Source organism: Clostridium omnivorum (assembly GCF_026012015.1).
GTDB lineage: Bacteria > Bacillota > Clostridia > Clostridiales > Clostridiaceae > Clostridium_AX > Clostridium_AX omnivorum.
The window spans coordinates 2,948,506-3,006,176 of sequence record NZ_BRXR01000001.1; the positions used below are offsets into that span (position 1 = coordinate 2,948,506).

Consider the following 57,671-nt stretch of genomic DNA (forward strand, 5'->3'; position numbering starts at 1 on the left):
CAGGGATCTGTACCATATCAGCAGGCATTGGATAAAAAGCAGGGGTTTCCCTCAATAGTAAGTATATTGGAAGATCAAAATTACGATACCGTAGCCGTTCATCCATATAACAAAGTGTTTTATAAAAGGGATAAGGTTTATTCAAGCTTAGGTTTTAATACATTTATTAGTGAAAGTGAAATAAAATATAAAGATGTTTTCAGTAAAGACTCGTATATTACAGATCAATCAGTAGTAAATCAAATTGTAGACTTATTAAAAGAAAAAAATAAGCCAGTTTTTATACATGCAGTTACAATGCAAAATCATATGCCTTTATTTGAAGACAAGTATGGCGGCAATTCTATATCAATTTCCTCTAGTGCTGATATAGGGGAAAATAATGTTAAGGAATTAGAAATTTATTCAGAAGGAATTAAAAAATCAGATGAAGCAATTAAAAATTTAGTTGATCAAGTATCAAAAATTAATGAACCAACTATACTTGTTTTTTGGGGTGACCATTTACCAGCTCTTGATAGTGTTATATATGAGCAATGGAAGAATTCAAATAAACAGACTTTTGAGAATGATAGAGTCTTGGGAGAAACTCCCTTACTTATATATTCAAATTTTAATTTAAAGAAAGATGAATTAAACACAATAAGCCCAGCTTTTTTAGGTGTATCAATTTTTGATATTATGGGAAGCAAATTATCTCCATACTATGCAATGTTGGAATCAATTAAATCTGAGCTTCCAGGATTAAGATACAATGTTCTTGTGGATTCAAAGGGTGACCTAAAGAGTAAGCTAAGTGAATCAGAAAAAAATATGCTTAATGACTATAAAATGATTCAGTATGATTTATTGATGGGGAAGCAATATTCCATGCCAATACTCTTTAATTCTAATAAATGATTATGCTATAAAGAGTAAACTTAAGAATCTGGTGCTTTCTCGGTTAAGTGCTTCCAGTAGCGCTTAGGCATATGCATTTTCTGAAGTTTAGGATTAATCCTGTTTTCTACTGCTATATTATTAAAATAATCAATCCAAAGTTTTTGATAAAATTCATTTTCAATACTTAAACTAAGTGCTTTCCCTTGATCTTTACTTATGGATGATATAACCCATTGGCTGCCATTATACATGGCAGCCAATTCTCTTTTTAGATCATGTATAATCCATTTTTCATTACTTAATCTTTCTGCAAAGTGAGGGGCTATTAGAGTAAGAATATTATGATCGGGTTCTATTGCAGAATAATATAGATTATTTTTTATGCAATCAAATCTTACAAAGCCAACCATGCGATGAGCTTCATTGGTAACTTTTTTGCAGATATTATCAATTCTTAGAACTGTATCATTGTGCAAGTGCAAATCAACTTTAGAGCCTAGTTTAAAACCAAGTTTAATATATTCATAAATTAAGAAGCTAGAATGTTCAACTTCGGACAAATAGGCATAAAATATGTTTTGCAGTGCTTCCTCAGAAATTTTGTTTTTTATAGCAGTGTATACCTTTGAAGCTTTTAATTCGTCTGTAGTAATAAATATTGGCTCTGTAAGGAGAGTGAATATAAAGTCTTCCTTAGGTACAATATCTTCTGGTTTATTCTTAGTATAATAAGCTTCATATACAGAGGTTAAGAGCCCATGGAAGCTTCCATCATAAACATAACATATCATAAATTACCACCTTCCTTTTTATATTTCTCCAGTAATGCTAGTAAAAGAATCTTTAGGTATGTAGATAGCCGGAAGTTCAGTAAAAAATGTAAGCTGTTCAAATTTAGGTGATTCATACAGTAATTTTGATGGTTTATCAATAAGTCTACTTCGTATGTCAGTTTCTCTAAGTACTGTATCACCATAATACCTTCCTTTGCAGGTTATAAAGTACTGAGCTCTCTTAAGAACTACTCCAAGCTTTTTTAAATCATAAAAATCCAAGGAATGAACTCTTCTTGCAGCAGTTATTCGTTTTACAGATCTTACTCCAATGCCAGGTATTCTTAAAAGCAGCTTAGGTGCGGCTGTATTAATTTCTAGAGGGAACATATGTATATTTCTAAGTGCCCAATCTGTCTTAGGATCTAAGGAAGTATCAAAATTAGGGCTTTTTTCATTTAAAAGTTCATCAGCCTTAAAATCATAAAATCGCAGGAGCCAATCTGCTTGATATAATCTATGTTCTCTTAGCAGAGGAGGATTTTTTACCTGGGGAAGCTTTGGACCTTCATTTACAGGTACATAGGCAGAATAATATACTCTTTTCAAATTATATCTATTGTAAAGTCCTTCTGATAATTTCATTATTTTTAAATCTGTATCAGGAGTAGCCCCAATAATTAGCTGAGTGCTCTGTCCAGCGGGAACAAAAGCAGGTGCACTTTTAAAATATCTTTTTTCATCCTTATATATTGCAATTTGGTTATCAATAAAGGACATTGGTTTTATAATGCTTTCTGCTTTCTTTTGCGGGGCTAGGAGCTTTAAGCTCTCACTAGAAGGCAGTTCTATATTTACACTCATTCTATCCACAAGCTCACCAGCACGCCGAATTAAATTTTCGTCTGCTCCCGGAATTGCCTTTAGGTGAATATATCCATTAAAATTATATTCGTTCCGTAATTTGTCTACGGTAGATAGCAGCAGTTCCATGGTGTAATTAGCATTTCTAAAAATAGCTGAACTTAGAAATAACCCTTCAATATAGTTTCGTTTATAAAAGTTTATAGTAAGACTTGCTACTTCCTCGGGGGTAAAAGCTGCTCTAGGAACATCATTTGTTGCCCTATTAATGCAATAGGCACAATCATATATGCAGTAATTTGTAAGCAGTATCTTTAAAAGAGATATACACCTTCCATCTGCTGAAAAGCTATGACATATTCCACTTTCACTGGCATTTCCTAAGCCGGAAGGAGTGTTTTTTCTATTGCTGCCGCTAGAAGAACAGGATACATCGTATTTTGCAGCGCCTGATAATATTTTTAGCTTTTCCTGTATATCCATAATTTTTTCTCCTTTAAAAATTATTGAACTTTATTTAATAAAAATGAGTCTATTATATATAAATATCATTAGGATAATTATCTAAATAGTGATTATCTTTATTTTAACAAACATATGTTCGTGTGTAAACATAAATATATAATTTATTATTTATTACCTATTATCTCTTACTTTTTATGTATACGTGTATTTGAAAAATTATGGTAAGATATTATTGTATGATGAATGGGAGTGAATTTTGTGAAGTTTAATTCAAAATTTTATGGTACTGCGTCAATTATTTTAGGTGTAATATGTATTGTATACTCTATTTGCAGCTTTCTTTTTAGAGTAACTTTTGCTAAGTTTTATACGTTACTTGGACTTTTATTTATAATACTTGGAATGATGATTTTATCCGGAATATATAGAGAGTTTATGAAGAAACATAAGAAAGTTTATAAGGCTTTTAAAATTATAATGTTATTATTTATTGTTTCGCTAATTGCTATTGAAACCCCCATTATATATTATGGATTTAAAAAAGATAAGGATACTGCTAACTATATAGTTGTGTTGGGTGCGGGACTTTGGGGAGAAACACCATCCTTAGCCCTTATGGAAAGACTTGAGGAAAGTACAAAGGTTATAAAGGAAAACCCTAGTGCAAAAATTGTAGTATCAGGAGGTATGGGCCCTGGAGAAACTATAACCGAGGCAGAAGCCATGAAAAGATATTTAGTGAAAAATGGCGTTGAGGAAAGCAGAATAATTAAGGAAGATAAATCAGGATCAACTTCTGAAAACATGGAATTTACAAAAAAAGCAATTGAAGCTATCGATGATAACAAGAACATAAAGATTCTCATAATAACTAACAACTTTCATATGTTTAGATCTAGACTTTTAGCAAGTCATTATGGCTTTAATGCCTATGGAAGTCCAGCTGCCTTGCACCCATTACTTGTGCCTTCCTACTACGCAAGAGAATATATGGCTGTGATAAAAACTTTGATTTTTGATATTGCTTTAAAATAGAATTTTATTAGTTTCTCTGAGTAGATAATTTTAGATTATTATGAAACAAGGGGATTAAGATGCATAAGAAATTATTAAGCCAAAGACATCCAGTATTTTATTTTCTGGCAGTTTGGTATAGACGTATAATTAGATATAAGCAGTGGTACTTTAATTCTATTAAGTTTGCAAAGGTAAGGGATTTTAATAAACTACCATATAGAGTCATAAAGCATCAGTCAGTTTTAATCAGAAAATTAGGGGATAGTGATGTGCAGCTACAGCTTAATAAGGTTGAGAACTTAAAGATAGCTATAAAAAAGATAGATGGAATTATCATAAGACCAGGTGAAGTTTTTTCGTTTTGCAAAACTGTTGGGCTTCCAACAAAATATAAAGGATATCTTCCTGGAATGGAGCTTTGTTTTGGTGAAGCGAGACCGGGAATTGGAGGAGGATTGTGCCAAATTGCAAATCTTTTGAATTGGCTTGTAATACATAGTCCACTTACTGTAACAGAGAGACATCACCACAGCTTTGATCCATTTCCTGATAACGGAAGGGTGCTTCCCTTTGGTAGTGGCGCTACTATATTTTATAATTATGGTGATTTTCAGGTGAAAAATAATACAAGCTATACATTTCAAATAAATCTTTGGATGACTCAAAAGTGTTTAGAAGGTGAGCTTAGGATAAATGAAGAGCTTGACTTTGGATACCATGTATTTGAAAAGAATCACAGATTTTTAAAAATTGAAGATAATTATTATAGACAAAATGAAATCTGGCGAAATAAGATAGCCAAGTTTGAAGGTGGTAGAATTTTAGATACTGAGCTTGTTGCTAAAAATTTTGCTTTAGTAAAGTATGTCCCTAAAGAATTAAAATAGTAATAGTGTTATGGCTCTGCTTTTTAAAGCAGGGCTTTTATAGTATAATTAAATGGTCGAAAAAATCAGATTTTTTTTGAAAGAGGTTGTTATGGAAATTACAAAAGATTACTCAAGTTCGAAAATACGAAAAAAAATATTTTCTATGATTCTACCAATCACTATTGAGAGTGTGCTGCAGATGATTGTAGGCTTTGTATCCATGGCTATGATTGGAAGAATAAGTGCTATTGCGGTAGGTGCTTTAGGACTTAGCATGAGAATTACTCAAATAGTGTGGGCATTATTTAAGGGAGTAACTACAGGAGCATCTGTGTTTGTTGCCCAAGCTCATGGCGCACAGAATTATAAAAAACTTAGACAAGTAGTACAGCAAACACTGCTTTCCACTATAATATTAGTAATATTACTCCAGATAATAATTTTTTGGAAAGCGCCGGTCCTTATTCTTAACCTTTTTCATCCTAAAGAAGACTTACTTCAAAGTGCAGTTACATATTTAAGGGTAGTGTCATGGGGACTTCCATTTATGGCCATTATGCTGGTAGTGGCTGGAGTACTTCAAGGTACAGGAAATGCAATGACTCCAATGCTCATAACGTTATTTATGAATATAGTAAATGCTAGTCTAAGCTTTGTATTTATATTTGGAAAGCTAGGAATGCCAGCAATGGGTATTAGAGGAGCAGCATTAGCTACAATTATTGCTCAGTTTATGGGAGCAATGGTTGGACTTTATGTTTTATTCAGTAGAGGTGGAATTTTAAATTCTCTATTTAATAAAAAATTATTTAATTTAGATATAAGACAAATTGGGGATATATATAGGGTAGGAATGCCGACAGCTTTTGAATCAATTTTCTGGCAGATAGCTGCACTAATTATAACTAATGTAATCCTTTCCTTTGGGGAAATACCTTTAGCAGCTCACCAATTAGGACTTCAAGCAGAATCTATATCTTACATGCCTGCTGCGGGTTTTGGAATAGCAGCTACTACTTTTGTGGGGCAAGCACTTGGGGCAAAAGATAAAAAGCTTGGAAGAGCGTATTTAAAGGAAACTCTAAAAGGAGCTATAATAGTGACATTGGTCTGTGCTTCCTTGTTAATTTTCTTTCCTCAATTAGTAATGAAGATTCTAACAGATGATATGGAGGTTATAAAGCTTGGAGCAAAGTACCTCATAATTATGGGGATTGTACAATTGCCTCAAAATGTTTCTGGTGTACTCAATGGGGCACTTAGAGGAGCAGGCTATACTAGAGTGCCAATGATAGTAGCAGGTATAGGGCTTTGGGGAGTAAGAATACCACTTTCGCTGCTTTTTACTTATTACTTTCATATGAATATAATTGCGATTTGGCTAGTTATGGGCGCAGATCTTATAGTAAGATTTTTCCTAAGCTTTACATTATATAAGACTAGAGCAATATTTGAAAGAGATGTTTTATTAGAAGAATATAATTAATAAAAGGCAGTATGTGCCAACCGAAACGTCCCCGTGACACAGTTTTAAAGCAGAATTCATTTTGAATTCTGCTTTATTATTTCTATAGATTATTTATTGTTTTGCCATAGGCTATTAAAGTATTCGCTGCAGTATTATTCCAAGTAAGCTCGGAACTTCTTGCAAGGCCACTAAGAATTAATTGCTGCCTTAAGTCATAGTCAAGAAGGGCTCTATACATGGCTTCGCAAATGCTATCTACATTATGCGGATCAATAAATAATGCACAGTCTTTAATAATCTCTGGAACTGAGGTTGCATTAGATGCTATAACAGGTACCCCGCAGGCCATTGCTTCAATAGGAGGAAGCCCAAATCCCTCATAGAAGGAAGGGTATACAAAAAGCTTTGCAGCGTTATAGAGCTCTGGAAGATGCTCTAAAGGGATGAAGCCCGGAAAGATAACACTATCCGATATATTTAAATCCTCAGCTCTCTGTTTATAAATGCTATAGGATTTCCCCTTCTTTCCTGCTATTACAAGCTTTAAGTCTTTTTTATAAACTTCTTTAAGCTTACTAAAGGCTTCAATAAGCCCTACTATGTTTTTTCTAGGGCTAAAGCCACCAATATATAATATATAGTCTCCTTCAATGGAGTAATGAGTCTTTATATGCTGCGAGCATTCTGCTTTATCTAAAGGACGATAGATGTCCTCAGCAGCTAAGTAGGTTACGAATATTTTTTCTTTAGGAAAATTAAAAGCTTCAGCGATATCATCCTTTGAGAAATTTGATACTGTAATTATGCCATCACAGCGCGATACTATTTTAGGCATTTCTTCTGAAAATATCCTAAGATAATTTTCACCTACAGTCTCAGGCATTTTGTATGGGATAACATCGTGAAGGGTGATTATAAAAGGGCAGTCCTTGGCTTCTGGAAGCCCTACGCCATTTTGAGGAACGTGATAGAGTTCTATGTCCTTATCCTTTAGTATGTTTGGAATATTTACTTCGTCCCAAAAGCTGCTTTGATTATTTTCAGTTATACTTCTTACTTGAAAATTTTTATCCAGCCTAATATCGCTGTTGCAGCTTTCTGGCATGAAGAGCAAATAATCATTTTTCTTATCAACTTTGCTCAATGATGAAATAAGCTGATAGGTATAGGTACCAATTCCTGTTCCTCTGTACCACTTGGCAGCTCTTCCGTCGATTCCTATTTTCATATGCATTTCCTTTCAAAATAGCTATAGTTCATTATATTATGTCCCTATTAAAAGTGTTAAAAATAATTCTAACTTTAATGTTGCCTACATATAAATTATATAGGGGCTTTAAATAATAGCTGATTAATTTGATAAGGAGGGCGGTGATAAAAATGATGAGAGAATTTGAATTAGAAAGGCAATTTGATATTGAGATTGAGAGCATAAAGCCTAATAAGGGAGTCTATCTTCTGAAGACAAATAAGGGGCTAAAGTGTTTAAAGAAGATTAATTATGGAACTCAAAAGCTTTTATTTGTCTATGGAGCAAAGGAACATCTTATAAATAACGGTTTCCCAAATGTTGATAAGTATTGCCTAAATATAGATGGAAATCCTTATGCCTTGGTAAATGAGGACATTTATACCCTTTCTGAATGGATAGAAGGTAGAGAATGTGATTTTTATAATAAAGAGGAATTAAGCATGGCCGCTAAGAAGCTTGCATATCTGCATATTTCCTCTAATGGTTATGAACCACCAGAAAATAGCAAGCTAAAAAGTGATTTGGGAAGATGGCCACACCTTATGGATAAGAGAATAAAATCTTTTGATAAAATGAGGGACATGGCTAGGAAGAAAAATAACAAGGGTAGTTTTGATTTGAGCTATATAAAGGGTGTGGATTTCTACAAAGAGCTTGGAAAGAGAGCATTAAAAGTAATTGATAGCTCTAATTATATGGAACTTTGTAGTGTGGCAGATGAAGAAAAGGGTTTTTGCCATCATGACTATACTTACCATAACATAATCATTGATAATAATGGAGAATTTAATATTATTGATTTTGATTATTGTAAGAAAGAAGTAAGGGCTTATGATATATCAGCCTTTATGATTAAGGTTTTAAAGAGAGTGGATTGGGATATTGAATATGCCAAGCTTATTATCGACGCTTATAATGAGGTAAGTCCATTAAAAGCTGAGGAATATAGGGTTTTATTTGCCTTTTTGCTTTTTCCACAAAGATTTTGGAGACTTTCTAATAGATATTATTACAATGAAGTAAATTGGGCACAAAACACATTTAATAAGAAGATTGAAGACCTTATTACAGAACAAGATAATTATATCAAGTTTATAGAAGAGTTTAAAAAGGTTTATGAACAAAAGGAATGATTATGATTTGGCATAAAAGTCATGTAGATATAATATTTACATGACTTTTACTTTTTATAAATTAGTGTATAATATATATTAATTAGTCACTTTCGGAGAGTAAAGAGGTATTATGGTATATTATAATGTGAAAAAAGTATTGAACAATAATGTAGTGATAGCTGTAAAAGATAGTAAAGACTACGTACTTGTAGGCAAAGCCATTGGTTTTGATTTTTCTAAAAATATGGAGGTTCCCCAGGATAGAGTTGAAAACCTTTTTATTAAGCAGACTCTTACAGCAGAGGAAAACTATAATATAATACTTGAAACTATAGATAGTAAAATTGTTGGCCTTTCAGAGGAAATTATTAACTTGTGTGAAAAGGAATTGCAAACCAGGCTGAATGATGCAATACATATTTCTCTTCCAGATCATATAAACTTTGCAATTAGAAGAATAGAAAAGGGAGTTGCTATTGAAAATCCTTTTTTAAGCGAGCTTAGAGCTCTATATCCAAAAGAATATGCCCTAGCTGTAAAAGCTTTACATATGATAAATCATAGTGTTATTACTCAGCTCCCTGAAGATGAGGCAGGATTTATATGTCTTCACATACGTGCAGCCATATCCGAGCAAAGTGTAACAGAGCCCTTGGCATATACAAAGAAAATAGGAGAAGTTATGGAGCTTATATGTAAACTCCTGAAAAAAGAATTTAGTAAAAATTCCTTAGAATATGCTAGAACTGTAACTCATATTAATTTTATGCTTGAAAGGGTTTTAAGCGGAAAAACAATTAAAAATTATATTTTAGATACAATTAGAAGTGAGTTATATAATGAATTCGACTTAGCTATAAAGGTTGCAATAAAAATAGAAGCTCTTTTTTCGGTTAAGCTACCGGAAGATGAGGTGGGATATTTAGCACTTCATCTTAAAAGACTTTCAGAGTTATAATATAGTTAAAATATTAAAGAACTTTTGAGATGGTTTAATTAAAAATACCATCTCTTTTTTGCACCTAAAAATGTATGTCTTCATAGAATATATTATCAATCAATATGTGGAGATGAGAACATGCAGATAGGTGATATAGTTGTCAGAAAATCCTATGGTAAAGATATAACTTTTAAAATAATTGATGTAAAAGAAACCGAAAATGGAATCGTGTATACTCTTAAGGGTATAAATTTGCGAATAATCGCAGATTCTCCAATAGAAGACCTAGAACGAATAGAGGATGAAGGCAATGTTGAAAATGAAAAAATATTAAATAGAAAAGTAAATGCCTGCATAAAGAACATAATGATAGGTAGAATGAACATAAGCAAGGCATATAGAAGCCCAAAACCAGTAAATACAAAAGATTTGACCTTTGGTAGACCTGGTAAAATACTCCATATTGATGGAGATGCAGAATATTTAGAGGTATGCCTTAAGGTTTATAAGCAACTAGAGTTAGATGTTGTAGGAAAGGTAATTCCAGAAAAAGATCAACCTAAGCAGATACTAGAGCTTGTAAAGCAGGTAAAGCCAGACATAGTTGTAATAACAGGTCATGATGCTGTTACAAAGGGAACAAAGGATTTTATGGATATAAATAACTACAGAAACTCTAGATATTTTATTGAATCTGTAAATGAACTTAGAAATTATGAACCAAACTATGATGACTTAGTAATTTTTGCTGGAGCTTGCCAATCTCACTATGAAGCAATACTTGATGCTGGTGCAAACTTTGCAACCTCACCCAACAGAGTTTTAATCCACTGCCTTGACCCAGTATTTGTTTGTGAAAAAATTGCATATACAAATATTGAAAGGGTAGTTTCCATTCAAGAAGCCCTCGAAAATACTATTACAGGTACAAAAGGTATAGGTGGATTACAGACTCGGGGTAAATACAGAGAGGGATTTCCTAAGTCACCCTATGCATAAGTGAAAACAATTATTGTTAAGGCAACTTCGTAAGAGGTTGCCTATTTAATTTTGTAAGGAGCTTAATTGCATCTCAAAAATACTATACTCAGTCGTTTTTTATATATGCTTACATATACTAATAATATAATTTAGTGGGGGGGGTGAAAATTATTAAAAACATACTAAATAATATTGTAGCATTTTTTAGGAAGCTTTTTATTAGGCCTTACAAAGAATTTCCTCAAAAGTTTGACCTGAAATTTAATAGTAAGGGTGAGTTTAAAATAATGCAACTCACTGACATTCATCAGCATTCTGAAATAGACTTGCCAACAATTAACTTAATATCTAGAATAATTGATGATGAAAGTCCCGATTTAGTAGTGATTACAGGTGACAATATAGAAGGTACTGCGTGCATTACAGAAGAGGGAGTTAAGAAGGCTATAGACAGTATTGCAAGAGTTATGGAGGATAGGAAAATACCTTGGGCAGTCACCCTAGGGAACCATGATTGCGAATGCAAGGTAGGTAGGGAAAAGCAAATGGAAATATACAAGCAATACCAATACAACCTCAGCCAAAGTTATTCTATGGCTTTTGAAAAAGCTGGGGATTATAATATACTGATAAAGGATTCCAAAGGGATGAGCCCTGTTTTTAATATTTATTTACTTGATTCAGGGGACTCAACACAAGATTATATAAATAAACACCAGGTAAGTTGGTACAAAAATACAGCATTTAATTTAAGGCATAGATATAACAAGGTTATTCCAGCAATAATGTTTTTTCACATTCCTCTAAAACAGCAATTTAAAGCATGGCAAAATCGAATTGATGGAGAGCGTAACGAAGAAGAGTGTATACAATCAATAGATTGCAAATTTCTTGATGAACTAATAAAAGTGAAAGATGTTAAGGCAGTGTTTTGTGGGCATGATCATATCAATGATTATTATGGAAAGCTCAATAATATTATATTTGGTTATGGAAGAAAAACAGGATTTAATAATTACGGTAAAGAGGGATTTAAAAAGGGTGCTAGGATTTTCATTCTAAATGAAGGTAATCCAGGAGAATTTAAAACTTACGAAGTATTGGAATAAAATATATGTCTATAATAGGGTAGTCTCTTTTAGAAGGCTGCCCTAATAATTAACTTAGAATATACAATTATATAGTAAAATGTACACTGCTTTGAACAGATAAAGTAGCAGTAGTTGAGGATACTGATAATCTAGCTTTACCATCTGAATCTGAAAATGTAAAAATCTGACGAAAAAAGAACTAAACTAAATATTGCGAAAATTCAATGCTAGTCCACCTGATTAAGATACAATATAAAAGGCTGTTGAAATTTATTTTGAGGTGAGGAATTTTAATGGAGGAAAAAATTATATCCGTAAGAACATTATTGGACAACCTAGTATCAGAGGATAATACGGTTTTAAGCGCAGGTAAAATACTGGAAGTTAGCAAGCAACTTGACATATTAATAGCTGAATATTATAAAGAAAGTTCTATAGTAATTTAGAACTTTCTTTTTTTGTATACCAATGTTAAGCATCTCCTATCAAGGTTTATAGAGATTATAACATGCAGTTGTAAGTTTTTCCAACTGCTCTATAGCTTTCTTTCGGCCATACTCATAAGGCTTGAACTTATTTCTCTTAAGCTGTCAAGCATTTGTGCAATATTTTGATTAGAAAGGGATTGCTCTTTGGCAATTACATTACTCTGCTGAACATTTGTTAATACAGATTCAACAGAAGTACGGAATTTATTTAAAAGATTATCTATATTTTGAGCAGAGTTTTTACTTTCAGAAGCTAGCTTTCTTACTTCAGAAGCTACAACAGAAAAGCCGCGACCATATTCACCAGCCCTAGAAGCTTCAATTGCTGCATTTAAACCTAGAAGGTTAATCCTTTTCGCAACATCTGTAATAATTTCTAATATAGCAGAAGTGTTTTGAACTTCATCATAAGCTTTATTAGCTATATTAGCAGTTTTCTGGCTGGTTGCTGCTAATTCTTCAGAAGAAGCTGTTAATTCTTCCACAGCTGCAGCTGCTTCTTCAATAGCTTTATATAAATCAGTGGAATAATTATATATTTTTTCAGACTTTTCTTTTTCTCTAGAACGTTCAACTTCCTGAGCTTTCGCTATTTTTATTGCTTCATTTATTGCTCTTTTAATAGAAGCTTCTTCAGAATCAAGTGCTTCAACTTCCATGCCGTATTTTTTAGCTATTTCTAAATCGATTGTAGTAGCAACAAGTCCTTTTACTCCTGAGTTGAAAAATTCAAAAGCTAAATTTTCAAATTCTTTAGGTTCAAAAGGACGTAATAATATAAGAGTCTCACCAAGCTTATATTCCTCAATTCGGTCTCCAATAAGCTTTGAGGATGCTATTACTGCTATTTTATTTATACCTTTAGAAGTAAGCTTTTGAACTGGTTTTAAAATGTCGTGTATAGAAGAAGTTATTTCTACTACTGGTTTATTTGTAAGCTCCATCAAAACCTTTGAAGATCTGCCTCGACTTATAAAAACCTCAATATTAGGGTGCTTATTCACCACTGCTTGAATTTCTGAGGATATACTAACTACAATAGGAATTTCTAGACCCATTTCAGCTGTAACCTGTGATGCTAAGTCTGCCATTTTCTGTGATACAGCTACGAAAAGTATATTATCCATAAATATCTCCTTATGATTTATAAAATAAATGTATTTATTAAAATAATTATTCTACATTAATCTATAAGAACCTTTTCATAGTGTGTATTTTTCGTGTTCTTTATAGCGTAAGGTCCAGCCTCTATGGGCTTTATATTGCTTTATCATGCAAAGTAAATAGTACATTCTATCTATGAGTATATTTGTTTTGTAATATTATGAGCAGAAGCAGATGGTTTATGGTAAGTATTATATTTATTTACAAAATCAAGACGTTATTATAATAATATGTTATAATTACCTTGTATTCTAATTCGAACTTGTAAAAAGTATAAATGCAATTTGAAATTAGGGGTGGAATTTATGAAGGTTACTAGTGTTGATTCAAACTCAAATATGAATGAAACAACATTTAAAAGCGATAATATTATAAGTGAACTAGAAAAAGTAAAGGCTAAATTACAAGAACAAATACAAAAAACTTACGAAAGCAAGGTTGACGATAAAGTTAAAAAAGACAGAATTGATGAGCTAAAGGATGAAATTCAGCAAATTGATATGCAAATACAGCAAATCCAAGCAGATCGACTTAACAAAAATCAAAAAAAAGATGAAAAAGGCTCAAAGGATAATTTATCCATTGAAAAAAATAAGGATAGACTAGAATTGAGTACTGTAAATGATTTAGTTAAAGTTAATTCTACCTATTCCTTGGTAAAGGTAATTAATAAAACAAAAAGTAGTTTTGAAGGTAAAAGCAGAATATTAAAAATGGAAATCAAACTAGATGGGGCACGTGGACTAAGTGATGATGTAAAAAGAGACGAGCTCAGGCAAGTAGTATCAAAAAATCGTACTTTAGAAAAAAAGTTAGGAGAAAAGTTACATAAAACACAAAACGAAATTAATGAAGTATCTGAAAAAGCAGCTAAATATTCTTCTGAAGAATACTGGAAGAAAGAAAATGAGCGTATGGAAGATTATAAGAAAATTGATATAATTGTTTAATATATATAAAAATAAAATGAACCCTCGCGATTGGGTTCATTTTTTATATATTTAAAATAGGATACTCGGCAAAGTATCTCAACTGCATTATAGCATGATAAATGCTCCTATTCAATGACATTAATAAATATGATGAAATAAAAATAAATACAGCCACCTAGCATAAACTAAGTGGCTGTTTAAATTAATTAAGCTTGATTAACTGAACCGAAAAGTTCCATTTTTTCTTTAACTGTAGCTTTTATTGCTTCAAAGCCAGGAGCTAATAATTTACGTGGGTCAAAGCCCTTTCCTTGTAAATCCTTACCTGCTTCGATATATTTACGAGTAGCTTCTGCAAAAGCTAATTGACATTCAGTATTAACGTTGATTTTAGCAACTCCTAAAGAGATAGCCTTTTTTATCATGTCTGCTGGTATTCCAGTACCACCGTGTAAAACTAGTGGAACATCACCAGTAGCATCCTTAATTTTAGCTAGTGCATCAAAGTCTAGTCCCTTCCAGTTTGCAGGATATTTTCCGTGAATGTTTCCGATACCAGCTGCTAGCATAGTTACGCCTAATTCTGCTATTCTCTTGCATTCAGCAGCATCTGCAATTTCACCAGCACCAACAACTCCGTCTTCTTCTCCACCTATTGAACCAACTTCTGCTTCAACAGAAATGCCCTTTTCTCCAGCAATTCTTATTATTTCCTTTGTCTTTTCAATGTTTTCTTCTATTGGATAATGAGAACCATCAAACATTACAGAAGAAAAGCCAGCTTCAATTACTTTTAAAGCTCCTTCATAGCTGCCGTGATCTATATGTAAAGAAACCGGAATAGTGATGTTAAGGTCTTTAATTAAACCATTAACCATTCCTACAACTGCATTATATCCACCCATATACTTTCCAGCACCTTCGGAAACTCCTAGGATAACTGGGGAATTGTTTTCTTGTGCAGTTAATAAAATAGCTTTAGTCCATTCAAGATTATTAATATTGAATTGTCCAACTGCATATTTGCCTTCTTTAGCTTTAGTAAGCATTTCTTTAGCTGAAACTAACATTGTATCAACCTCCATAATTAAAAATTATATATATTTTTTTCACTAAATATTATTATAACTTAAAATTGTTAAAAGTAAAACAAAATTGAAAGAATGCCTGAAAATAAATTCATATGACGAGTATATTTATAACTTAGAATAGTTTTTGTAAAAAATAAGCCGATCTAATATTTATATTAAAGGCAGTATGCATAAAATATTCTGGAAGTTCTGCATATATAAAACAAAAGCGGAAACACTATAGTTGTACTTATATGGTTTGCAAAAAAACTTCAAGTAATAAGTATAACTTGAAGTTTAATTTTATGTTGTTTACAAAAAATTAATATTGACAAAACACTTTGTTAACTGATAAAATAATAGGTTTATTTGACATTTATATGATTTGGATTTATAATTAAAATGTGGAAAGAGGGTGTTATATGTGGAAAAAGGAAATGTACTATCTACAATTAAAAGAGACATCGAAAGCCATGTTGGTGAAAAGGTGACTCTAAAAGCCAATGGGGGTAGGAGAAAAGTACTAGTTAATAGAGGCATTATTGAAAAAACCTATCCAAGTATTTTCGTAGTAAGATTAGACACCGACGCCCACAGGACAGTGACATATAGTTATTCAGATGTGTTAACAAAGACGGTTCAACTCGTCTTCGCAGGATAAAGCGATACTATTAATTTAGTATCGTTTTTTTATGTTGTTAAATAAAAGATTCGATTAATAATAAAAAAATATACTAAAAATGGTAGGTAATTTATTAGAAATAAAAAAAGAAAGATGGTGGGTTCCATCTTTCAACTATGGTATAAAAGGGTATTGAGAATTTATGAGAGGTTATATGGTCAATAACCAATTCCTATGTTACATCAAATTTTATCAGATGTCAACATATTTCGTGAAAATTATGACGAAAGTTGTAAAATAATAGCATAATTAAGAAAAAACAAATGGATAAATCAAATCAATAATATAGTAGAAAAACATTAATTTTTTATCATATTTTCATAGTAATATCTATATAAATTAATAGTAGGTATTATTATGGGAGGGATACGTAATGGCTATAGATCTGGTTAAAGAGAATATAGAATGTGAACAGCTATTAGGGGAAAATTTTACAGACAGCGTTATAAAAGCTGAATATGTGATTCCAGATACTCATCCTGATGTTTATCAGGTTTTAATGTTGGAAGCAAAGCCTTTTATAACAAACAAAGAAGTTATGCAAGACAAGGTCTTCTTGGAAGGGCAAATCGAGTATAATGTGCTTTACCTAGCAAGAGAAGAAGAAAACAGTGGTATTTATAATGTTACCTATACTGGAAAGTTTTCAAACAACGTGGACTTATTAGGGGCAGGTCATAAAATGCCTTGTGAAGCTGAGTGCTTTGTTGAACACATTGAACCTGTAGTAGTAAATGAAAGAAAGATTGCTATTGAAGGCGTTGTAAAATTAAAGGCTGGAGTTTATAGAAACTATGACTTTGAAATGATTAAAGACATATCAGGGGTAAGAGATATCCAGCTGCTTAAAGATGGTGCATCAGTAGACAAGGTTGTAGGAAATGTAGATGGCGATTTAATAGTTAAGTCTCACATTCAAATTCCTATGGATAAGCCTCAAGTAGGGACTGTTCTAAAATGCGATATTAACTTGCATAAAAAGGATGTAAAATTATTAGAAGGCAAAATTCAAGTAGGTGCTTTTGCACATGTTGAGCTGCTATATAGGGGAAAAGATACTAGAGAAGTATGTTATGTAGAGGATGATGTTTTCGTTAATAAGGAGCTTGATGCTGAGAATATAGATTCAACCATGGATAACTATACTGATTTTAGAGTTGAGGCTATGGAATTTGATGTTAAGGAAGACGACTTAGGAGAAAAGAGAATAGTTGATGTAGAGGCTTTAGTAAAATCAAACACTAGAGTAATGTATAAGGCCCACATGGATACTATTGAAGATGCCTATTCACCTTCTATGACAATGAACATGACCAAAAAGGACTATGAGCTCAATGTAATGCATGGACAGTCTACAGAGGAAGCTATAGTAAAAGGAAACATAGAGCTTTCACAGGATATGCCAAGACCAGTAGCAATAATAATGACAAATGGAAGAGTATGTGTTACTGATAAGAAAATAGTTGAAGATAAGGTAGTTGTAGAAGGTCTTTTAAATGTTGACGTTCTATATAGAACTGCAGATGAGGATAAATATGTATATACTGTTTATGAAGAAATTCCATTTAGCTGCGGTGTAGATATGGCAGGGGCTAAAATAGATATGCAGAGCACAATTAGAGCAGCACTTGAGAGTATAGATGCTACTATTGAAGCTAATACAATTGGTATAAAGGCTATAATTGAAGTTTATGCTAGAGTTAACTACACAACTCACAAGGACTTTTTAGTAGACGTAGTTCCAATGGAAGGAGATGTTCCAAAGAAGAAGGCCAGTATTACAATATATGTGGTACAAAATGGAGATAATCTTTGGAAAATCGCAAAGAGATATAATACAACAATAGATAATTTAATGAAAGTAAATGAATTGGATAACCCAGAGGCTGTTAGTGACGGACAGACTCTTATTATTCCAGGAAGAGCAGTAATATAAAATGGGTTAAAAAGATAGATAGCTTATTCAGCTGTCTATTTTTTTGTGCCCTCATATAGGTAGAGTTTAATGAATTATGAATTTGATTAGTTTTAATTAAATGGATTATAAGTAAAAATTTTCATCTTGATAAGGAATATGTTAAACTATTTATATCATGCACATATGCAGTTTGCTAATTAAGGAGGGGGTAAAATGTTTAAAAAAACATTGATTGGGTTAAGTGTAATAATGTTTATAGCTATATTTAGCTTTCATTTTTACTTAAATTTTAAGACTAGAACAGCTCCGCCATCTCAGGAATGGTCTAAAGAGGTGCTGCTTGCAGAGGGGAGTATACAGTGTAATCCTAGGTTAATAAAGTATAAAGACTTTTATGTTGTTGCTTATAGTGACGGTAAAGATATAAAAATTTTGAAAATTGATTCAATTGGAAGAAAAATTGAAGAAAAGGCTTTACCATTAAAAGAAGGAACAGTAAAGGATATTCATTTACTTACTGATAATAAGAATTTATTTATGGAAGTAGAGGCTTATACAGGTAGTGATTCATGCTTGCTTAGTTTTAAGGGCGACGAAAAACTTGAATTTACTGAGGAGAGCAAAGCTATAAATATACTAGATTTTGTACAAATAGACAACAGTACAATGGCTGTTGCATTACAGGATAAAGTTCAATTTATAGATTTTAAAAACAATACAATAACACCAATAAATGTATCAAAACAAAGATTTTTAATGGGTACAAAGCTCAAAGATGAATACATTATATGCTACATGAAAGGGCTCAACAATTTTGAATACATCAGGATTAAAAATGGCATAGTAAGCCAGCCTAAAATTGCGGGACATTTGACAGAAATCACAAAAGTTAATTTTGTGAGAGGTACGATGATTGCAAATGATAACTTTGCCAATGCTTTTATTGAATGCAAAACTGAAGGTGACTATTCAGGATCGAAGCTGTTAACCTTTTCTCTTAACACAGATGAATATACGGTGGGGGATTTTAAAATAAATGGTGAAAACCAGGAGATTTATAATGTAGAGCCTTTTTACCATGGTGGAGAAACAAGTATTTTAGCTACTACTGAAAGAACTTTTGGTAAAAAGAAGCAGTTTTCAGATGTTGTAGAATATGATGCTAAGCAAGGTGCCTTTGTAAAAGCCACTCCATTGTCACGTTCAAGTGAAATATCATTATATGCCTCAGCTGCTGAAGATACAGTCACTTTTTGTGATATAGTTGATAAGGGTAAACTAAAGTTATATATGGTTTCTTCTAGAGAAGAGTTTAAAAAGGCCAATGATGAAGTACGCGGCAGTGAAATTAAGAGTGCATTTAGTGACACTATTAATAGCTGTTTTTCTAGCCTAGGTTATATAGTAATATACGGAGTATTTTGGATTATTCCCTCTATTGCCTTGGCTGGTATTGTATTTATGGTGGAATATAAGCTTAATTTAAGGTGGAAAAAGATACTATTTATTGTCATTAGTTCATTAGGAAGTATTTTTAAATGCAAATATATTTATAAAATCATATTTGTAGAAAACGCCTATAAGCTGCCTACGTTATTAAATCCTTATTTGGGGTTGGGAATATGCTTGCTGATAAGTTTATTATTTTATTATCCAGCATATAAAAAATACGTGAATGAAGAAGATAATATACTTATAGCACCATATAGTATTTCACTTTTATTAGAAAGTTTATTTACAGTATTGTTATTCCGTTCATTTCTTGTATAAATAATAAGCTTGGTTACTATTATTGTTTTAGGTAATATGTGTCATATATAAAAGGGTGGTTTTATGGAAATATACGCTGTGAAAATAATGGATATAAGTGAAGAATTTATTGAAAAGATTAGCTTTTTTATTTCTGAAGATAAAAGGTTTAAAATAAATAGATTTATAAATAGACAAGATAAAATCAGAACTTTAATTGGTGATGTGCTGGTTAGATTCACCGCTATGGAAAAACTTAAAATTAATAATGATAGTATTACATTCAATAAAAATGACTATGGTAAACCTTTTTTGAAAGACTATCCAAAGTTCAAATTTAATATTTCTCATTCTGGGGATTTTCTAGTATGTGCATTTGATGATACGGAGATTGGAATTGATATAGAACAAATAAACCAGATTGATTATAGAGAAATAGCTAATAGCTTTTTCTCGGAAAGTGAAGTTGATTATATTTTGGACAAAGACTCAAATGATGCTTTGAGTCGGTTTTATGATATATGGACCTTGAAAGAAAGTTATGTAAAATGTTGTGGTTTAGGGGTAACAATGCCCCTTGAATCATTCTCTATATGTATAAATGAGCATGATAATATAGGAGTTGTTGCCAATAATCATTGGAAGAGCTATTCTTTTAAAAGATTTGATATTAGTGAAGGTTACAAGATGTCTGTATGCTCAGTCAATAAGGAGATTTCAGAAGAAATAACCTTTATTGACCAAAATACTTTAATTGAAGATTTCATATTTCAAAATAGTATAACTTAGTTTTCATAGCTTAATGAAGCTAACCATTATTTAAACAATCTAACACTATTAAAAGGATACAACCTGATTACTGTATGTCCCTTAATATCGTTAACATTTATAGTTCCAAGAATTCTGCTGTCAACGCTATTTTCTCTATTATCTCCAAGAACGAATACATGATTCTTTTCTACTGTATAGGTTTTATTGTTCGCTAGAAATTGGCTAGGGGCAGTAAAGGTACCATCTGCTAAATAGTCTTCCTTAAGGGCCTCTCCATTTAAATATACCTTTCCTTCTTTTATCTGAATCTGGTCTCCTTCTATCCCTATTATTCTTTTAACAAGGATATCCTTTTCAGCATTTTTTCTGTCAAATATAATTATCTGACCTCTTTTAAAGTGCTTTGTTAGGTTGGTTATCTTCTCAACAAAAACTACATCTTTATCATGAAGAGTTGGCAGCATAGACTCTCCATCCACATCAGCTCTTGCAAAAACAAAGGCATTACATAGAAGCGCCACCGTAATAGCAATCAAGATGGATATACCATAGTCTCTTATTTGTTTAAGTAAGCTGGATTTATTCTCACTATCTTTATTCTGAGTTGCGTTATTTTCCATATGTCCCCCTATAATAATCTAGTGCTATAAGAAACATTAATTCTTGTTTGCTGCTAGAAAAGTTATTATAAATTTAGTTTATCAATTGTATTGACTAGTGTCAATTTGACAATATAGAAAGATACTTTAACTAGTGATATAATTTATTGAAGCAAAGTATTGTAAAAATATTAATAGAGAGAAGGAGAATTATGCTTTTTGAAATTATAAATTTAAAATACAAAGATATTTTGAATATAGAAAAACTAGAAATACCTGAAAATAAAATTACATGTATTGTGGGGGAGAGTGGAAGTGGGAAGACCACACTGCTTAGACATTTAAACGGACTTGTAAGTGCTGACAGCGGAAACATATATTTTAAGGGTAAAAATATTGATGAGCTTGATAATATTCAACTTAGAAGAAAAGTTGTAATGCTATCTCAGAATCCTGCAATTTTTCCAGGAAATATACGAGATAACTTAATTATTGGGCTTAAATTCTCTGATAAGTCAGAGGTAGCTGATGACAATTTAAATAGAACTCTAGAACTTGTACATTTAGACAAAAACTTAGAGGATGATGCAGAAAAGCTATCTGGAGGAGAAAAGCAAAGGGTAGCTCTTGGCAGAATACTGTTGATGGAGCCAGAGGTTTTATTATTAGATGAGCCTTCTTCAGCTTTAGATGAAGCTACTGAAAAATTAGTTATTGAAAGGGTAGTAGAGTACTCAAAAGTAAAGAAAAAGTCCTTAATTATGGTAACTCACTCTAAAAATATCGCTAAAACCTATGGAGAATATATAGTAGAAGTGAAAAAAGGTGGAAGCTTAAGTAATATGGGGGTGATGTACAATGAATAAGGTTATAGAGCTTGGTTTTATACAGATGCTTTCTGCTTACATATTTATATTGATATTATTGTTTATAGTCAGAAGAAGGGGTATAAAAAGGGAAAAGGAAATAATAATTTCTTGCATCAGAATGACTATACAATTAATTTTAGTAGGATACATATTGGGATATGTATTTGATAACAGCAATCCATTTGTTACAGTTATAATAATGTTAATCATGGAGATTTTTGCAATTTATAATATATTCAAGAGGGTAAAGGTGAAGCTTTCTAACAACTTAAAAAAAGTAGTGGCAATTTCTATGAGCATAGGAACTATAGTTAGTTTATGTTATTTCTTATTTGTAGTAGTAAGGCTCACACCTTGGTATGATCCCAGATATTTTATACCAATAGGTGGAATGATTATAGGAAATGCTATGACAGGAATCTCACTTGGAGTAGACAGATTAATCAATGGAATAAATACTCAAAAACACTTGGTAGAAGGTGCTCTTATGCTGGGCGCTGAGCCAAAGGAAGCTGTGAAGGATATAATTAATAATGCCTTTGATGCATCTATAATGCCTACAATAAACTCCATGGTGGGAATGGGGATAGTATTTCTACCTGGGATGATGACAGGACAGATTTTATCGGGAACGGCCCCAACCACTGCTATAGGCTATCAAATAGCTATAATGTTAGGTATACTTGGAAGTGTTTCCCTTACAGTTATAATATTTGTGCAGCTTGGATACAAGAGCTTTTTTAACGAAAAAAGTCAGCTAGTTATAAGTGATTAGGCTTTAAACTTTTCCCTACTACACAAGATATCCTTACCTCTAAGCACAGGTGGAGGGAGCATGTCACACATAGGATAAGGAGTGAAAATTATGAAGATAAATAAAGTACATCATGTAGCTATTATTTGTTCTAATTATGAAAAATCAAAGGAATTTTATGTGAATATATTAGGACTAAAAATTATTAAAGAAACCTATAGAGCTGAAAGGGATTCCTACAAGCTTGATTTATTAGTAGGAAAGGATACACAGGTAGAACTATTTTCATTTCCTAGTCCACCTAAAAGACCGAGTTACCCTGAGGCTTCAGGCTTAAGACATTTAGCCTTTGAGGTAGATGATGTTGAAAGTGCAATAAAACACTTAGCCTTAAAAGGCATAGAAGCAGAACCCGTAAGAATAGATGAAATAACAGGGAAGAAGTTCACTTTCTTTAAGGATCCTGATGAATTGCCTCTAGAATTGTATGAAGTATAAATATTAATAAACAAATATACCGTTGGTAAGACAAAGCTCTAGGTGAGGTCCTAGAGCTTTATTTATTAAAGAAAGTATTTTTTTACTTTAATTATATTGCTTTATCCTATGCAAACCAATGCAATATATATAAAAAAGCAAGCAATATACTGATAGAAGGCGTTTCCAAATTATTCTATACTTGAGGTGTGGTCAATATTTATAGAAGGGGGTTTTTTAATGAGAAGGACTGGGAAAAAAAGAAGTTATAACTTGAAGATTTTTTCACTTGCTTTAATTTTCTTGTTTACTCAGGTTATTGGGACATATGTACCTTTTATGGGCAAGCTGTTCCAAAATGTTAAGGCCTTGGAAAACGTATACATCAGAGACTTTAACGATGGTGTAGTGGGGCCTTGGACTAATTTTATAGGTTCAGGTAATTTATCAGTGGAGAATGGACAGCTTAAGATAATTAGGAACACAACAAATAATAAGCTTGTTATGGTTGATAGTAATTCTCCCGAATTACTGGATGCTGAAGCACAATGTGATTTTAAATTAGTGAATGGTACAAGTAGGTTTGGAATAATTCTAAGAGGTTCAAGTGCAAATTCGCACCTATTTATTGGTTACAATGATTTGGGCAAGTGGCTTATTGAAACTTCTTCTGCATGGAAGGATGATATTCCTGGTCCAGCATTAGTTGCAGATCAAAAGTATACTTTAAAAGTAAGGGCAGTAGGAAACAAAATAACCATTTGGGTGGATGGAGACAAAATTTTTGATGATGTGGTTAATTTGGCAGGTATGCCTACAACTGCTGGAAAGGTTGGCTTTAGAACATGGTATGACAGTAAGAGTATTTTTGTAGACAATTTAAAATATGGGGCACCAGGGTCTATTGTGGATACACCAGCAGCTAAAACTATTAAGAGCTTAAATCCAGTTAACATTTCAACCATAAAAGGTGTAAAGCCAAGTCTTCCTTCAGAAGTAACTGCAGTATACGATGATGGAACTAGTGGACAAGAAAAAGTAGCATGGGATGCTATAGATCCTTCAAAGTATAGCGATGTAGGGAGCTTTACAGTTCAAGGTACTGTGCAAGGTACTACTTTAAAGGCAATAGCTAATGTTACTGTTACTGCTGGGGAGGCAGTTTCTATAGAATCAGAAAAATTGAAAGTTACAATTGATAATACCTTTCCAAGAGTTAATAAGTATGAGTATAGAGCATCAGGGGCAGTGATGTATGGACAGGATGATGTTATAAAGAGCGTTAATATTAATGGCGTTTTATATGAGCCAACAATAACCTTTTCAAAGCCTGCTGCTAATAAAGCAGTTTATTCTATGAATTTTGCCTCGATAAATGTAACTATGGATGCAGAGGTTACTGTAAATAATAATGTACTTGCTCTTGAAATAAAAAATGTTAAGGAAAATGGTACTACAAAAGTAAATACAATAGAAATTCCTAATCAAAATCTTATTTCAGTAAGAAGCAATCAGCCCAAAGCTGCACTATCAGGTGCACGTATGTATACAGCAGTAAGTGGTACTGGTGATACATTTATAGATTTAACCACTAATACTACCGTTAATGCATCTCCTACAGGATATATGTATGCGTTTTTAAATACAAGTGAGTTAAGTGCAGGTATATGGACAAATGCCGTAGAGAATGCTCCTGCTAGTGCATCAGCTAATGAAAATTCAAGAATAATGAAGATGACTGTAAGCAAGGATGGATATTATAGGACAGGCCTTTGGAGCGGACAATGGACTTATCGTGCAACAGGCATGACAGCTCCAGAACCAGCAGCACCAATTGTTAAAATTGTAATTACTGATGATGAAAATAAGGATGGCGCAGTAGATTGGCAGGATGGAGCTATAGCCTATAGAACCATAATGAATAATCCATTAGGTTCTGAAAATATTCCAGACCGCGTAGTGCAAAGAATACCTTTTAACTTTGGCAGTCAAGCTACTAACCCATTTTTAAAGGTCTTAGACGAAACTAAGAGGGTTTATCTAGCTACTGATGGTTTAGGACAAAATGTTTTGCTTAAGGGGTATGGCTCTGAGGGACATGATTCAGCTCATCCGGATTATGGAGTAATAGGTAAGCGTCAGGGCGGTGCTGTAGATATGAAAACTCTTGTTGATGAAGGAGCAAAGTATAATGCCTTCTTTGGAGTTCATATAAATGCTACAGAATCTTACCCAGAAGCAAAGGCATTTAACGAGCAGCTTGTCAACAAAAATGCAAAAGGATGGGACTGGCTAGATCCTTCCTACTATATAAATACTCTATATGATGGTACCTCAGGAAATCGACTTGATAGAATTAAGCAATTAAAAGACCAAGTTCCTAATCTTGATTTTATTTATCTAGATGTATGGTATAACAATGGTTGGGATGGTCGTAAGGTTGCAAGAGACATAAATTCTATGGGATGGAGATTGGAAACTGAATTTCCAAATGTACTAGAAAATGATGTTACCTGGAGCCATTGGGCTGTAGATTATAATTATGGAGGACAAAGCACTAAAGGTTTTAATAGTAATATTGTTCAATTTATCAGAAATCATCAGAAGGATACTTGGATTGCAAGGGATCCGCTGTTAGGTGGAACAGAAATGTCAGACTATGAAGGCTGGCAGGGAAGAACTAGTTTTGATGATATGATAAAAATGACCTTTAATACTGATTTGCCTACTAAATATCTTCAACATTTCCCAATAACAAAGTGGACAAATGATACTATTAATTTTGAAAATAATGTATCTGTTTCAAATGCAACAGGAACAAGAATAATAACTAAGGATAACAGGGAAGTTTTAAGAGGAAACTCATATCTATTGCCATGGGAGCCTAAAGAAGAAACTAAGCTTTACCATTGGAATTCAAAGGGTGGAGAAACTACTTGGACATTGCCAGCTAGCTGGAATGGATTAAAAGATGTTAAACTGTATAAACTATCTGATCAAGGTAAGAGTTTAGTTGACACTTTAAAGGTTACAAATGATAAGGTAACTATAAATGCAGAAGCTAACGTGGCTTATGTAGTTTATAAGGGAGAAACAGCAACAGAAAAGGATATGAAATGGGGAGAAGGCACATTATTAAAGGACCCAGGCTTTAACAGTAACTCCTTAAGCAATTGGACTGTAAAAGGCGAAGGAGCTGCTGTAGCAAGAAATGATAGAGGACAGTATGAATTAAAGGTTAGCAAAGGAAGCGGTGCAACCTTAACTCAACAGCTTAATGGTCTTTCTGAGGGTACCTATTCAGCTTCAGTTTATGTAGAGGTAGATGGAAAGCGTAGAGCTTCAATATCTGTAAAAAATTCAGAGGGTGTAGAGAGTACTAACTACACTGACAGTTCTATAGCTGAGAACTATATTTCAGGTGATTCTAAGCATGGAACTAATATGCAAAGAATGAGAGTTTTATTTGATGTACTGCCAGGAAAGACTACTGCGACTCTTCAACTAAAGGTTGAAGGCGGATTAGATACAGTAACCTTTGATGATTTGCGCATAGTTAAAACTGAGAGGGCACCAAAACCAGAAGGTGCATATTTCTATGAGGATTTTGAAAATATAGACCAAGGTGTATACCCATTTGTTAAAGGTCCAGCTGGAGGCGCAAATGATCCAAGAACACATCTTGCAGAGCTTCATGCACCTTATACACAGAAGGGTTGGAATGGTAATGTAATTGATGATGTTATAGATGGAAATTGGTCACTTAAACTTCATAAAGAGAGCACAGGTATTCTTTTACAAACAATTCCTCAAACCTTAAGGTTTGAACCAGGAAAATCCTATAGAGTTACCTTTAAATATGAAGCTGCCAAGAGTGGTGATTATAGCTTTATATTAGGCAATGGACAAGAAGTTTTATCTGAGAAGCCTTTTACTTCAGCTACAGATCCGCAAGTATTTACTAAAGAGTTTAAGGCTGGCACAAACGGAGAGTCATGGATAGGTGTTAAGTGTGTAAATGGAAGTGCAGATATGGTAATTGATGACCTTAAGGTTGAAGAAATTCCTAATGCAGCTGCTGAGCCAACTGAAATTGTTCCAGTAGATTTATCTACAGTTCCAAATTCTATGATTAAAGCAACCGCAACAAGTGAAGAAACAGAAGGTGAAGATAATAGTGCTGCTATGGCCATAGATGGGGATGAAGGAACTATATGGCACACAAAGTGGGATAAATCAGATGCTCTTCCACAATCCATAACTTTAAACCTAGGAGCTGCTTATGAAATAAACAAAGTAACCGTGCTTCCTAGACAAAGTGGTGCAAATGGTCTTATTAAGCAATATTCACTTTCTATATCAACAAACGGAACAGACTTTACAGAAATAGCCAAAGGAACTTGGGATACAAATGATACTGCTTCAAGAGCTTTAATTAAAACAATTGCTTTTGATAAAGTAAAAGCAAGCTATGTAAGGCTTACAGCTCTTGATGGTGTAAATGGATGGGCTAGCGCAGCTGAAATAGCTGTATATAGAGATCCTGCTACAATAGTTTCTGCTGCTAAAGCAGATGGAATTAAGACTGCTCTTGGTGAATTACCTAAGCTTCCAGAGACTGTAAAGGCAACTCTTAGTGATGGTAATGCTATCTCTCTTCCAGTAAGATGGGATGCTGTTCCTGCTGAAAATTATTCAAAAACAGGAGTGTTTACAGTTGAAGGTTATGTTAATGGTTCTGACATTAAGACTGCTGTTGAAGTTACTGTTATAGAGCCAGTTTCAATAGATGAAACAAATGTTCAAACTTCTGAAGGTGTAGAACCAATAATGCCAGGTAAAGTAAACGTAGTTTATAATGATGGAAGTAAGGCAGAGGTTAATGTTACATGGGGAACTTGGGGATATATTAATCCAAGCAGTTATAATGAAGTTGGAAGCTTTGAAGTTACAGGAACTGTTGAAGGCATTAAGCTTCAAGCTAAGGCAGTAGTGAAGGTAACTGAAAATAATGCACCTATTATTACAATAAAAAATATCAAGGATAAGGATATAATTTCAGGTAAGATAAAGCCAGATATAGTTGTAACTGATGACCATAAAATAGTATCTACTGTAATAACTCTTAACGGACAACCTTATAACAATGAAGAAATTAACAAAGCTGGGCAATATGAATTAAAAGTTGTTGCTGAAGATCAATCAGGAAATAAGGCTGAAGTTACAATAACCTTTACTATAGTAGATAAGAGTGCATTGATAACAGCTATAAAGGATGCACAAGCTAAATTAGATTCAGCAGTGATAGGAACAGCAGAAGGTCAATATACAAAGGATGCTAAAGCTGAACTATCTAAGTCTATAACAGCAGCTGAAGAAATAGCTAATGATAAGAATGCTACTCAAGAGGTAATTGATTCAGGTACAGCAGCATTAAATAAAGCTATTAACTTATTTATTAGTAAGCAGCTTAAAGTAGAAGTTAGGAATGAAGTGAATGATGCTTCAACTTTAGTTAATTTAATAAATACAGTGGCTGATAAGTCTAAAATAGTGGTTGATATTACTAATAATCCATTAGCTAGTAAAGATGTATTAAACACATTAAAGGGACAAAATAAACTGATTACCTTCCAAAAAGACGGCATCAGTTGGACCATAAATGGTAAGGACTTAAAAGATAATATAGATAAAGATATAGACCTTACACTGAAAGCTGTTTCTAATGAACTTAAAGACAAAGAATCAAAGTTAATTAAAGATTTAATTGGTAAAGAAATATCAATAGTTTCTTTCTCCTTCAACTATGATGGTAAACTTCCGGGTATGTTTACTATAAAGGTATATGTTGGTAAAGATTTTGCTGGAAAAGAAGTTAATGTATGCAGATTTTATGAGGATAAAAATACCTATGAAGTTGTTAATACCTGTAAAGTTGACTCAGATGGGTATATATCCTACAATGCAGACCACTGCAGTGATTACTTTGTAGTTGAAAAGAGCTTATTGGATGGTAGTTCTAAAAATAATGACAATACAAACAATGAGCAAAAGGATAATACAACTGCGGACAAAAATACTGCCAACAATACAAATACTACTGCAAATACAGGTAAATTAGTTCAAACTGGTTCACCGTTAGATATGACTAGTTTAATAGTATTTGGCGTTGTAATAATGCTAAGTGGTGCTTGGGTTTGTATTAGGAAAAGAAGAACTAACTAATTTATGATTTAAGCTGAATTAATGAAAGAAGTACCATGCTAATATATCTAGCATGGTACTTTTTATAATTACATGTTTTATTTTAAATTAACGTCAATTAAATGATTTTGTCTATGCTTTCCTAAAAAGAACACTGCAAGAGCACCAGGACCGCCGTAGGTGCCAACAACTGGACCTATTGGATTTATAAGAACGTCCCTTACCTTTACTTCACTTAGAATTGCCTCTTTTAATTTCAAGGCATCTTTTTCAATATCTCCATGGCATATACAAACAATTTCTTCTTCTGGTTTTTCAATCTTCTTACATACAAATTCAGCTAATTTGCTTATTGCACTTTTTCTTCCTTTGGCTTTATGAATAGCAATTACTCTGCCTTCATCATTTAAAGTGAGTATAGGTTTAATATGAAGCACAGTACCTAGAATTGCAGCAGTGGTGGAGATTCTTCCACCCCTTTTAAGATGGTTCAAATCATCTACAGTAATGTATGTGTTTAAGCGTAATCTATTGTCTTCAATAAAGCTTTTTATTTCATAAAGATTGGCTCCGTTATTTTGCATTTCAATAGCCTTTATAAGCATAAGTCCTTGTCCTAGTGATGCTGTTAAAGTGTCTACAAGCTCAACATTAGCATTTGGATACGCATCTAATATCATATTTTTAGCTATATTGGCACTATTGTAGGTTCCACTAAGGCCGCTGGAAACACCTACATATAAAATTGATTTGCCTTCTTTAACAATTTTCTCAAATACTGCATAAAAGGCATCAGCATTAGGCTGAGAAGTTTTGGGGATTTCTCCACTTTTCATTCCTTCATAAAAGCTATTATAGCTTAGACTAACACCGAAGTCATCCTTGTATTCATTTCCTAGAAAATTGCAGGTTAAGCTTACAAAGGGAATTTGCTTTTCATCCATATAGCTTCTAGGCATATCACAGCAAGAGTCTGTGACAATAACAAAATCGTTCATTAAAATTACCTTCCTAATATTATTTTTAATTATACATAATCAAATATCTACTACAATATTTGTCTAATTTCGACAAATATTCTACCTATATTTTAAAGTATAAAATAGTTTTATACAATATTAATATTTGCTAATACATACTAAAACATACGTTCTTTGATATAATAAATATTATAAGGGAAAAATAAGAAGTAGTAGTTTACATAGAACTTAACTTGAGGGAGGTTAAAGGTTTTAATGAGCTTAAGATTTATATATGGCCGCGCAGGCAGTGGAAAGAGCAGAAGATGTCTTGAAGAGATAAAGGAAAGGGTGGATTCTGATTTTGGAAAAAAGCTTGTGTTATTAATTCCGGAGCAATTTTCATTTCAGGCAAGTAAAAATCTTATAAATACTGTGGGCGAAAGAGTAGCAACCAAGGCACAGGTATTAAGCTTTACTAGATTGGCTTATGTGGTTTTCAGTGAAGTAGGTGGAATAACTCGTCAGCTTATGAATCCTGCGGGAAAAAATATGCTTATTTATAGGATTATAGACGAAATTAAAGATGAGCTAAAAGTTTTTAAAAGAGCTGGAAGACAACAGGGCTTTGTAAATATAATCGGGGATATTATTACAGAGTTTAAGAGGTATGATGTAAATCCGGACCTACTTAGAATTGTAAGCGGCAATATTAAGGAAAATACTGCACTTTATGAAAAGATGCAGGATATTAATTTGATTTATGATATTTTTGAGAAAACATTACATAAAAATTATATAGATTCAGAAGATGAACTTTTATTGCTGGCAGAGAAACTAGAACACTGTACATTGTTTGATGGAGCGGAAATATGGATTGATGAATTTTCAAGTTTTACGCCTTTGCAGTACAAAATCATTGAAAAGCTATTAAAAAAGGCCAGTAGGGTAAATATAACTTTGAATACTGATTGCCTGATAGCTGGTGGCAGCACAGATAACACTGATGTATTTGCTCCTATTAAAAATACCGAAAGGAAGCTTTTAAAGTTCGCAGAGGACAATAATATCGCTTACGAAAAACCTCTTTGTTTAGAGGAAAATTTACTTCCTAGATTTAAAAGTAGTAAAGAGTTAGCTCATCTAGAAAAGTACTTTTTCTACTTTCCATATAATCAGTATAAGGAAGATACCTTAGATATATCTGTTTTTAAGGCTTTAAACATGTACACTGAGATCCAAAATGTAGCTAGGGAGATAATTGCACTCACAAGGGATAAAAGCTTTAGACTCAATGATATAGCTGTAATAACTAGGGACTTGGATTCATATGAAAAGCTTGTACAGGCTATTTTTAATGAATATGAAATCCCATATTTTATTGATAAAAAGAGGGATATTAACGGTAATCCATTAGTAATACTTTTAAACTCAGTAATAGATATTTTTAGTAAAGGATGGTCCTACGAGGCGGTCTTTAGATATTTAAAGACCGGACTTACAGGTATAGAGCAGGAGGATATAGATTTAATAGAAAATTATGTATTAGCAAATGGTATAAAGGGAAAGAAGTGGACAGAAGAAAAGTGGAATTATAGATTTAACTATGGCTTTCAAAGTGAAGAAATATCTGAAATTGAGCAGGAGACTATTGATAGAGTAAATGAAATAAAAAATAGAATAACTGAACCTCTTATGAGACTTAATAAAAAGATCAAGAATAGAAAAAACGTAAGAGATATGTGTACAGCTATTTATGAGCTTTTTGAAGAACTTAATTGCTATGAGAATATTGAAAAGTGGATAAGTGAGTTTAAGGAAGACAAAGATTTGGATATGGCTAATGAATACAGTCAGATTTGGAATATAGTTATAGAGCTTTTAGATCAGATAGTTGAGGTTATGGGTGAAGAAAAGCTCACCATGGATGAATTTGTAAAGGTGCTTACTACTGGTATAAATGAATGTGAAATCGGGGTTATCCCACCTTCACTTGATCAAGTGTTAGTAGGCAGCATAGATAGAATAAGAAGCCATGATGTTTCAGCATTGTTTATCATAGGAGTAAATGATGGAGTATTCCCTAAGGCTTCTAATGAAGAGGGAATACTATCTGATAAGGATAGAGAGGAATTAAAAGAGCTTGGCTTAGAACTAGCACTGGATACAAAAGCACAAGCCTTCGAAGAACAGTTTTTAATTTATAACAGTTTAACGCTATCCAGCAAATATCTAAAAATCAGCTATCCTATAGCTAATTTTGAAGGCAAGACTATGAGACCTTCAATAATAATATCAAGATTAAAGAAGGTATTTCCAAATATAAAAGAGGACAGTGATATTATAAAGCTTGAAGATGATGTAGAAAATTTAAAAGCTGTAACTGGTGCTTCCTCAACCTTTAATGAGCTTATAGCAGCTATAAGAGGAAAGGCAGAAGGAGAAGCTGCCAGTGCTGTTTGGTGGGATGTATACAGCTGGTACAAGGAAAAACCAGAGTGGAAGGAACGCTGCATTAGGACCTTTGAAGGGCTTTCCTACAGCAATCAGGTTAAGTTTGTAAATGAGAAAAAAATAAGAAAACTCTATGGCTCTCCGCTTCAATTCAGTGTTTCAAGGCTTGAGAGATTTTCGCAGTGTCCTTTTGCCTATTATGTAGAGTATGGTCTTAAGGCAAAACAAAGAAAAATATATGAATTCAGTCCTCCTGACCTGGGCAGCTTTATTCATGAAGTCCTAGATGAATTTTCAGAGATACTTGAAAAGGAAAGTATAACTTGGAGAGAAATAGAAGACCAGTGGTGTGATGAAGCTATTTCGCTTATTGTGGATAAAAAGGTTAATGAAAGAACGGGTTCGATACTAAGTAGTTCACCAAGATATAAATATATGTCTGAAAGACTAAAGAGAATTATGACAAAGTCTGTAAACTTAATAGCTCAGCATATAAAAAAGAGTGGCTTTGACCCTATAGGCTATGAAATGTCCTTTGGAAAGAACGGAGATTTTCCACCAATCACAGTAGATTTGCCATCTGGGGATAAGATTGAGCTAATAGGAAGAATTGATAGAGTTGATGAACTGCAAACAGAAGAAGGGCTTTATCTTAGAATTATAGACTATAAGTCTGGAAATAAATCCTTTAAACTTTCAGATGTATACTATGGACTGCAGCTTCAGCTTTTAGTGTATTTAGATGCAGTACTAAGCAATCAGGAAAAGTATATAGAAAAGGGCATTCTCCCTGGAGCAATGCTGTACTTTAGAATAGACGATCCAATAGTTAGTGTAAAGAAAGAAATGTCTGAGGAAGAGATACAAAAGGAAGTAATGAAGACCTTAAAGATGAAGGGACTATTACTTAAGGATGCTAAGGTAATAAAAGCAATGGATAAGGATATAGATGGTTACTCTCTCATAATACCTGCTCAAATTTTAAAAAGCGGAGAAGTAAGTTCTAAGTCATCTGCAGCTACCTTAGAACAGTTTGAGCTGTTAAGAAAGTATGTAAGACATATTCTTATTGACCTGTGTGAAGAGATGCTTAATGGCAATATAAGTATAAAGCCATATAAAAAGAAGGATAGTACACCTTGTGAATACTGCAGCTTTTCAGCTGTATGTCAATTTGATACCAGTATAAAGGATAACAAATATAAATATTTAAATGATAGATCTGATGAGGAAGTTTGGGAACTTATGAAAAAAGAAGTGGAGAAAGAGGTGAAATAGATGGGTGAAACTAAGTGGACTAAAGAACAGCAGATGGCTATAGATACAAGAAATTGTAATCTTCTAGTGGCTGCTGCAGCAGGTTCAGGAAAGACAGCAGTACTAGTTGAAAGAATTATAAAAATCATCACGAATGAAGATAATCCTGTAGACATAGATAGGCTTCTAATAGTGACCTTTACTAGTGCAGCAGCTGCTGAAATGAGGGAGAGAATTGGTGATGCTATTTCTAAGGCCTTGGACAAGAACCCAGAATCAAAACAGCTTCAAAGACAGCTTACTCTGCTCAATAAGGCAAGTATAACAACTATTCACTCCTTCTGCCTTCAAACTATTAAAAATAACTTTCATGTTATAGACTTAGACCCAAACTTTAGAATTTCTGATGCTACTGAAGCAGTGCTTTTAAAGCATGAAACACTGCAGGATCTTTTTGAGGAAAAGTATGCAGAGACTGATGAAATGGGAAATCAGGATAAGAGTTTTCTGAACTTAGTAGAAAGCTATGGTGGAAGCAGGGATGATAGAAACCTGCAGGAGATAGTATTAAGATTATATGAATTTGTTATGAGTGGACCTTGGCCTAAAAAGTGGTTAGATGAGGCGGCAGAAGCCTTCAACCTGCCAGAAACCTTTGACTTTGGAGCTTCAAAATGGGGAGAAGTGCTTAAGGAAAGTATAAAAATTGAAATGCTAGGATTAAGGGATATGGTAGTTAATACCTTAGCTATAGCAAGTACTGCTAGAGGTCTGGAGCCCTATGCAGAAAATTTTAAAAGTGATTTAGCTGTAGTGGATGATTTACTGCGAGCTTGTAGTGGTACTTGGCAAAATCTATACGAGGAATTTGTAAGTTTTAAGTTTGAAAAGTTAAATACCATAAGTAAAAAAGCTGAGCCTGATAAGACTGCACAGGATAAAGTTAAAAAAATAAGAGATGAAGTTAAAAAGAAGATAAATGGAATTGTAGAAGATGTTTTTAGCTTTAGTCCTGAGGAAAACAATAGGGCTCTTAGACAGCTATATCCAATGATGAAAAGTCTGTGTGACCTAGTTATAGCTTTTGATATGAAGTATAAAGAAAGAAAAAAAGAAAGAGGAATACTAGACTTTAATGATTTGGAGCATTTTACTCTAGAAATTTTGACAGTGGAAAATAATCACGGTGAAGTAGAGACCTCTGAGGTTGCTTATAGGTTTAGAGAACAATATGAAGAAGTGCTGGTGGATGAATATCAAGACAGCAACTTGGTACAAGAAGTGCTTATAAATATGGTGTCTAGAAAATATACAGATAAGCCAAATGTATTTATGGTTGGTGACGTAAAGCAGAGTATTTATAGGTTTAGGCAGGCAGAGCCAGGTTTATTCCTTGAAAAGTACAATAGCTATTCAAAGGAATCTGGAGAAAATAATAGAAAAATAATGCTCTACAAAAACTTTAGAAGCAGAGAAGGTGTAATTGAAGGGGTAAACTATATTTTTAAGCTTATAATGTCTAAAAATATAGGTGAGCTGGAGTATACAGAGGAAGAAGCGTTAAACTTAGGCGCAAGCTTTATGGAAAATGAAGACCCAAATACAACTGTTGGAGGACCTGTAGAGCTTCATTTAATGGAGAAGAAAAGCTCAAGAAAAGAAAGGACATTAGAGGACAGCGAAGAAGAGCAGGAAGAAGCAGCTGAAATCACTGAAGAGGAAGATATAGATAATGTTCAGCTTGAGGCAAGGCTGGTTGCAAAGAGAATAAAAGACCTAATGACTACTGATTCAGAAGGTAAGAGATTTAAAGTATATGACAAAATCACCAATGATTATAGGCCAGTACAATATAGAGATATAGTAATATTGCTTCGTGCTACTGCCAGTTATGCTCCAGTATTTATGGAGGAGCTAGAAGGCTATGGAATACCAGTGTATGCTGATGCTGACAGCGGTTATTTTGAAACTATAGAAATAAAAACAATGATGTCTCTGCTTCAGATTATAGATAATCCAAGGCAGGATATACCACTGCTTGCAGTACTACGTTCACCTATATTTTCTTTTACTCCAGAGGAGCTTATAGATATTAGAACAGCTAATAAAGAAGTATCTTTATATGAAGCACTTAAAGAACTGATAGTAAGGTTTGAAAATAATGATTTAGAAGAAAGAGATACTGAAGCAGCTGCTAAAAAGTCAATTGAATTTACTCACAAGCTGAAGATTTGGAGAAAAAAATCGCAGCATATGGCAATAGATGAATTGATATGGTATTTATATACGGATACAGGATACTATGGGTATGCAGGTGCTATGCCAGGGGGAGTACAAAGACAAGCAAATCTGAAGATATTATTTGAAAGAGCGAGGCAGTTTGAAAAAACTAGCTATAGGGGCTTATTTAACTTTGTCAACTTTATAAATAAGCTGAAAACAAGCAGCGGCGATATGGGAAGTGCAAAAGTTCTAGGTGAAAATGAAAATGTAGTAAGAATAATGAGTATACATAAAAGTAAAGGCTTGGAGTTTCCTATAGTGTTTGTATCAGCCTGTGGTAAGAATTTCAACATGATGGACATGAATAGACCTATACTATACCATCAAAAGCTAGGACTTGGTCCTAATTATGTTGATCCTGAGATAAGAATAACCTATCAAACCCTTTTAAAACAAGCTTTAAAGAAAAAAGTTAAGTTCGAGAGTCTTTCAGAGGAAATGAGGGTGCTGTATGTAGCATTTACAAGGGCAAAAGAAAAGCTGATAGTAACTGGAGCAGTAAATAATCTAGAAGCTGCAGCAGTTAAGTGGTGCTCATATATGGATACAGAGGACTTTAAGGTGCCAGAATACGGAATTTTAAAGGGAAAAAGTTATCTAGATTGGATAGGCCCAGCTCTTGCTAGGCACCAGGATGGAGGCATAATTAGAGAACTTGCAGGAATAAGCGACAAGGGTGTTAATATAATCCAGGATAAGTCACAATGGCAACTACATTTGTGGAAAAAAGAAGACATTCTTGTGGATGAAGAAATTGGGCTTGTGGATAAATTAGAGGAATTTAATGAAGTTATGGAAGAAAGGCTTGAAGAACCGGATATTTCAAATGAGGTTCTTGCTGATTTAGAAAGGGAAATGACAGAAAGTGATTATAAGGAAGAAGTATATAGAAGACTAAATTGGGAGTATCCTTATAAAAGGGCAGCAGGTATACCAGCAGTTGTTACAGTAAGTGAGCTTAAAAGACTTGAAAATGCAGTCTTCTCTGGAGAATATACTGCGAAAATTACAACTCCAGTGCTATCTAGAAAACCAAGATTCATGGAGGAGAAAAAGGGTTTAAGTGGAGCTGAAAAAGGTACTGCAGTGCATGCTGTAATGCAGCATTTAAATTTAAATAATATTTCCTTGGAAGCCATAAGAGATAAAATATGTGAGATGAGGGCTTTAGAACTTCTAACAGAAGAACAAGCAAGTTCTGTAAATGCTGAAAAAATATTTCGCTTTTTTGGTAGTGAAATTGGTGAGAGGATGCTAAAAGCAAAGGATACTGTAAAAAGAGAAGTTCCTTTTAGTATAAAGCTTAAGAGTACAGAAGTTGATAAAAGCCTTCCGGAAGAAATCTATGGGAACGAAATGCAGCTGCTTCAAGGAGTTATAGATTGCTATTTTGAAGAAGATGATGGAATAATACTCCTAGACTATAAAACGGATTATGCTACAGAAGATAATATGGAAGAAATAAAACAGAGATACAAAAAACAGATTTATTATTATGATTTAGCACTAAATAGAATCTTAGGTAATCCTTCTAAAGAAAAGTATATTTATTTATTTAGTAATGGTCAGATATTAAAATACTAATTGATAATTATTATTAATAGATATATAATATTAGTATAAGGGTGATTAGTTTTTAGGAGTGATGAAAATGAAGGTTAAAAATACTAAGATATCTATAATTGGAGCAGGTTTTGTTGGTTCTACTACAGCATATGCTATTATGAATGGTGGTTTGGCTTCCGAAATAGTAATTGTGGACTTGAATAAAGATAAGGCAGAAGGGGAAGCAATGGACCTTTCTCATGGCTCGTCCTTTGTAATGCCTGTAAAGATTACCGCAGGCGGTTATGAAGATACTAAAGATTCAGATATAGTCATAATTACCGCAGGAGCAGCTTCAAAGCCAGGAGAAACTAGGCTTGATTTGATAAATAGGAATTTTGCAATTTTTAAATCCATAATTCCAGAGATAGTAAGATACAGCCCAGAATCAATTTTACTGGTGGTATCAAACCCTGTAGATGTGTTGAGTTATATTACTTATAAGCTTTCTGGATTTCCAAAGGAAAGGGTTATTGGATCGGGTACAGTTCTTGATACTTCAAGACTAAAATATCTCCTAGGTGAGCACTTTAATGTGGATGATAGAAATATTCATACTTACATTATGGGAGAGCATGGAGACTCAGAAATTGTAACTTGGAATTTAACAAGCATAGCGGGCATGGGTGTAGAAGAGTACTGCAAGAACAATTGCAATAAATGTGATGGAAATCTCAAATATAAAATACAAGAGAATGTTAAAAATTCTGCCTACCATATAATTGAGAAAAAAGGAGCTACCTATTATGCTGTAGGACTTGCAATTCGAAGAATAGTAGAAGCTATTTTGAGAGATGAAAATTCCATCCTCACTGTATCAACTTTGATGGAAGGCAATTATGGCATTGATGACATATATATTGGAGCTCCAAGTATTGTTGGTGCCAGTGGTGTAAAAAAGGTGCTTGAAGTGCCGCTTTATGACAATGAAGCAAAGGCTCTTAAGGAATCAGCTGATAAGCTTAAAAAAGTGCTAAGTGAAGCACAAATTTAATGAATTTACCCCAATCTATTAAGATTGGGGTTTTGTTTTAAAAAATATATTTATAAAAGCATAAAATGGTATAATAGTGTTATAAAAGCTGATTTCTATGGATATTTTATTAAGAGAGTGAAACGAGAAGGGATGGTACAAGAAGATATGGATTTTAAAAATATAAATGAGTTTCAAGCAGGTGAAAGAATAGATGGGTTTTTTCTTGTAAAATCTGTGGAGTGTAAGACTTCCAGCAATGGCAAGAGATATCTTGACTTTAATTTAGGAGACAAGACAGGGGAAATAAATGCTAAGCTCTGGGAGCTTGCTGATGGAGATGATAAAAGATATTCTGAAAATACCCTTATAAAGGTTAGAGGAATGGTAAATCTTTGGCAGAATGTTCTTCAGTTAAAGATTGAAAAGGTTAGAGAAAGTATTCCTTCAGATGGAGTTAAGATTGATGATTTTGTTCCTGTAGCACCTCTTGAGCCTGAATTTATGTATAGTGAAATAATGAATTATGTAATGGCCATGAAGAATGAGGATATTAAAAATATCGTCAGCTACGTGTTAGAAGAAAACAAAGAAAAGCTTATGTATTATCCAGCAGCTAAAAAAAATCACCACTCTATAAAGTCAGGGCTTCTATATCATGAATTAACTATGCTAAGAATAGGTGAAAGTCTTGCGAAAATTTATACCTATGTGAATACGGACTTATTATACGCAGGAATTATACTTCATGATTTAGAAAAGCTTCATGAAATGGAATCAAGTGTACTAGGAATAGTTAGCGAATATACGGTACAGGGTCAACTTTTAGGGCATATAGTTCAAGGAATAAAGAATTTAGAAGTGATTGGTGAAAACCTTGGGGCAGATAAAGAAATTGTTATGCTGCTGCAGCATATGATACTTTCTCACCATTATGAACCTGAGTTTGGAAGCCCTGTGAAGCCTATGATTCCTGAAGCAGAATTATTGCATCATATTGATATAATCGATGCTAGAATGTTTGATATGAAAAAGGCTTTAGGTGATACTGAAGCTGGAAGTTTTTCAGAGAGAATTTGGTCTCTTGAGGGAAGAAAAGTTTATAAAACAGCTATGGAAAATGAATAAAATTTAAGGTGCATTTACAACTTTCAAATCAAAAGTATGAAAAATTGATTTGAAAGTTGCAAATTTCTCAATAAAGATTTGAGAAATTTTTTTAATAGTAGTATAATAGATGTGAAAACGTTACATCCACAACATAAAGAAGGAGTGAATTATATGTCAAAAGTAGTAGAAAGATTATTAAAGTACGTAAGTTTTGATACTAAGGCAGATGACGATTCTAATACTGTACCAACTACTCCAGGACAAATAGTTTTAGCTAAGGAGTTAGTAAAAGAACTTGAGGAAATTGGAATGCAAGATGTATCTGTAGATGAAAATGGATATGTTATGGCAACTCTTCCTTCAAATATGGATAAAAAGGTTCCAAGCATTGGTTTTATAGCTCATATGGATACAAGCCCTGATATGAGTGGTACAAATGTTAAGCCACAATTTGTTGAAAACTATGATGGTGGAGACATTGTATTAAACAAGGAATTAAACATAGTACTTTCACCAAAAGACTTCCCAGAATTAAAGGAATCCATAGGTGAAACACTTATAACTACTGATGGTACAACACTTCTTGGAGCAGATGATAAGGCTGGTATAGCTGAGATAATTACTGCAATAGAATATTTAATTCAGCATCCAGAAGTACCTCATGGAGAAATAAGAGTAGGATTTACTCCAGATGAAGAAGTTGGAAGAGGTCCACTTCATTTTGATGTAAAGAAATTCAATACAGAATTAGCATATACTATGGATGGAGGAGCTATTGGAGAGCTTGAATGTGAAAACTTCAACGCTGCAGCTGCAAAAATAACAGTTGAAGGAAGAAATGTTCACCCAGGCTATGCAAAAAATAAAATGGTTAACTCCATGCTTATAGCAAATGAAATTATAAGCTTATTCCCAGAACTAGAAACTCCACAAGCAACAGAAGGTTATGAAGGCTTCTATCACTTAAATTCCATAAATGGTGGTGTTGAATCTACAGTACTTAGCTACATAATAAGAGACTTTGATGAAGAGAACTTCGCAAAGAGAAAGCAATTCATTGTAGATATGGTAGAATACTTAAACAAGAAGTATAACAATAGAATTAAACTAGAATTAAGAGACCAATATAAGAACATGAAAGAAAAAATCGAGCCTGTTCAATATGTAGTAGACAATGTAATAAAGGCTATGGAAGAAACAGGTATAAAGCCATTAATTCGTCCAATAAGAGGAGGAACCGATGGAGCTACAATATCCTTCATGGGAATTCCTACTCCAAACATATTTGCTGGAGGATTAAACTTCCACGGTAAATACGAGTATGTTCCAGTATCTTCAATGGAAAAGGCAGTAGAACTTATATTAAAGATAGTTGAAATATACACTAGATAATAATGAATAACTAATTAATAACCTTAGGCGAAAGATTTTCGTCTAAGGTTATTTTTATATACTTTTAAAATAGCAATTGACATATTTTACAAAAAGTATTAAGATTTAGTAAAGATTACATATGTAATCGATATTCGAAAGGGATGATTAAATGAAGGAGATACCTGCTATATCTGATGCTGAATGGGAAGTTATGAAAGTAGTATGGGGGAAGTATCCAATTACTGCAGGTGAGATAATTTCAGTTATGGAAAATCAAAAGGATTGGAAGCCTAAAACAATTAAAACGCTGATAGGCAGACTGGTAAAAAAGGATGTGCTTGGGTACGAAGAGAAGCAACGAGTATATTGTTATTATCCATTGATTAGTCAAGAGGATTGCATACAAAAGGAAAATAAGTCTTTTATTAAAAGAGTTTATAATGGTGCTGTAAAATCTATGCTTGTTAATTTTATTAATGACAGTGAACTAACTGAGGAAGATGTAAGGGAGCTTCAAAAATTATTGCAAGAAAGGGAAGAAAATTAATGGGGAAATTCTTTACTGAATTTATTATTATATTTCTATGGATTTTAAGGGCATCCTGTATAGCATCTATACTAATTGTCTGTGTAGCAATACTTAGAAAAATGTTTAAGGATAAATTAGCAGTAGAGTTTAATTACTTGCTCTGGATTATTATTTTCCTAAGATTAGTTGTACCAATGTTTCCACAGAGTAAGTTTTCTGTTTTTAATTACATAGAGCGTGCTTCAGAGAAACCAGCAGTAATATATAGTGATACACAAAGTTATTATGAAACTAAAAACAATGAAAGAGATACTACTATTAATTCATTATTTATAGACAAGTCAAAGGAACCAGTGGTAATTGATAATTCGGAAGGAATAAATAAATACCTATTTCTTAAATATGGTTTTATACTATGGATTTTAGGAATAAGTATATTGGCAGCAGTATATTTAGCTATGAGAATAATATTTAGCATAAAACTTATGCTAGATAAAACTAATGTGAAGGATAGTAGAATTGAAATTCTAGAGAGAGGTAAAAAAAGAGTAGGATACTATAAAAATATTAAACTATTAGAAAGTAATATAGTTAAAAGTCCATGTATCTATGGTGTTTTTAAACCAAAGATATTAATACCTTATAATTTAGCTGCGAGTTTAAGTGATAAGGATTTAGAAAATATTTTTATTCATGAAATATCTCATATGAAAAGAAGAGATACACTAAGAATTTACTTAACTCAGATTATTTTGGTAGTGCATTGGTTTAATCCCCTTGTATGGTATGCTTACAAAATGTTTAGAGAAGATACGGAGTTATGCTGCGATAATAAAGCCCTTAATAAATTAGATAATGGTGAAGTTAAAAACTATGGCATAACAATAATAAAACTTATGAGTAAGTTTACTTCTAAGTCTAAAATAGCTGCAACAGTAGGGGCTTTGGGTACAAAACATGAGAGTAAGAGACGAATAAAAATGATAAGCAAATATAAAAGAATAACTGCTAAGAATGCAATTTATGGAACAATTTTAGTACTAGTTTTTGCTATGACTACACTTACAGATTCTAAGGCATTAGGGATTGAAAAATATAGAAATATTGATAATATAAATGTTCAATTTATAGAGGATAAAGAAGTGTTGGGGAATTGGGAGAGTATAGACTTTGTTCCAAGTATAGAAAGCTTTAATTTAGATAAAAACTATTGGAACAAAGAAATATTGAATTTTAATATTCAATTTAATAGAGATGGAAGTACGCAAAATAGTTGGTTGACTTGGACTAAAGGGCTTATAATGCATCATGGAGATAAGACTGCAAGTAAATACTATATAAAAGAAATTGAAGGAAATAAATATTTATTTATGGAATGGAAGAGCGGGGATTACATATATAGAGGAGAGATTACAGGATATTATGTTTTGAAAAAGGCAAATTAGACATAATATGAGGGGGTAAAAATGGAATTATTGAGAACGGTAAATTTAACAAAGACTTATGGCTTTAAAGAAACTGCAGTGAAGGCACTTAAGCCTACAGATCTTGAAATTAGAAAAGGTGAATTTACTGCAATAATTGGACCAAGTGGTTCAGGTAAGAGTACGCTACTTCACCTTTTAGCAGGACTTGATAAGCCTTCTGCTGGACAAGTGTATATTAATAGTACAAATATATATTCTATGAGCGAAAAAGAATTATCTAGATTTAGAAGGAGAAACATAGGGTTTATTTTTCAGTTTTTTAACCTTATACCTATATTGAATGTGGAAGAAAACATTAAATTACCGCTCTTAATGGATAGGAAAAAGGTAGATCAAGATTATATAGATGAGCTTATGGGGACTCTTGGACTAAAGGATAGGAGGAAACATCTGCCAGGAGAAATATCTGGAGGGCAACAGCAAAGGGCATCTATAGCAAGAGCACTAGCTAATAAACCTTCTATTATTTTTGCAGATGAGCCTACAGGGAATTTGGATAGCAAGAATAGTGCTGAGGTATTGGAACTTTTAACTCACTCAATTATTAAATTTAATCAAACACTTGTCATAATAACTCATGATCCTAATGTAGCTAGATGTGCTAATAGAATTATAACTTTAGCTGATGGCGATATCATAGAGGACAAGAGGGTGAACCTATGAAAAGTTTTTGGTCACTAATACCAAGGAGAATGCTTAAGAGCAAGAAAAATGCCTTTTATGTGGGTATAGGAATAATATTATCTATTTCTTTGATTATAGCTATGAATATTATGATTGATGGATTAATGAAAGATGCATATAAAAGAGGCATAGAAGAGGATGGGGGTACTTATGACGTCTTCTTATATTCCCCTGACAAAAAAAATGTAGAGAAGCTAAAGAAGGATGAAGTAGTGGAGAAACTTTCAAGTCTTGCTTATTTAGGAAAATATAAAGTTCCTAACACTAAATATGAATTAGAGATTGATGGATGCGAAAATAACCTTGGGGATTTTCTTAATCTAAAGCTATTACAAGGCAAATATCCAGAAAAAGATAATGAGATAATTATAGAGGATTGGATTTTGGATAGTATGCCCCAAAAGTATCATATTGGTGATAAAGTAAAACTTAATTTAGAAATAGGTAGTAATAAAAAGAAAAATGAAGATAAAGAATTTGTGCTAACAGGTATTTTTAATCATAAATTCACTACCAATCAAGAAAAAAATAAAGGAAGTGCATATGTTACTGAAAAATATGTTGAAGATACAATAGCAGCAAAGGATACTTTTTATAAAGGATACTTTGCTGTGAATAAGAAATATCCTATACAAATGGGTGTACAGTTCATAATGGGTTCTAATGAATACAATCAATTAGAACTACATACTAATTATGGCCGAGTAATATATTATGAAGGAATGAAAGCTTTTAATAAACTCAGTAATATATTAAGTGTGGTTTTATGTATAGTAGCAAGTATTATAATCTATAACATATTTAATATGTCTGTTACAGAGAGGATTATAGAGCTAGGTATGTTAAGAGCCATAGGTGCATCTCCCGTGGAAATAGAAGTACTGGTTTTAGGTGAAGGCCTGATACTAGGCCTTATATTTATTCCCATTTCAATTATAGTTGGAAATGTTGTTATGAGAAGTATTATAAATATTGCTGTAGGAAATAAGATTTTCACTGATATAACTTACATACCATATAAGGCTATTATTTCCTCTGTAGTGGTAGGCATTTCTACAATACTGCTAGGTACATATTTTCCTGCCAAAAAGGCATCTAAAATATCCGCTATGGAAGCAATTAATTCTAATAACAATTTACAATTAGAAGGTTCAAATGTAAATGAAAATTCAAAAATTAATAAGTTTATAAATAAAAAGGCTAGCTTTACCACTAGTATGGGATATCTAAATTTACATAGAAATAAAAAGAGAGGGCGTTCTACTATTGTTTCATTGACTATATGTATAATAATGTTTATATTTGTGGGTTATTTGATACGCTGCTCCACTAATTCATCAAAAAGCATTAGGGAATCTGTAGGAGGAGATTTTGCAATAGTTGCAGCTGCTAAAGATAACCCCAATGGTGCACTTTATGATGAGGATATCAAATTGATTAGTGAGATAAATGGTATAGATAAAATAAATAAAGTAAAGAGTTCTAGTACAATAATGCAAATACCCAAAGATGCAATCACTAGTGAAGGATATAATATTCTCTCTAAACAGATGCTTGGTGATGATAGGTATGACTTCCAAAAGGGGAGATATAGGTTTAAAGGTATAGAAGTATATGGATATACTAGTGATAAATTAAATGAACTAAATAAATACTTGGATAAAGGTGAAATCAATGAAAAGGAACTTCTAGAAAAGCCAATAGCTATAGTAGGTCAAAATCTAAACTATAGCAATAATACTAAGCTAAAAGTTGGGGACAAAATTGAACTACAGTATTGGGAGTATGCTCCTGATGGCAGAAATATTAAAACTGATACAACTACCTTTACTATTGGAGGATTATTAAAAGCAGATTTTAAAACCACTTCTCCTAATGAACAAAATGTTATATTTACAAGTGAAAAAGTTGCAGAGAAGTATCTTTATATTAAAGGATATGAAAAAGTTAGTTTTAATTTGAAAAAAAATGCAAATTACAATGAAGTTGAAAAAGAACTCAAGGATAAGCTCAGTAAATATCGTAATTTAGAACTAGTATCCTATAGAGAAGAACTAGAAAAAGCTAAGAAGAAAGATATTAAGGTGACTTTAATAACCTATGGATTTGTAGCAGTATTAGCTATTGTTAGTATTATTAATTTATTTAATATAATGAGTATGAATATAATGATAAGAAAAAGAGAAATTGGAATGCTAAGAGCTGTTGGACTGGGAAACGATGAAGTTGGAAAAATGATAGCTGCTGAAGGATTATTTTATGGAGTTTCATCTGCATTTTGGGGTACTGTATTGGGATATATAATTAATTATCTATTCTTTTTACTGGCTAGAAAATCTTTAACAAGTGGAATGACATGGAGTATATCTATAAGCAATATTTTGGCTATCTGGGCAGCAGTAGTATTAATATGTTATTTAGCTGCAAGACATGGTACGAAAAAATTATTTACGTCTAGTATTGTTGAAGATATTAAAGTAGTAGAGTAATAATAATTTCCACAAAGGTTTTTAGTTAACTGCATGGTTGTTTTTATTTTATTTAGGGGGGATTTAAAATGAAGAGAGGTTTTATAGGAGTAATTATTTTATCCTTGCTACTAACTTGCTCCTGTACGCAAAAGGCAAAAACGGCGGATGTAAAACAGAGTGATAGTAAAGTTGAACTTGGTATTGTAAGGCATCCGCCAGCAGCAAGCTACTCAAGGGGAAAAATGACAGGACTTCCAAGCTTTAATCCAAACTCTGAGGATAACTGGCAAGTGGATTTGAGAAGCTATGATATTAGTGATTTATCATTAGCTGATAGATTAAAAGATTTAAAATATGCTGACTTTGATAGTAAAACTGTTTGGCCAAAGAATTTACCTAAAGAATTTGATAAGGATAAGATTATGGAACTTGGAAAGAATCCTGGTCTTGGCATTAGAGAACTCCACAGCAAAGGTATTACTGGAAAAGGAGTCGGAGTAGCTATAATTGACCAGCAGCTTTTAGTAGATCATACAGAATATAAGGACAGATTAAGGTATTATGATGAAATACATATTGATAATGGTACTCCAGCACAAATGCATGGTCCAGCTGTAGCTTCAATAGCTGTAGGAAAAAATGTGGGCGTTGCACCAGAAGCAGACTTGTATTACATTGCTGAAACACATGGAGATTTTAAAGATGGTGGATTTGACTGGGATTTCACTTGGCTTGCTAAATCTATCGATAGAATTTTGGAGGTAAATAAAAGCCTTGAAAACGATAAAAAAATAAGGGTAATATCCATATCCGTGGGGTGGAGCAAAGAGCAAAAGGGATACAAAGAAGTAACTGAAGCAGTTAAAAGAGCAAAAAAAGAAGGAATTTTAGTAGTATCATCATCAATACATGAAACCTATAAATTTAATTTTCAAGGCTTAGGAAGAGATATACTCAATGACCCAGAAAGTCCTAGTTCTTATGAACCCGGAATCTTTTGGAAGAATGAGTATTTAAAGAAGCCTGATCTGTTAAAGACAAGTGATTATTTGCTTATACCTATGGATTCAAGAACTGTAGCAAGCCCAACAGGAGAGGAAGACTATGTTTTTTATAGAAATGGAGGCTGGAGTTGGTCAATACCATATATTTCAGGCTTATATGCTCTTGCTTGCCAAGTAAATCCAGATATCACTCCTGAAAAGTTTTGGGAAGCAGCTTTAAGTACTGGGGATATTATTGATTATAAAAATGATAATAAAACTTATAAGTTTGGAACCATAGTAAATCCAAAGAAGCTTATGGATAAGATAGAAAAGAAGTAGATATGTTAAGGGCTCGCTGTGCAGCTGATTATTTTGTTAGCTGTACAGCGGCCTTTTTTATGTAAGGGGTAAGTCCTTATGTATATAGCAAAATTAAAGCCTTATTCAATAAAGCATATAGGGAATAAAGTTTAAGAGCATCATTTTCAGATAATATAGACACTTTCAAAAATATTTTTATATTACTATTGCATAACGTTTACAAACGGTGTATTATATAGTTAACCGATTTAGTAAACCGTTTCACTAAAATAATTACTAAAGGAGAGGGTTTAGAATGAATAGAATTTGCGTGCTTGGAAGCATGAATATGGATATAGTATTAAAAGTAAAAAATATGCCTCAGGTTGGGGAAACTATAATGTCAAAGTCTATGGAAAAGATAGCTGGCGGAAAAGGTGCAAATCAAGCTGTAGCTGCTAAGAGAAGCGGTGCAGAGGTATATATGATAGCCAAGGTTGGCAGAGATGATAACGGTATGATTTTAACAGAAGAACTTGAGAAAGATAATATTGATGTGAGATATGTTTTTAAAGATGACAAAGAACCTACAGGAATGGCAATTATTAATGTAGACGATAATGGGGATAATTCAATTATAGTGGTTTCTGGTGCTAATATGGCAATAAACAGTAATGAGATAAACAGTACTGAAGGTGCAATAGAAGAGTCAAATATAGTTATTACTCAATTTGAAACTCCAATGGATATGTCAATAGAAGCTTTCAAATTAGCAAAAAAGCATGACAAGCTTACTATTTTAAATCCAGCACCAGCTAGAGAAATAGATGATGAACTTCTTAAATATACAGATATAATAATTCCAAATGAAACAGAGGCAGCACTTTTAACAAATATAGAAGTTAAAGATTTAGACAGTGGAAAGAGAGCAGCTGAAGAGTTTTTCAAAAAGGGTGTTAAATGTGTAATAATCACTCTTGGTGAAAAAGGAGCAGCTGTAATAACAAAGGAAAACAGTGAAATAGTGCGTGCATATAAGGTTGAAGCAATTGATACTACAGCAGCAGGTGATAGCTTTATAGGAGCACTTTCTTCCACTATAGATGCAGAAAATTTAAGTTTTGAAGATATAAAGGCTGCGGTTCGGTTCGGAAATAAGGTTTCATCAATTGCAGTACAAAGAAAAGGTGCACAGCCATCAATACCATACTTAAACGAAGTACTTGATATTTATAAGGAGGCCTAAAATGAAAAAGACAGCTTTGTTAAATAGCGATATATCAGAAGTAATATCAAAAATGGGGCATACAGATGAAATAGCTATAGGGGATTGTGGACTGCCAATACCTGATGAAACAAGAAGAATAGATGTAGCTCTTATTAAGGATATACCAAGTTTTATACAAACTCTTAAAGTTGTTCTATTGGAACTTCAAGTAGAAGAGGCAATAATTGCAGCAGAAACAAAGGACATAAATCCTAAGGTGTATAGCGAAATTCAGCAGTGCTTAGAAAATGTGAAAATAACATTTATATCCCATGAAGAGCTAAAACAAGAGCTTAAAAAATGTAAAGCAGTTATAAGAACAGGAGAGCAAACTCCATATGCAAATATTATTTTGAAGTCAGGAGTTGTCTTCTAAGGGAGGATAAAGATATGAAAGAGCAAAAGCCAATGCTTAAAATGACAAAAATAACAAAGTCTTTTCCAGGAGTTAAGGCCCTTGAGGATGTAAACCTTACTGCATTTGGCGGAGAGATTACAGCTCTTATGGGGGAAAATGGTGCTGGTAAATCAACTCTTATGAAGATATTAAGTGGTGTTTATAAGAAAGATTCTGGAACCATAGAAATAGATGGAGAAGAAGTACAAATTACTGGTATTAAGGAAGCAGAATCGCTTGGGGTTACAATAATCCACCAAGAGTTAAGTGTACTGCCAAACCTTACAGTAGCAGAAAATATATTTTTAGGTAATGAAAAAACAAATAAGTTTACTGGAAGAATAGAAAAAAGGCTTATAAACGAAAGAAGCAAGATGTTTTTAGACCAGATTGGCTGTAAGATAGACCCTTCTACTTTAGTAAAGAATATCAGCGTAGGAGAAAAGCAAATGATCGAAATTGCTAAGGCTCTTACTAAAAATTCTAAAATAATTATAATGGATGAGCCAACTACAGCCTTAACTGATGTAGAAACTAAAAAACTATTTGAGGTAATAAAAAGCTTAAAGGAAAAAGGAATTGCAGTCATCTATATATCCCATAGAATGGAAGAGATTTTTGCAATATGCGATAAGGTAGTTGTTTTAAGAGATGGAAAGTATGTTGGAGAAGAAAGAGTTAAGGATATAGATAATGATAAGTTAATCAATATGATGGTTGGAAGAAATATTGAGGAACAGTTCCCATATAAGGAATATAAAAAGGGCCAAGTGCTTTTAGAAGTTAAAAACTTAAATTATGGAAATATAGTAAAGGATGCATCACTTGCAGTAAAAGCCGGAGAAATACTTGGTGTTGCAGGGCTTATGGGGTCAGGAAGAACTGAACTTGCTAAAACTATATTTGGAGAGTATAAAGCTACTTCTGGAGAGATATATGTTGAAGGTAAGAAGGTAAAAATTAATTTTACTAGAGATGCAATTAACAATGGAGTTTGTTATCTATCAGAAGATAGAAAAAAAGAAGGCTTAGTTTTAGGAATGTCCGTTGGTAGAAACATGACTTTAAGCAATATAGAAAAGTATGAAAATAAATTTAAACGTATTGACCAAAATGCTGAGAGTAAAGACGTAGAGGAATACATTAAAAAACTTAAGGTTAAGACACCAAGCAGTGCACAACTTATTAAAAATTTAAGTGGTGGCAATCAGCAGAAGGTAATACTTGCTAAGTGGCTCCTGGTAGCACCAAAGGTTTTAATCATCGATGAGCCTACTAGAGGTATAGATGTAGGAGCAAAGAAGGAAATATACGAATTATTAAATGAATTAAAATCCATGGGAAAAGCAATAATTATGATTTCTTCAGACTTGCCGGAAGTATTAGGGATAAGCGATAGAATTATAGTTATGAGCGAAGGAAAAATATCCGGAGAGCTTGCTCGTGAGGATGCAAATCAAGAATCTGTAATGAAGCTAGCCGTAGGAATAAAATAGTTAACGAAAGAGAGGATTTTCTTATGAAGAATAGTATAAAAGGAAATTTAGTTAAATATAAATCACTTCTAGCATTCTTTGTGCTATGTATCATTATATCAGTAATTACACCTAGATTCTTGACAGTATCTAATATTACAAATGTACTAACTCAGGTTTCTGTAAACGCTGTAATAGCTATAGGTATGACCTTCGTAATTCTAACAGGAGGCATAGATCTTTCAGTTGGTTCAATTCTAGCAATAGCTGGAGCCTTAGCAGCATCAGTTGTAAAGACTAACGGAAATGTACTTTTAGCAGTAATCGTTGCAGTAATAGTTGGTGGAGCCATAGGGTTAATTAATGGTCTATTAGTATCAAAGGGAAAGGTTCAAGCCTTTATTGTAACACTTGCATCAATGACAATATTAAGAGGAGTAACCTATGTATTTACCAATGGAACTCCAATATCAGGATTAAATAATGCATTTAGTGCAATTGGAAATAAAAAAATGGGTGTACTCCCAGTACCAGTGTTGATTATGGCTGTGGCAGTATTAATTGCATACTATCTACTAAGTCAAACTAAGTTTGGAAGATATTTATATGCATTAGGTGGTAATGAAGATTCAGCAAGACTTTCTGGTATAAATACAGACAAAATAAAAACTTGGGTATATGTAGTATCAGGTATTGCAGCAGCAATAAGTGGTGTAATTATCACAAGCAGAATAGGTTCAGCTTCTCCTAATGCTGGTTCAGGCTTTGAGCTTGATGCCATTGCAGCAGTAGTAATAGGTGGAACAAGTCTTTCTGGTGGAGAAGGAAGTGTAGTTGGCACTATAATAGGTGCCCTAATAATAGGAGTTTTAAACAATGGATTAAACCTTATGAACGTTTCACCCTTCTATCAGTCAATAGTTAAGGGCTTGGTTATATTAATAGCCGTACTTTTAGATAAAAAGAGCAATAAATCAAGATAAATATTTAGATAAAAACACGGGTAATATAATGCTAGTATTTCATTAATATTGTAAGCAATAAAAAAATATATATTATAAACAATAGGGAGGAAGTAAAATGAAAAGAAGAAGTTTAAAGCTATTATCCTTATCAGTTGTATCTATGTTATTAGTAGGCAGCCTTGTAGGTTGTTCACAGCAGAAGGAAAGCACAACTACTGCTACTAAAAAGCTTGGTATGGTTATATCAACCTTAAACAATCCATTCTTCGTTTCCATGAAGGACGGTGCTGAGAAAAAGGCTAAAGAATTAGGCTACACTCTTGTAGTTTTAGATTCACAAAACGACTCAGCTAAAGAAAGATCAAACGTAGAAGACTTAATGCAGCAAGGTGTTACAGCAATTATTATAAACCCTACAGATAGTGATGCAGTAAAAAATTCTATTCAAGTTGCTAATGATAAGAAAGTTCCAGTTATTACTGTTGACAGACAAGCAAATGGTGGAGATGTAGTTTGCCACGTAGCATCAGATAACGTTAAGGGTGGAAGCATGGCAGCAGATTTCATATTAGATCAATTAAAGACTAAATCAGATATAAAGATAGTTGAACTTCAAGGAATACCAGGAGCTTCTGCTACAAGAGATAGAGGAGCTGGTTTCCACAAGGTTGTAGACGGAAAAGCTAATGTTAAAGTAGTTGCAAGCCAAGCAGCAGATTTTGATAGACAAAAGGGACTATCTGTAACTGAAAATATAATTCAAGCTACACCAGCTTTTGATGCAGTGTTCGCTCATAATGATGAAATGGCTTTAGGGGCAGTAAAAGCATTAAAAGCAGCTAACAAAAACGTTATAATAGTAGGCTTTGATGGAAATAAGGATGCTGTAGATGCTGTTAACAGTGGAGATATGGCAGCTACAATAGCACAACAACCAGACTTAATGGGTTCAATGGCAGTGGACAATGCAGTTAAGGTTACTAAAGGTGAAACAGTACCAAAACAAATACCAGTAGAACTTAAGATAGTTAAAAAGTAATTATAAGCAAATAATATTTCATCCCCCTTTAAATAAATAGTTAGGGCTCCACTTTTAAAGTGGGGCTTTAATTTTAAAAACTAGATGAATTGTATACAAAAAATAGAAAAAATATGTTTTAATAGTAAATAGAGAAAAATATGCAGGGACTTGAGGGGATAAAAATGAAGAAGGCAACATTAGCAGATATAGCACAAAAAGCAAACGTTTCCAAAGCTACGGTATCTATGGTACTTAATAATAAAGAGATAAATGTAAGTGAAGCTACAAGACAAAGAATATATGATGCTGTAAAGGAACTAAACTATATTCCCAATACTGTGGCTAGAAGCCTGAGTACAAGAAAAACTGAGACTATAGGCATAGTATTACCTGATATTGAGAATCCTTTTTTCTCCGAAATGGCAAGAGCTATAGAGGATACCGCAGGAAAATTGAACTACAATGTTATATTTTGTAACTCAGATAATAATCAGGAAAAGGAAGAAAAGTACGTTAAGCTATTAATTAGCAAGCTTGTGGATGGAGTAATATTTGTTTCTGGAGGAAAAAGTGTAGAAAACCTTCATATGCTAGAAAACAATAATGTACCACTTGTTATAGTGGACAGATATATAGAATCATCAAAGGAATACAGCGGAGTCTTTTGCGCAAATGAAGAGGGGATTAGACTTGGAGTGGAGTATCTTTATAAAAATGGCAAAAAAAATATTGTGTTTGTAACAGGTTCTCAAAAGCTAAAAGTAGCAAAACTAAGATTAAAAGCCTTTGAAGAAGTTACAAAGGAACTTAACATATATAATGAAGAATTAATTTTCACAGGAGATTTCACTATAGATGGAGGCATAAAGGCAACAGAGGAAATAGTAAACTCTTCAAAAAACATAGATGCCATTTTTTACAGCAGTGATGTTATGGCTTTAGGTGGAATGAAGCTTCTAACTAGAAAAGGCTATAAAATTCCTGAGGATATAGCAGTAATGGGATATGACAATATAAGTATATCTAAGTTAATTGAACCTGAACTTACAACTGTTGCTCAGCCTATATATGATATGGGCAAAGAGGCCTGCAAGCTTTTAGTTGGAATTATAAATGGAGAAAGAAATAAAGAACTTATCATACTTAAACCTGAATTAATAGTCAGGGGCACCGTGTAGGCTGCAGTCACTTGAGTTTTTAGTTAATGATAGAATACAATATATATAAGAAATTCTTTAAATTTAGGTATAAGGGTGATGGGGATGAATGAATTTATCAGATTTGAGATAATTACAAGGGATAGATTGGGTATTACTGTTGAAATACTAGAAAAAATATATGATAGAAAAATTAACTTAATCTCCATGGAAGTTTTTTTTGAAAAAGTATGTGTAAAAATTGAAGAAATAGACAATGAAGAAAAAGAATTATTAAAGAGTGAATTATACCAGATTAAAGATGTTCTATCAATAAGCGAAATAGAATTGCTCTATCATGAGCGAGACGAGAAAAGGCTGCTTGAAGTAATTGATTCATTAGTTTCCAATAATGAAGAAGAAGCTTTTAAAGACATAATAGGCAGCAGTATACAAATTGAAAATGTAAAAAAGATGACTACAATTGTGGCTAAGAATAATTCCACTGTGCTTTTAAGAGGTGATAGCGGTACAGGAAAGGAATTGTTTGCAAGGGCAATTCATAATTTGAGTGAGAGAAAAAATAAAAGGTTTGTCACAATTAATTGTGCAGCTATACCAGAAAATTTGCTGGAAAGTGAATTGTTTGGATATGAAAAGGGCAGTTTTACCGGGGCAATGCAGAGTGGAAGGGAAGGGCTTTTTAAAGAAGCTGACGCAGGTACATTGTTTTTAGATGAAATTGGAGAACTTCCAATGTATCTTCAAGCAAAGCTTTTAAGAGTAATACAAGAAGGCAGCATTAGGAAAATAGGAAGCAATAAAGAGGAATATATTGATGTTAGGATAATATCTGCTACAAATAAAAAACTTGAAGAGATGATTGAAAATAAGGCATTTAGAGAAGACTTATACTATAGATTAAATGTGATACCTATGTATATACCTAAATTAAGTGAGCGCCTAGAAGATATTCCGAGTTTAGTACAATTCTTTATAGCAAAGTTTAATAAAAAACTGAAGAAGAATGTTAAGGGAGTAGAGCTGGAGTTTATAAATGCACTTATGCAATATTATTGGCCGGGAAATGTTAGAGAGCTTCAAAATGTAATAGAAAGAGCAATGAATTTGTGCGAAGGTGACATTCTAACTAAAAGGGAACTAATAATTGAGTTTGGAAACAAAAATAATGTTAATATAGATGTACCTATAAGCAATAAGGTAAATGAACAATTACCCCTTAAGGAATTAATGGAGCAGTGCGAAAAAGAAATAATTCGCAGGACTCTTAGTTCAAATAAAAGCTGCAGGAAAACTGCAAAGCTATTAGGGGTTTCTCATACAACAATAATAAACAAAGTTAAAAAATATGATATAAAATTGTAAAAAAATTATTCCACATGGAAAGAAAATATTCCACTTAAATATTAGAGTGGAATATTTTCTTTCCATTATTTTAATTAAATTTATTATAGAAGGCTTCTATGGAAGTCTTCTTTTTTTGCAAGCTCGCAAAATGAAGCTATTGCTGACAATTAAATCATTTGTTTAAACGTTTACAAAATTGGCACAATTGTTGCTTGAGATTACAGTATATATATTTAAATTGGGGGTAATTAAAATGGAAAATAAAGATTTAAAGAAAATGGGATTTGCTACAAGAGCAATTCATGGCGGACATAAACACGATCAATATGGGGCTTTAGCTACACCTATTCATCAGACAGCAACCTTTGTTTTTGATTCTGCTGAGCAGGGAGGAAAAAGGTTTGCACTTGAAGAAGATGGCTATATTTACTCTAGACTTGGAAATCCAACAAATACTCAATTAGAAGAAAAGATAGCAATGCTTGAAGGCGGAGAAGCTGCTGTTTCTACTGCTTCTGGTATTGGTGCAGTATCTTCAGCATTTTGGACTGCTTTAAAGGCTGGAGATCACGTAGTTTCGGCAAAAACATTATATGGATGTACTTTTGCTTACTTAAATCATGGAATATCCAGGTATGGAGTAGAGGTTACTTTTGTAGATACTACTGACCCTGAAAATGTAAGAAAGGCAATGAGACCAAATACTAAAGTTGTATATCTAGAAACACCTGCTAATCCAACTCTTGAAGTGGCAGATATTAAGGCAATAAGTGATATAGCGCACGAAAAAGAAGACTGTATAGTAATGGTTGATAATACTTTTTGCTCACCATATATCCAAAGACCACTTGAACTAGGAGCTGATGTAGTTATCCATTCAGGAACTAAGTTTATAAATGGACATGGTGATGTTATTTCGGGCTTTGTAGTTGGAAATGCCGAATTTATAAAGAATGTTAGATTATTTGGAATAAAGGATATGACAGGAGCTTCATTAAGCCCATTTGACGCATTTTTAATTATAAGAGGAATGAAAACATTAGAAATAAGAATGGAAAGACACTGCTCTAATGCAATGAAGGTAGCTGAATTCTTAGAAGCACATCCAGCAGTAAAAAGAGTATACTTCCCTGGCCTTGAAAGCTTCCCTCAATATGAATTAGCTAAGAAGCAAATGAGTCTTCCGGGAGCTGTTATAGCCTTTGAAATAAAAGGTGAATATGAAGATGGAATAAAAGTAATGAATAGTGTTCAGCTATGTAAATTAGCTGTTAGCTTAGGAGATGCTGAGACCTTAATTGAACACCCAGCTTCTATGACACACTCACCATACACTAAGGAAGAGAGAGAAGCTGTAGGAATCAGTGATGGACTAATCCGTCTAGCAGTTGGACTTGAAAATGTAGAAGATATAATCTGGGATTTAAATCAAGCTTTAAATAATATTGTTTAGAGGTAAGTAAAGGGAATGCAGCTGCATTCCCTTTTAAATTATAGTCTTTTAGGATAAAATTGCCCTTCTTCTTTTTTTACTCTATCACCAATGCTCAAATCATAGTAAACGATTTCGTTAACGGTAAAAGTAAATCTCTCTCCATTATCCTTTAGAATGTACAGTTGATATATTGCGTTATGCATACCCCTATAGAAGTAATCCTTTACTTCTTTTTTTTCTACAACTCCAAACCAACTTGACTTATTTCTTTTAAAATCTAAGTAGATTGGCAGTAGAACAATAACTAGTGAGGCTCCAAGAATGATAAAAAATGCAAGAAGCTTCATTTAATCTACCCCCCAAAGTAGGTTTCTATATTATAGTATATTCCTTATAAAGGTAATAAGTTATAATAGACAACCATTAGTGTAAAACTTTATTTTTAAACATTTATAATCATTAAGGCTATTATTGTTATGATCATTGCAGTTATGTCTTTTTTTCGCAGCTTTTCTTTAAATATTACAAAACTTCCAAGGCTTATAAGAATTATACTTGCAGCGCTATATAGTGGAAAGGCTACGGAAGTTTTAACTGTATTTAGAGCAAGTATTAAGAAAAAGGACGAAAAGAGATTAGGTATACCTACTAAAAAGCCTATAAATAAATCCTTTGAAATTACCTTGTTTTTACTCCTTAAAGTAGAGTAAAGGCTAATTAAAAATGAAATAAAGAATACGA

At 32.9% G+C, this 57,671-nt stretch carries 45 protein-coding genes (2 of these 45 only partly in view); 36 read left to right on the forward strand and 9 right to left on the reverse strand.

Annotated elements, in window-relative coordinates:
- Nucleotides 1–900: the 3' portion of an LTA synthase family protein gene (locus tag bsdE14_RS13900; protein WP_264850564.1), read on the forward strand. The gene continues 861 nt to the left of window position 1, outside the view; only the last 900 of its 1,761 coding nucleotides appear in the window; the start codon falls outside the window, past its left edge; it ends in the stop codon at nt 898–900.
- A 20-nt stretch (nt 901–920) separates the two neighbouring features.
- Here bsdE14_RS13900 and bsdE14_RS13905 read toward each other — a convergent pair whose 3' ends face one another.
- Nucleotides 921–1,673: a TIGR03915 family putative DNA repair protein gene (locus tag bsdE14_RS13905; protein ID WP_264850565.1), complete on the reverse strand. Its 753-nt coding sequence runs from the start codon at nt 1,671–1,673 to the stop codon at nt 921–923.
- Between the two features lie 18 nt (nt 1,674–1,691).
- On the reverse strand, nt 1,692–3,002 hold the full coding sequence (locus tag bsdE14_RS13910; protein ID WP_264850566.1) for a putative DNA modification/repair radical SAM protein: 1,311 nt from the start codon (nt 3,000–3,002) through the stop codon (nt 1,692–1,694).
- Between the two features lie 240 nt (nt 3,003–3,242).
- Here bsdE14_RS13910 and bsdE14_RS13915 point away from each other — a divergent pair, with 240 nt between their 5' ends.
- The 3 genes from bsdE14_RS13915 (at nt 3,243) to bsdE14_RS13925 (ending at nt 6,356) form a co-directional block, all read left to right on the forward strand.
- Nucleotides 3,243–4,019, forward strand: a complete 777-nt coding sequence (locus bsdE14_RS13915; protein ID WP_264850567.1) for a YdcF family protein — start codon at nt 3,243–3,245, stop codon at nt 4,017–4,019.
- Nucleotides 4,020–4,078: 59 nt separating this feature from the next.
- A complete protein-coding gene (locus bsdE14_RS13920) occupies nt 4,079–4,888 on the forward strand; it encodes a VanW family protein (protein WP_264850568.1) in 810 nt (269 codons plus the stop codon).
- Nucleotides 4,889–4,979: 91 nt separating this feature from the next.
- A complete protein-coding gene (locus bsdE14_RS13925; protein WP_264850569.1) occupies nt 4,980–6,356 on the forward strand; it encodes an MATE family efflux transporter in 1,377 nt (458 codons plus the stop codon).
- Nucleotides 6,357–6,438: 82 nt separating this feature from the next.
- On the opposite strand, the gene bsdE14_RS13930 is transcribed toward bsdE14_RS13925, so the two are convergent.
- Nucleotides 6,439–7,566, reverse strand: a complete 1,128-nt coding sequence (locus bsdE14_RS13930; RefSeq protein ID WP_264850570.1) for a glycosyltransferase family 4 protein — start codon at nt 7,564–7,566, stop codon at nt 6,439–6,441.
- Between the two features lie 152 nt (nt 7,567–7,718).
- Here bsdE14_RS13930 and bsdE14_RS13935 point away from each other — a divergent pair, with 152 nt between their 5' ends.
- From bsdE14_RS13935 to bsdE14_RS13955, 5 genes are all read left to right on the forward strand, one after another.
- Nucleotides 7,719–8,723: a CotS family spore coat protein gene (locus bsdE14_RS13935; RefSeq protein WP_264850571.1), complete on the forward strand. Its 1,005-nt coding sequence runs from the start codon at nt 7,719–7,721 to the stop codon at nt 8,721–8,723.
- Nucleotides 8,724–8,835: 112 nt separating this feature from the next.
- Nucleotides 8,836–9,663 carry a PRD domain-containing protein gene (locus tag bsdE14_RS13940; protein ID WP_264850572.1) on the forward strand — a complete coding sequence of 276 codons (828 nt, stop codon included), beginning with the start codon at nt 8,836–8,838 and terminating at the stop codon, nt 9,661–9,663.
- 120 nt (nt 9,664–9,783) lie between these two features.
- The gene (gene yabG / locus bsdE14_RS13945) at nt 9,784–10,644 is read left to right on the forward strand and encodes a sporulation peptidase YabG (RefSeq protein ID WP_264850573.1); all 861 of its coding nucleotides are present in this window, start codon (nt 9,784–9,786) and stop codon (nt 10,642–10,644) included.
- Nucleotides 10,645–10,787: 143 nt separating this feature from the next.
- The gene (locus bsdE14_RS13950; RefSeq protein WP_264850574.1) at nt 10,788–11,735 is read left to right on the forward strand and encodes a metallophosphoesterase family protein; all 948 of its coding nucleotides are present in this window, start codon (nt 10,788–10,790) and stop codon (nt 11,733–11,735) included.
- A 275-nt stretch (nt 11,736–12,010) separates the two neighbouring features.
- Complete coding sequence (locus bsdE14_RS13955; RefSeq protein WP_264850575.1) at nt 12,011–12,163, forward strand: Spo0E family sporulation regulatory protein-aspartic acid phosphatase; 153 nt, start codon at nt 12,011–12,013, stop codon at nt 12,161–12,163.
- Between the two features lie 89 nt (nt 12,164–12,252).
- Here bsdE14_RS13955 and bsdE14_RS13960 read toward each other — a convergent pair whose 3' ends face one another.
- A complete protein-coding gene (locus bsdE14_RS13960) occupies nt 12,253–13,332 on the reverse strand; it encodes a methyl-accepting chemotaxis protein (RefSeq protein WP_264850576.1) in 1,080 nt (359 codons plus the stop codon).
- A gap of 342 nt (nt 13,333–13,674) precedes the next feature.
- Here bsdE14_RS13960 and bsdE14_RS13965 point away from each other — a divergent pair, with 342 nt between their 5' ends.
- Nucleotides 13,675–14,319 carry a FlxA-like family protein gene (locus bsdE14_RS13965; RefSeq protein ID WP_264850577.1) on the forward strand — a complete coding sequence of 215 codons (645 nt, stop codon included), beginning with the start codon at nt 13,675–13,677 and terminating at the stop codon, nt 14,317–14,319.
- Between the two features lie 188 nt (nt 14,320–14,507).
- On the opposite strand, the gene fba is transcribed toward bsdE14_RS13965, so the two are convergent.
- A complete protein-coding gene (gene fba / locus bsdE14_RS13970) occupies nt 14,508–15,371 on the reverse strand; it encodes a class II fructose-1,6-bisphosphate aldolase (protein WP_264850578.1) in 864 nt (287 codons plus the stop codon).
- A 424-nt stretch (nt 15,372–15,795) separates the two neighbouring features.
- Between fba and bsdE14_RS13975 the strand changes: the two genes are divergently transcribed.
- The 4 genes from bsdE14_RS13975 to bsdE14_RS13990 all read left to right on the forward strand — a co-directional run bounded on the left by bsdE14_RS13975 (nt 15,796) and on the right by bsdE14_RS13990 (nt 20,509).
- Complete coding sequence (locus bsdE14_RS13975) at nt 15,796–16,032, forward strand: Veg family protein (protein WP_264850579.1); 237 nt, start codon at nt 15,796–15,798, stop codon at nt 16,030–16,032.
- Nucleotides 16,033–16,426: 394 nt separating this feature from the next.
- A complete protein-coding gene (locus bsdE14_RS13980) occupies nt 16,427–17,989 on the forward strand; it encodes a DUF3794 and LysM peptidoglycan-binding domain-containing protein (RefSeq protein WP_264850580.1) in 1,563 nt (520 codons plus the stop codon).
- A 195-nt stretch (nt 17,990–18,184) separates the two neighbouring features.
- Complete coding sequence (locus bsdE14_RS13985; RefSeq protein WP_264850581.1) at nt 18,185–19,741, forward strand: hypothetical protein; 1,557 nt, start codon at nt 18,185–18,187, stop codon at nt 19,739–19,741.
- Nucleotides 19,742–19,804: 63 nt separating this feature from the next.
- A complete protein-coding gene (locus bsdE14_RS13990; protein ID WP_264850582.1) occupies nt 19,805–20,509 on the forward strand; it encodes a 4'-phosphopantetheinyl transferase family protein in 705 nt (234 codons plus the stop codon).
- Between the two features lie 26 nt (nt 20,510–20,535).
- Here bsdE14_RS13990 and lepB read toward each other — a convergent pair whose 3' ends face one another.
- Nucleotides 20,536–21,111 (reverse strand): signal peptidase I, encoded by a 576-nt coding sequence (gene lepB, locus bsdE14_RS13995; RefSeq protein ID WP_264850583.1) that lies wholly within the window; start codon nt 21,109–21,111, stop codon nt 20,536–20,538.
- Nucleotides 21,112–21,302: 191 nt separating this feature from the next.
- Between lepB and bsdE14_RS14000 the strand changes: the two genes are divergently transcribed.
- The 4 genes from bsdE14_RS14000 (at nt 21,303) to bsdE14_RS14015 (ending at nt 29,415) form a co-directional block, all read left to right on the forward strand.
- The gene (locus bsdE14_RS14000; RefSeq protein WP_264850584.1) at nt 21,303–21,956 is read left to right on the forward strand and encodes an ABC transporter ATP-binding protein; all 654 of its coding nucleotides are present in this window, start codon (nt 21,303–21,305) and stop codon (nt 21,954–21,956) included.
- A complete protein-coding gene (locus tag bsdE14_RS14005) occupies nt 21,949–22,734 on the forward strand; it encodes an ABC transporter permease (RefSeq protein ID WP_264850585.1) in 786 nt (261 codons plus the stop codon). Before bsdE14_RS14000 ends, bsdE14_RS14005 begins: the two co-directional genes overlap by 8 nt.
- Nucleotides 22,735–22,824: 90 nt before the next feature.
- Nucleotides 22,825–23,211: an SMU1112c/YaeR family gloxylase I-like metalloprotein gene (gene gloA2 / locus bsdE14_RS14010; RefSeq protein ID WP_264850586.1), complete on the forward strand. Its 387-nt coding sequence runs from the start codon at nt 22,825–22,827 to the stop codon at nt 23,209–23,211.
- Nucleotides 23,212–23,430: 219 nt separating this feature from the next.
- On the forward strand, nt 23,431–29,415 hold the full coding sequence (locus bsdE14_RS14015; RefSeq protein ID WP_264850587.1) for an endo-alpha-N-acetylgalactosaminidase family protein: 5,985 nt from the start codon (nt 23,431–23,433) through the stop codon (nt 29,413–29,415).
- Nucleotides 29,416–29,492: 77 nt separating this feature from the next.
- On the opposite strand, the gene bsdE14_RS14020 is transcribed toward bsdE14_RS14015, so the two are convergent.
- The gene (locus bsdE14_RS14020; RefSeq protein WP_264850588.1) at nt 29,493–30,392 is read right to left on the reverse strand and encodes a DegV family protein; all 900 of its coding nucleotides are present in this window, start codon (nt 30,390–30,392) and stop codon (nt 29,493–29,495) included.
- A gap of 237 nt (nt 30,393–30,629) precedes the next feature.
- On the opposite strand from bsdE14_RS14020, the gene addB reads away from it, so the two are divergent.
- The 18 genes from addB (at nt 30,630) to megL (ending at nt 56,948) form a co-directional block, all read left to right on the forward strand.
- Nucleotides 30,630–34,085 (forward strand): helicase-exonuclease AddAB subunit AddB, encoded by a 3,456-nt coding sequence (addB, locus tag bsdE14_RS14025; protein ID WP_264850589.1) that lies wholly within the window; start codon nt 30,630–30,632, stop codon nt 34,083–34,085.
- A complete protein-coding gene (gene addA, locus bsdE14_RS14030; protein WP_264850590.1) occupies nt 34,086–37,931 on the forward strand; it encodes a helicase-exonuclease AddAB subunit AddA in 3,846 nt (1,281 codons plus the stop codon).
- Between the two features lie 67 nt (nt 37,932–37,998).
- Nucleotides 37,999–38,946 (forward strand): L-lactate dehydrogenase, encoded by a 948-nt coding sequence (locus tag bsdE14_RS14035; protein ID WP_264850592.1) that lies wholly within the window; start codon nt 37,999–38,001, stop codon nt 38,944–38,946.
- Nucleotides 38,947–39,063: 117 nt separating this feature from the next.
- Entirely contained in the window at nt 39,064–40,053 is a 990-nt protein-coding gene (locus bsdE14_RS14040; protein ID WP_435382516.1) for a 3'-5' exoribonuclease YhaM family protein, read from the forward strand.
- Nucleotides 40,054–40,206: 153 nt separating this feature from the next.
- Nucleotides 40,207–41,427: a peptidase T gene (gene pepT, locus bsdE14_RS14045; protein ID WP_264850593.1), complete on the forward strand. Its 1,221-nt coding sequence runs from the start codon at nt 40,207–40,209 to the stop codon at nt 41,425–41,427.
- A 151-nt stretch (nt 41,428–41,578) separates the two neighbouring features.
- Nucleotides 41,579–41,956 carry a BlaI/MecI/CopY family transcriptional regulator gene (locus bsdE14_RS14050; RefSeq protein ID WP_264850594.1) on the forward strand — a complete coding sequence of 126 codons (378 nt, stop codon included), beginning with the start codon at nt 41,579–41,581 and terminating at the stop codon, nt 41,954–41,956.
- A complete protein-coding gene (locus tag bsdE14_RS14055) occupies nt 41,956–43,383 on the forward strand; it encodes a M56 family metallopeptidase (RefSeq protein WP_264850595.1) in 1,428 nt (475 codons plus the stop codon). The genes bsdE14_RS14050 and bsdE14_RS14055 overlap by 1 nt, the downstream gene beginning before the upstream one ends.
- Nucleotides 43,384–43,404: 21 nt before the next feature.
- Nucleotides 43,405–44,088, forward strand: coding sequence for an ABC transporter ATP-binding protein (locus bsdE14_RS14060; RefSeq protein WP_264850596.1), 684 nt, complete (start codon nt 43,405–43,407; stop codon nt 44,086–44,088).
- Nucleotides 44,085–46,598: an ABC transporter permease gene (locus bsdE14_RS14065; protein ID WP_264850597.1), complete on the forward strand. Its 2,514-nt coding sequence runs from the start codon at nt 44,085–44,087 to the stop codon at nt 46,596–46,598. The genes bsdE14_RS14060 and bsdE14_RS14065 overlap by 4 nt, the downstream gene beginning before the upstream one ends.
- Nucleotides 46,599–46,666: 68 nt before the next feature.
- Nucleotides 46,667–47,905 (forward strand): S8 family serine peptidase, encoded by a 1,239-nt coding sequence (locus bsdE14_RS14070; RefSeq protein ID WP_264850598.1) that lies wholly within the window; start codon nt 46,667–46,669, stop codon nt 47,903–47,905.
- Nucleotides 47,906–48,182: 277 nt separating this feature from the next.
- On the forward strand, nt 48,183–49,112 hold the full coding sequence (gene rbsK, locus bsdE14_RS14075; RefSeq protein ID WP_264850599.1) for a ribokinase: 930 nt from the start codon (nt 48,183–48,185) through the stop codon (nt 49,110–49,112).
- Between the two features lies 1 nt (nt 49,113).
- Nucleotides 49,114–49,509, forward strand: a complete 396-nt coding sequence (gene rbsD, locus bsdE14_RS14080) for a D-ribose pyranase (RefSeq protein ID WP_264850600.1) — start codon at nt 49,114–49,116, stop codon at nt 49,507–49,509.
- 14 nt (nt 49,510–49,523) lie between these two features.
- On the forward strand, nt 49,524–51,026 hold the full coding sequence (locus bsdE14_RS14085) for a sugar ABC transporter ATP-binding protein (RefSeq protein ID WP_264850601.1): 1,503 nt from the start codon (nt 49,524–49,526) through the stop codon (nt 51,024–51,026).
- A gap of 23 nt (nt 51,027–51,049) precedes the next feature.
- Complete coding sequence (locus bsdE14_RS14090; RefSeq protein ID WP_264850602.1) at nt 51,050–51,988, forward strand: ABC transporter permease; 939 nt, start codon at nt 51,050–51,052, stop codon at nt 51,986–51,988.
- 97 nt (nt 51,989–52,085) lie between these two features.
- Nucleotides 52,086–53,009 (forward strand): ribose ABC transporter substrate-binding protein RbsB, encoded by a 924-nt coding sequence (gene rbsB, locus bsdE14_RS14095; protein WP_264850603.1) that lies wholly within the window; start codon nt 52,086–52,088, stop codon nt 53,007–53,009.
- Between the two features lie 164 nt (nt 53,010–53,173).
- Nucleotides 53,174–54,169: a LacI family DNA-binding transcriptional regulator gene (locus bsdE14_RS14100; RefSeq protein WP_264850604.1), complete on the forward strand. Its 996-nt coding sequence runs from the start codon at nt 53,174–53,176 to the stop codon at nt 54,167–54,169.
- Between the two features lie 84 nt (nt 54,170–54,253).
- Nucleotides 54,254–55,513 (forward strand): sigma 54-interacting transcriptional regulator, encoded by a 1,260-nt coding sequence (locus bsdE14_RS14105; RefSeq protein ID WP_264850605.1) that lies wholly within the window; start codon nt 54,254–54,256, stop codon nt 55,511–55,513.
- A 235-nt stretch (nt 55,514–55,748) separates the two neighbouring features.
- Complete coding sequence (gene megL / locus bsdE14_RS14110; RefSeq protein WP_264850606.1) at nt 55,749–56,948, forward strand: methionine gamma-lyase; 1,200 nt, start codon at nt 55,749–55,751, stop codon at nt 56,946–56,948.
- A gap of 38 nt (nt 56,949–56,986) precedes the next feature.
- Here megL and bsdE14_RS14115 read toward each other — a convergent pair whose 3' ends face one another.
- On the reverse strand, nt 56,987–57,277 hold the full coding sequence (locus bsdE14_RS14115) for a DUF7489 domain-containing protein (RefSeq protein ID WP_264850607.1): 291 nt from the start codon (nt 57,275–57,277) through the stop codon (nt 56,987–56,989).
- Between the two features lie 95 nt (nt 57,278–57,372).
- On the reverse strand, nt 57,373–57,671 hold the final stretch of the coding sequence (locus bsdE14_RS14120; RefSeq protein WP_264850609.1) for an SMR family transporter. Its footprint extends 610 nt past the window's final position; 299 of the gene's 909 nt are visible here — the last part of the coding sequence; its start codon lies off the right edge, out of view — the gene reads right to left on this strand; it ends in the stop codon at nt 57,373–57,375.

Bases quoted from the DNA above. Each gene is read 5' to 3' on its own strand.
- bsdE14_RS13905 (WP_264850565.1), bottom strand. From the start codon at position 1,673: ATGATATGTTATGTTTATGATGGAAGCTTCCATGGGCTCTTAACCTCT.
- bsdE14_RS13910 (WP_264850566.1), bottom strand. From the start codon at position 3,002: ATGGATATACAGGAAAAGCTAAAAATATTATCAGGCGCTGCAAAATAC.
- bsdE14_RS13920 (WP_264850568.1), top strand. From the start codon at position 4,079: ATGCATAAGAAATTATTAAGCCAAAGACATCCAGTATTTTATTTTCTG.
- bsdE14_RS13925 (WP_264850569.1), top strand. From the start codon at position 4,980: ATGGAAATTACAAAAGATTACTCAAGTTCGAAAATACGAAAAAAAATA.
- bsdE14_RS13930 (WP_264850570.1), bottom strand. From the start codon at position 7,566: ATGAAAATAGGAATCGACGGAAGAGCTGCCAAGTGGTACAGAGGAACA.
- bsdE14_RS13935 (WP_264850571.1), top strand. From the start codon at position 7,719: ATGATGAGAGAATTTGAATTAGAAAGGCAATTTGATATTGAGATTGAG.
- bsdE14_RS13940 (WP_264850572.1), top strand. From the start codon at position 8,836: ATGGTATATTATAATGTGAAAAAAGTATTGAACAATAATGTAGTGATA.
- yabG (WP_264850573.1), top strand. From the start codon at position 9,784: ATGCAGATAGGTGATATAGTTGTCAGAAAATCCTATGGTAAAGATATA.
- bsdE14_RS13955 (WP_264850575.1), top strand. From the start codon at position 12,011: ATGGAGGAAAAAATTATATCCGTAAGAACATTATTGGACAACCTAGTA.
- bsdE14_RS13960 (WP_264850576.1), bottom strand. From the start codon at position 13,332: ATGGATAATATACTTTTCGTAGCTGTATCACAGAAAATGGCAGACTTA.
- bsdE14_RS13965 (WP_264850577.1), top strand. From the start codon at position 13,675: ATGAAGGTTACTAGTGTTGATTCAAACTCAAATATGAATGAAACAACA.
- fba (WP_264850578.1), bottom strand. From the start codon at position 15,371: ATGTTAGTTTCAGCTAAAGAAATGCTTACTAAAGCTAAAGAAGGCAAA.
- bsdE14_RS13980 (WP_264850580.1), top strand. From the start codon at position 16,427: ATGGCTATAGATCTGGTTAAAGAGAATATAGAATGTGAACAGCTATTA.
- bsdE14_RS13985 (WP_264850581.1), top strand. From the start codon at position 18,185: ATGTTTAAAAAAACATTGATTGGGTTAAGTGTAATAATGTTTATAGCT.
- bsdE14_RS13990 (WP_264850582.1), top strand. From the start codon at position 19,805: ATGGAAATATACGCTGTGAAAATAATGGATATAAGTGAAGAATTTATT.
- lepB (WP_264850583.1), bottom strand. From the start codon at position 21,111: ATGGAAAATAACGCAACTCAGAATAAAGATAGTGAGAATAAATCCAGC.
- bsdE14_RS14000 (WP_264850584.1), top strand. From the start codon at position 21,303: ATGCTTTTTGAAATTATAAATTTAAAATACAAAGATATTTTGAATATA.
- bsdE14_RS14005 (WP_264850585.1), top strand. From the start codon at position 21,949: ATGAATAAGGTTATAGAGCTTGGTTTTATACAGATGCTTTCTGCTTAC.
- gloA2 (WP_264850586.1), top strand. From the start codon at position 22,825: ATGAAGATAAATAAAGTACATCATGTAGCTATTATTTGTTCTAATTAT.
- bsdE14_RS14015 (WP_264850587.1), top strand. From the start codon at position 23,431: ATGAGAAGGACTGGGAAAAAAAGAAGTTATAACTTGAAGATTTTTTCA.
- bsdE14_RS14020 (WP_264850588.1), bottom strand. From the start codon at position 30,392: ATGAACGATTTTGTTATTGTCACAGACTCTTGCTGTGATATGCCTAGA.
- addB (WP_264850589.1), top strand. From the start codon at position 30,630: ATGAGCTTAAGATTTATATATGGCCGCGCAGGCAGTGGAAAGAGCAGA.
- addA (WP_264850590.1), top strand. From the start codon at position 34,086: ATGGGTGAAACTAAGTGGACTAAAGAACAGCAGATGGCTATAGATACA.
- bsdE14_RS14035 (WP_264850592.1), top strand. From the start codon at position 37,999: ATGAAGGTTAAAAATACTAAGATATCTATAATTGGAGCAGGTTTTGTT.
- pepT (WP_264850593.1), top strand. From the start codon at position 40,207: ATGTCAAAAGTAGTAGAAAGATTATTAAAGTACGTAAGTTTTGATACT.
- bsdE14_RS14050 (WP_264850594.1), top strand. From the start codon at position 41,579: ATGAAGGAGATACCTGCTATATCTGATGCTGAATGGGAAGTTATGAAA.
- bsdE14_RS14055 (WP_264850595.1), top strand. From the start codon at position 41,956: ATGGGGAAATTCTTTACTGAATTTATTATTATATTTCTATGGATTTTA.
- bsdE14_RS14060 (WP_264850596.1), top strand. From the start codon at position 43,405: ATGGAATTATTGAGAACGGTAAATTTAACAAAGACTTATGGCTTTAAA.
- bsdE14_RS14065 (WP_264850597.1), top strand. From the start codon at position 44,085: ATGAAAAGTTTTTGGTCACTAATACCAAGGAGAATGCTTAAGAGCAAG.
- bsdE14_RS14070 (WP_264850598.1), top strand. From the start codon at position 46,667: ATGAAGAGAGGTTTTATAGGAGTAATTATTTTATCCTTGCTACTAACT.
- rbsK (WP_264850599.1), top strand. From the start codon at position 48,183: ATGAATAGAATTTGCGTGCTTGGAAGCATGAATATGGATATAGTATTA.
- rbsD (WP_264850600.1), top strand. From the start codon at position 49,114: ATGAAAAAGACAGCTTTGTTAAATAGCGATATATCAGAAGTAATATCA.
- bsdE14_RS14085 (WP_264850601.1), top strand. From the start codon at position 49,524: ATGAAAGAGCAAAAGCCAATGCTTAAAATGACAAAAATAACAAAGTCT.
- bsdE14_RS14090 (WP_264850602.1), top strand. From the start codon at position 51,050: ATGAAGAATAGTATAAAAGGAAATTTAGTTAAATATAAATCACTTCTA.
- rbsB (WP_264850603.1), top strand. From the start codon at position 52,086: ATGAAAAGAAGAAGTTTAAAGCTATTATCCTTATCAGTTGTATCTATG.
- bsdE14_RS14100 (WP_264850604.1), top strand. From the start codon at position 53,174: ATGAAGAAGGCAACATTAGCAGATATAGCACAAAAAGCAAACGTTTCC.
- bsdE14_RS14105 (WP_264850605.1), top strand. From the start codon at position 54,254: ATGAATGAATTTATCAGATTTGAGATAATTACAAGGGATAGATTGGGT.
- megL (WP_264850606.1), top strand. From the start codon at position 55,749: ATGGAAAATAAAGATTTAAAGAAAATGGGATTTGCTACAAGAGCAATT.
- bsdE14_RS14115 (WP_264850607.1), bottom strand. From the start codon at position 57,277: ATGAAGCTTCTTGCATTTTTTATCATTCTTGGAGCCTCACTAGTTATT.